General features: G+C 63.2%; 53 protein-coding genes (2 of these 53 running past the window's edge). 42 read left to right on the top strand and 11 right to left on the bottom strand.

All coding sequences use genetic code 11. The features are described 5' to 3' along the window. From LMTR3_RS22420 to LMTR3_RS22475, 12 genes are all read left to right on the top strand, one after another. A protein-coding gene (locus tag LMTR3_RS22420; protein WP_065747156.1) for an NADH-quinone oxidoreductase subunit J crosses the window boundary here: on the top strand, window positions 1-468 show its 3' portion. 171 nt of this gene lie to the left of the window's left edge; the window shows 468 of its 639 coding nt (coding positions 172-639); its start codon lies beyond the left edge, outside the window; the stop codon is at window positions 466-468. Then, entirely contained in the window at window positions 465-773 is a 309-nt protein-coding gene (gene nuoK, locus LMTR3_RS22425) for an NADH-quinone oxidoreductase subunit NuoK (RefSeq protein WP_028345789.1), read from the top strand. The genes LMTR3_RS22420 and nuoK overlap by 4 nt, the downstream gene beginning before the upstream one ends. 7 nt (window positions 774-780) lie before the next feature. Continuing rightward, complete coding sequence (nuoL, locus tag LMTR3_RS22430; RefSeq protein WP_065747157.1) at window positions 781-2,853, top strand: NADH-quinone oxidoreductase subunit L; 2,073 nt, start codon at window positions 781-783, stop codon at window positions 2,851-2,853. Beyond that, window positions 2,853-4,364 carry an NADH-quinone oxidoreductase subunit M gene (locus LMTR3_RS22435; RefSeq protein WP_065747158.1) on the top strand — a complete coding sequence of 504 codons (1,512 nt, stop codon included), beginning with the start codon at window positions 2,853-2,855 and terminating at the stop codon, window positions 4,362-4,364. The genes nuoL and LMTR3_RS22435 overlap by 1 nt, the downstream gene beginning before the upstream one ends. Window positions 4,365-4,430: 66 nt before the next feature. Then, entirely contained in the window at window positions 4,431-5,867 is a 1,437-nt protein-coding gene (gene nuoN, locus LMTR3_RS22440) for an NADH-quinone oxidoreductase subunit NuoN (RefSeq protein WP_065747159.1), read from the top strand. Between the two features lies 1 nt (window position 5,868). After that, a complete protein-coding gene (locus LMTR3_RS22445) occupies window positions 5,869-6,681 on the top strand; it encodes a biotin--[acetyl-CoA-carboxylase] ligase (RefSeq protein ID WP_065747160.1) in 813 nt (270 codons plus the stop codon). After that, window positions 6,681-8,351, top strand: coding sequence for a ribonuclease J (locus LMTR3_RS22450; RefSeq protein WP_065747161.1), 1,671 nt, complete (start codon window positions 6,681-6,683; stop codon window positions 8,349-8,351). Before LMTR3_RS22445 ends, LMTR3_RS22450 begins: the two co-directional genes overlap by 1 nt. A 67-nt stretch (window positions 8,352-8,418) precedes the next feature. Beyond that, window positions 8,419-8,823, top strand: a complete 405-nt coding sequence (gene mce / locus LMTR3_RS22455) for a methylmalonyl-CoA epimerase (RefSeq protein ID WP_028345795.1) — start codon at window positions 8,419-8,421, stop codon at window positions 8,821-8,823. Between the two features lie 5 nt (window positions 8,824-8,828). Continuing rightward, complete coding sequence (locus LMTR3_RS22460; RefSeq protein WP_065729130.1) at window positions 8,829-9,104, top strand: DUF1467 family protein; 276 nt, start codon at window positions 8,829-8,831, stop codon at window positions 9,102-9,104. A 21-nt stretch (window positions 9,105-9,125) separates the two neighbouring features. Beyond that, a complete protein-coding gene (locus tag LMTR3_RS22465; protein ID WP_065747162.1) occupies window positions 9,126-9,734 on the top strand; it encodes a class I SAM-dependent methyltransferase in 609 nt (202 codons plus the stop codon). A gap of 133 nt (window positions 9,735-9,867) precedes the next feature. Further along, complete coding sequence (mtnK, locus tag LMTR3_RS22470) at window positions 9,868-11,175, top strand: S-methyl-5-thioribose kinase (protein WP_065747163.1); 1,308 nt, start codon at window positions 9,868-9,870, stop codon at window positions 11,173-11,175. A gap of 341 nt (window positions 11,176-11,516) precedes the next feature. Beyond that, a complete protein-coding gene (locus LMTR3_RS22475; protein WP_065747164.1) occupies window positions 11,517-11,999 on the top strand; it encodes a hypothetical protein in 483 nt (160 codons plus the stop codon). A gap of 19 nt (window positions 12,000-12,018) precedes the next feature. On the opposite strand, the gene LMTR3_RS22480 is transcribed toward LMTR3_RS22475, so the two are convergent. The 4 genes from LMTR3_RS22480 to LMTR3_RS22495 all read right to left on the bottom strand — a co-directional run bounded on the left by LMTR3_RS22480 (window position 12,019) and on the right by LMTR3_RS22495 (window position 16,149). Then, window positions 12,019-13,056 (bottom strand): ABC transporter permease, encoded by a 1,038-nt coding sequence (locus LMTR3_RS22480; RefSeq protein ID WP_065747165.1) that lies wholly within the window; start codon window positions 13,054-13,056, stop codon window positions 12,019-12,021. A 10-nt stretch (window positions 13,057-13,066) separates the two neighbouring features. After that, window positions 13,067-14,569 (bottom strand): sugar ABC transporter ATP-binding protein, encoded by a 1,503-nt coding sequence (locus LMTR3_RS22485; protein WP_065747166.1) that lies wholly within the window; start codon window positions 14,567-14,569, stop codon window positions 13,067-13,069. A gap of 6 nt (window positions 14,570-14,575) precedes the next feature. Further along, window positions 14,576-15,595 (bottom strand): sugar ABC transporter substrate-binding protein, encoded by a 1,020-nt coding sequence (locus tag LMTR3_RS22490; protein ID WP_065747167.1) that lies wholly within the window; start codon window positions 15,593-15,595, stop codon window positions 14,576-14,578. 152 nt (window positions 15,596-15,747) lie between these two features. Then, window positions 15,748-16,149 (bottom strand): globin, encoded by a 402-nt coding sequence (locus LMTR3_RS22495; RefSeq protein WP_065747168.1) that lies wholly within the window; start codon window positions 16,147-16,149, stop codon window positions 15,748-15,750. A gap of 452 nt (window positions 16,150-16,601) precedes the next feature. Here LMTR3_RS22495 and LMTR3_RS22500 point away from each other — a divergent pair, with 452 nt between their 5' ends. The 5 genes from LMTR3_RS22500 (at window position 16,602) to LMTR3_RS22520 (ending at window position 21,825) form a co-directional block, all read left to right on the top strand. Beyond that, the gene (locus LMTR3_RS22500; RefSeq protein WP_245319970.1) at window positions 16,602-16,985 is read left to right on the top strand and encodes a DUF2946 domain-containing protein; all 384 of its coding nucleotides are present in this window, start codon (window positions 16,602-16,604) and stop codon (window positions 16,983-16,985) included. A gap of 93 nt (window positions 16,986-17,078) precedes the next feature. Next, window positions 17,079-19,460, top strand: coding sequence for a TonB-dependent receptor family protein (locus LMTR3_RS22505; RefSeq protein WP_065747169.1), 2,382 nt, complete (start codon window positions 17,079-17,081; stop codon window positions 19,458-19,460). 29 nt (window positions 19,461-19,489) lie between these two features. After that, window positions 19,490-20,704 (top strand): sialidase family protein, encoded by a 1,215-nt coding sequence (locus LMTR3_RS22510; RefSeq protein WP_065747170.1) that lies wholly within the window; start codon window positions 19,490-19,492, stop codon window positions 20,702-20,704. Continuing rightward, entirely contained in the window at window positions 20,701-21,207 is a 507-nt protein-coding gene (locus LMTR3_RS22515) for a TlpA family protein disulfide reductase (RefSeq protein WP_065747171.1), read from the top strand. The genes LMTR3_RS22510 and LMTR3_RS22515 overlap by 4 nt, the downstream gene beginning before the upstream one ends. Before the next feature lie 111 nt (window positions 21,208-21,318). Next, entirely contained in the window at window positions 21,319-21,825 is a 507-nt protein-coding gene (locus tag LMTR3_RS22520) for a copper chaperone PCu(A)C (protein WP_065747172.1), read from the top strand. On the opposite strand, the gene LMTR3_RS37915 is transcribed toward LMTR3_RS22520, so the two are convergent. Beyond that, window positions 21,804-22,013, bottom strand: a complete 210-nt coding sequence (locus tag LMTR3_RS37915; RefSeq protein WP_141686756.1) for a hypothetical protein — start codon at window positions 22,011-22,013, stop codon at window positions 21,804-21,806. The genes LMTR3_RS22520 and LMTR3_RS37915 overlap by 22 nt on opposite strands. Window positions 22,014-22,054: 41 nt before the next feature. On the opposite strand from LMTR3_RS37915, the gene proS reads away from it, so the two are divergent. From proS to LMTR3_RS22535, 3 genes are all read left to right on the top strand, one after another. Then, window positions 22,055-23,374, top strand: coding sequence for a proline--tRNA ligase (gene proS / locus LMTR3_RS22525; RefSeq protein ID WP_065747173.1), 1,320 nt, complete (start codon window positions 22,055-22,057; stop codon window positions 23,372-23,374). 69 nt (window positions 23,375-23,443) lie between these two features. Next, window positions 23,444-24,724: a lipoprotein-releasing ABC transporter permease subunit gene (locus LMTR3_RS22530; RefSeq protein WP_065747174.1), complete on the top strand. Its 1,281-nt coding sequence runs from the start codon at window positions 23,444-23,446 to the stop codon at window positions 24,722-24,724. Window positions 24,725-24,731: 7 nt separating this feature from the next. Continuing rightward, window positions 24,732-25,430 carry an ABC transporter ATP-binding protein gene (locus LMTR3_RS22535; RefSeq protein ID WP_065747371.1) on the top strand — a complete coding sequence of 233 codons (699 nt, stop codon included), beginning with the start codon at window positions 24,732-24,734 and terminating at the stop codon, window positions 25,428-25,430. Window positions 25,431-25,436: 6 nt separating this feature from the next. On the opposite strand, the gene LMTR3_RS22540 is transcribed toward LMTR3_RS22535, so the two are convergent. The 3 genes from LMTR3_RS22540 to LMTR3_RS22550 form a co-directional block, all read right to left on the bottom strand. Continuing rightward, entirely contained in the window at window positions 25,437-25,691 is a 255-nt protein-coding gene (locus LMTR3_RS22540; RefSeq protein ID WP_065747175.1) for a DUF3551 domain-containing protein, read from the bottom strand. A 105-nt stretch (window positions 25,692-25,796) separates the two neighbouring features. After that, window positions 25,797-26,060 (bottom strand): DUF3551 domain-containing protein, encoded by a 264-nt coding sequence (locus LMTR3_RS22545; RefSeq protein ID WP_141686757.1) that lies wholly within the window; start codon window positions 26,058-26,060, stop codon window positions 25,797-25,799. Window positions 26,061-26,211: 151 nt separating this feature from the next. Continuing rightward, complete coding sequence (locus LMTR3_RS22550; protein WP_065747176.1) at window positions 26,212-26,505, bottom strand: DUF3551 domain-containing protein; 294 nt, start codon at window positions 26,503-26,505, stop codon at window positions 26,212-26,214. Window positions 26,506-26,804: 299 nt separating this feature from the next. Between LMTR3_RS22550 and LMTR3_RS22555 the strand changes: the two genes are divergently transcribed. The 5 genes from LMTR3_RS22555 (at window position 26,805) to LMTR3_RS22575 (ending at window position 35,132) form a co-directional block, all read left to right on the top strand. Beyond that, the gene (locus LMTR3_RS22555) at window positions 26,805-27,548 is read left to right on the top strand and encodes an outer membrane protein (protein ID WP_065747177.1); all 744 of its coding nucleotides are present in this window, start codon (window positions 26,805-26,807) and stop codon (window positions 27,546-27,548) included. 466 nt (window positions 27,549-28,014) lie between these two features. Beyond that, entirely contained in the window at window positions 28,015-31,524 is a 3,510-nt protein-coding gene (gene dnaE / locus LMTR3_RS22560) for a DNA polymerase III subunit alpha (RefSeq protein ID WP_065747178.1), read from the top strand. Window positions 31,525-31,669: 145 nt separating this feature from the next. Next, the gene (locus tag LMTR3_RS22565; RefSeq protein WP_065747179.1) at window positions 31,670-32,677 is read left to right on the top strand and encodes a helix-turn-helix domain-containing protein; all 1,008 of its coding nucleotides are present in this window, start codon (window positions 31,670-31,672) and stop codon (window positions 32,675-32,677) included. Window positions 32,678-33,003: 326 nt separating this feature from the next. Continuing rightward, window positions 33,004-34,521, top strand: coding sequence for an aldehyde dehydrogenase (gene adh / locus LMTR3_RS22570; protein WP_065747180.1), 1,518 nt, complete (start codon window positions 33,004-33,006; stop codon window positions 34,519-34,521). 191 nt (window positions 34,522-34,712) lie between these two features. Next, entirely contained in the window at window positions 34,713-35,132 is a 420-nt protein-coding gene (locus LMTR3_RS22575; protein WP_065747181.1) for a CBS domain-containing protein, read from the top strand. A 176-nt stretch (window positions 35,133-35,308) separates the two neighbouring features. On the opposite strand, the gene LMTR3_RS22580 is transcribed toward LMTR3_RS22575, so the two are convergent. After that, the gene (locus LMTR3_RS22580; RefSeq protein ID WP_065747373.1) at window positions 35,309-35,776 is read right to left on the bottom strand and encodes an aminoacyl-tRNA deacylase; all 468 of its coding nucleotides are present in this window, start codon (window positions 35,774-35,776) and stop codon (window positions 35,309-35,311) included. Between the two features lie 265 nt (window positions 35,777-36,041). Between LMTR3_RS22580 and LMTR3_RS22585 the strand changes: the two genes are divergently transcribed. The 17 genes from LMTR3_RS22585 (at window position 36,042) to lpxB (ending at window position 55,037) form a co-directional block, all read left to right on the top strand. Next, window positions 36,042-38,438, top strand: coding sequence for a caspase family protein (locus tag LMTR3_RS22585; RefSeq protein ID WP_065747182.1), 2,397 nt, complete (start codon window positions 36,042-36,044; stop codon window positions 38,436-38,438). Between the two features lie 222 nt (window positions 38,439-38,660). Continuing rightward, entirely contained in the window at window positions 38,661-39,659 is a 999-nt protein-coding gene (locus LMTR3_RS22590; RefSeq protein WP_057843031.1) for a 30S ribosomal protein S2, read from the top strand. Between the two features lie 133 nt (window positions 39,660-39,792). Continuing rightward, window positions 39,793-40,719 carry a translation elongation factor Ts gene (gene tsf / locus LMTR3_RS22595; RefSeq protein ID WP_065747183.1) on the top strand — a complete coding sequence of 309 codons (927 nt, stop codon included), beginning with the start codon at window positions 39,793-39,795 and terminating at the stop codon, window positions 40,717-40,719. 71 nt (window positions 40,720-40,790) lie between these two features. Further along, on the top strand, window positions 40,791-41,507 hold the full coding sequence (pyrH, locus tag LMTR3_RS22600; protein ID WP_065747184.1) for a UMP kinase: 717 nt from the start codon (window positions 40,791-40,793) through the stop codon (window positions 41,505-41,507). Between the two features lie 70 nt (window positions 41,508-41,577). Further along, window positions 41,578-42,141, top strand: coding sequence for a ribosome recycling factor (gene frr, locus LMTR3_RS22605; RefSeq protein WP_065747374.1), 564 nt, complete (start codon window positions 41,578-41,580; stop codon window positions 42,139-42,141). 42 nt (window positions 42,142-42,183) lie between these two features. Continuing rightward, window positions 42,184-42,939, top strand: coding sequence for an isoprenyl transferase (locus tag LMTR3_RS22610; protein ID WP_065747185.1), 756 nt, complete (start codon window positions 42,184-42,186; stop codon window positions 42,937-42,939). Next, window positions 42,936-43,784: a phosphatidate cytidylyltransferase gene (locus LMTR3_RS22615; RefSeq protein WP_065747186.1), complete on the top strand. Its 849-nt coding sequence runs from the start codon at window positions 42,936-42,938 to the stop codon at window positions 43,782-43,784. The genes LMTR3_RS22610 and LMTR3_RS22615 overlap by 4 nt, the downstream gene beginning before the upstream one ends. Window positions 43,785-43,788: 4 nt before the next feature. Next, on the top strand, window positions 43,789-45,012 hold the full coding sequence (gene dxr / locus LMTR3_RS22620; RefSeq protein ID WP_065747375.1) for a 1-deoxy-D-xylulose-5-phosphate reductoisomerase: 1,224 nt from the start codon (window positions 43,789-43,791) through the stop codon (window positions 45,010-45,012). Between the two features lie 43 nt (window positions 45,013-45,055). Then, a complete protein-coding gene (rseP, locus tag LMTR3_RS22625; RefSeq protein ID WP_065747187.1) occupies window positions 45,056-46,231 on the top strand; it encodes an RIP metalloprotease RseP in 1,176 nt (391 codons plus the stop codon). Window positions 46,232-46,404: 173 nt separating this feature from the next. Next, window positions 46,405-48,972, top strand: a complete 2,568-nt coding sequence (gene bamA, locus LMTR3_RS22630; protein ID WP_065747188.1) for an outer membrane protein assembly factor BamA — start codon at window positions 46,405-46,407, stop codon at window positions 48,970-48,972. Window positions 48,973-49,099: 127 nt separating this feature from the next. Continuing rightward, complete coding sequence (gene lpxD, locus LMTR3_RS22635) at window positions 49,100-50,167, top strand: UDP-3-O-(3-hydroxymyristoyl)glucosamine N-acyltransferase (protein WP_065747189.1); 1,068 nt, start codon at window positions 49,100-49,102, stop codon at window positions 50,165-50,167. Further along, window positions 50,167-50,625: a 3-hydroxyacyl-ACP dehydratase FabZ gene (fabZ, locus tag LMTR3_RS22640; protein ID WP_028345839.1), complete on the top strand. Its 459-nt coding sequence runs from the start codon at window positions 50,167-50,169 to the stop codon at window positions 50,623-50,625. Before lpxD ends, fabZ begins: the two co-directional genes overlap by 1 nt. Before the next feature lie 145 nt (window positions 50,626-50,770). Beyond that, window positions 50,771-51,406: a histidine phosphatase family protein gene (locus tag LMTR3_RS22645; RefSeq protein ID WP_349643817.1), complete on the top strand. Its 636-nt coding sequence runs from the start codon at window positions 50,771-50,773 to the stop codon at window positions 51,404-51,406. A 252-nt stretch (window positions 51,407-51,658) separates the two neighbouring features. Next, entirely contained in the window at window positions 51,659-52,000 is a 342-nt protein-coding gene (locus tag LMTR3_RS22650; RefSeq protein ID WP_065747377.1) for a hypothetical protein, read from the top strand. Between the two features lie 169 nt (window positions 52,001-52,169). Further along, window positions 52,170-52,973: an acyl-ACP--UDP-N-acetylglucosamine O-acyltransferase gene (gene lpxA, locus LMTR3_RS22655; protein WP_065747190.1), complete on the top strand. Its 804-nt coding sequence runs from the start codon at window positions 52,170-52,172 to the stop codon at window positions 52,971-52,973. 19 nt (window positions 52,974-52,992) lie between these two features. Beyond that, on the top strand, window positions 52,993-53,850 hold the full coding sequence (locus tag LMTR3_RS22660; RefSeq protein WP_065747191.1) for an LpxI family protein: 858 nt from the start codon (window positions 52,993-52,995) through the stop codon (window positions 53,848-53,850). Between the two features lie 23 nt (window positions 53,851-53,873). Continuing rightward, complete coding sequence (gene lpxB / locus LMTR3_RS22665) at window positions 53,874-55,037, top strand: lipid-A-disaccharide synthase (RefSeq protein ID WP_065747378.1); 1,164 nt, start codon at window positions 53,874-53,876, stop codon at window positions 55,035-55,037. A 151-nt stretch (window positions 55,038-55,188) separates the two neighbouring features. On the opposite strand, the gene gltA is transcribed toward lpxB, so the two are convergent. Both gltA and gltX read right to left on the bottom strand, forming a co-directional pair. Beyond that, window positions 55,189-56,493, bottom strand: a complete 1,305-nt coding sequence (gene gltA / locus LMTR3_RS22670; protein ID WP_065747192.1) for a citrate synthase — start codon at window positions 56,491-56,493, stop codon at window positions 55,189-55,191. Between the two features lie 163 nt (window positions 56,494-56,656). After that, window positions 56,657-56,938 carry the final stretch of a glutamate--tRNA ligase gene (gene gltX, locus LMTR3_RS22675; RefSeq protein ID WP_065747193.1) on the bottom strand. Its footprint extends 1,143 nt past the window's final position, so only the last 282 of its 1,425 coding nucleotides appear in the window; the start codon falls outside the window, past its right edge; the stop codon is at window positions 56,657-56,659.

Consider the following 56,938-nt stretch of genomic DNA (forward strand, 5'->3'; position numbering starts at 1 on the left):
CTGATCGTGGTCTATGTCGGCGCGGTCGCGGTGCTGTTCCTGTTCGTGATCATGATGCTCGATGTCGACTTCACCGAGCTGCGTGAGGGCTTCATCGAATATCTGCCGATCGGTCTGGTGATCGGCGGCATCTTCCTCGCCGAGCTGCTACTGGTTGCCGGCGGCTGGGTCATGAACCCCGACACGGCGAAATCGATCACGGCGGCGATCCCGGCCAATGTCAGCAACACCGAGGCGCTCGGGCTGGTGCTCTATACGAAGTACATCCATTACTTCCAGATCGCCGGCATCGTGCTTCTGGTCGCGATGATCGGCGCCATCGTGCTGACGCTGCGCCACAAGGCGAAGGTCAAGCGGCAGGACATCAACGTGCAGAACGCGCGCACGCCGGAGCTCGCGATGGCCGTGCGCAAAGTGGCGTCGGGGCAGGGGCTGCAGGATACGGACGCGGCGGAGTGGGTGAAATGACGATCGGTCTGGGCCACTATCTCGCGGTCGCCGCCACCCTGTTCACGATCGGGATCCTCGGCATCTTCCTGAACCGCAAGAACATCATCGTCATTTTGATGTCGATCGAGCTGATCCTGCTCGCCGTCAACATCAACCTGGTGGCGTTCTCGACCTTCCTCGGCGACATCGTCGGCCAGGTATTCGCGCTGTTGGTGCTGACGGTCGCGGCGGCCGAGGCTGCGATCGGTCTCGCGGTGCTCGTGGTGTATTTCCGCAACCGCGGTTCGATCGCGGTTGAAGACGTCAATCTGATGAAGGGCTAAAGCAGCTATGGTTCAGGCAATCGTCTTTCTGCCGCTGCTGGGCGCCATTCTGGCCGGCCTGATCGCGATTTTCGGGGCGCATGCGCGCAATCCGAGCGGCGATGAGGTCAAGCATCACGACCACGGGCATCACGACCACGGCCATGGCGATCACGCGCACGCCGCGGAGGCCCATGACGATCATGGCCACGACGATCATCACGTCTCCGAGCCGCCGGCTCAGGGTTCGCGGGCGGCCGAACTGATCACGACGGGACTTCTGTTCGTTTCCGCCGCGCTCTCCTGGGTGACGCTGGTCGATGTCGGCTTCATGCACCATGACGCGCGGATCGCGCTGTTTCCCTGGATCAATTCCGGCGATCTGCAGGTGTCGTGGGCGCTGCGCGTCGACACGTTGACCGCCGTGATGCTGGTGGTGGTCAACACCGTCTCCTCGCTCGTGCACCTCTATTCCATCGGCTACATGGACGAGGATCCGCACCGGCCGCGCTTCTTCGCCTATCTCTCGCTGTTCACCTTCGCGATGCTGATGCTGGTGACCGCGGACAACCTGGTCCAGCTTTTCTTCGGCTGGGAGGGCGTCGGTCTGGCGAGCTATCTCCTGATCGGCTTCTGGTACCAGAAGCCGTCGGCGAACGCGGCGGCGATCAAGGCCTTCGTGGTCAACCGCGTCGGTGACTTCGGCTTTGCGCTCGGCATCTTCGCCGTCTTCATGCTGCTCAATACCACCGATTTCGAGACCATCTTTGCCGGCGCACAGGGGCTCTCGGGCAAGACCATCGACTTCTTCGGCTGGCACGCCGACGCACTGACGCTGATCTGCCTATTGCTGTTCATGGGCGCGATGGGCAAGTCGGCCCAGTTCCTGCTGCACACCTGGCTGCCGGACGCGATGGAAGGTCCGACCCCGGTCTCCGCGCTGATCCACGCCGCGACCATGGTCACCGCCGGCGTATTCATGGTGGCGCGGCTGTCGCCGCTGTTCGAACTGGCGCCCAACGCGCAGGCCGTGGTGATGTTCTTCGGCGCCACCACCGCGTTCTTTGCGGCAACCGTCGGCCTCGTGCAGAACGACATCAAGCGCATCGTCGCCTATTCGACCTGTTCGCAGCTCGGTTACATGTTCGTGGCGATGGGAGCAGGGGCCTATTCGGTCGGCATGTATCACCTGTTCACCCACGCCTTCTTCAAGGCGCTGTTGTTCTTGGGCTCGGGCTCGGTGATCTACGCGATGCACCACGAGCAGGACATCCGCAACATGGGCGGGCTGTGGCGCAAGATCCCCTACACCTATGCAGTGATGGTGATCGGCACGCTGGCGCTGACCGGCTTCCCGCTGACTGCGGGCTATTTCTCCAAGGACGCGATCATCGAGTCGGCTTATGTGGCGCACAACCCGTTCGGGTACTACGGCTTCGCTATGACGGTGATCGCGGCCGGCCTGACCTCGTTCTATTCGTGGCGCTTGATCTTCAAGACGTTCCACGGCGAACCGCACGACCAGCATCATTACGAAGCGGCGCATGAATCGCCGATGTGGATGCTGGTCCCGATCGGCATTCTCGCCGCAGGCTCGATCCTCGCCGGCTTCCCGTTCTACGAGGTATTCGCCGGTCACGGCGTGGGGGAATTCTTCCGCGAGTCGCTGAAGATGCATCCGAACATCATCGACGAGATGCACCACATTCCGAAGACCATCGTCTATCTGCCGACCGTCATGATGGGGATTGGCCTTTATATCGCTTACGTCTTCTACATCCGCCGGCCGTATCTGCCGGTCGAGCTCGCCAACCAGCACCAGATGCTCTACCACTTCCTGCTCAATAAATGGTACTTCGACGAGCTCTATGAAATCATCTTCGTTCGCCCCGCGAAGTGGCTCGGCCGCTTCCTGTGGAAGAAGGGCGACGGTTTCGTCATCGACGGCTTCGGCCCGGATGGTGTCTCGGCACGCGTGCTCGACGTCACCCGCAATGTGGTGAAGATCCAGACCGGCTACCTCTATCACTATGCTTTTGCGATGCTGATCGGTGTCGCGGGGCTGATCACCTGGTTCATGTTCGGCTTGGGAGGCCAGTAATGACAACCTGGCCCATCCTTTCGGTCGTCACCTTCCTGCCGGTCATCGGTGCAGTGGCGATCTATCTCACCCGCGGCGACGACGAAGCCGCGCGGCGCAATGCGCGCTGGATCGCGCTGTGGACCACGCTGGTCACCTACGCGGTGTCGCTGATCCTGGTCTGGCGCTTCGATGCCGCAAGTGCGGACTTCCAGTTCGTCGAAAAAGCGAACTGGCTTGCCAGCGGCATCACCTATCATATGGGGGTCGACGGCATCTCGCTGCCGTTCGTGATCCTGACCACGGCACTGATGCCGCTCTGCATCATCGCGAGCTGGAAATCCGTCACCAATCGCGTGCGCGAGTACATGATGGCGTTCCTGTTCCTGGAAACGCTGATGGTCGGCACGTTCTCGGCGCTCGACCTCGTGCTGTTTTATCTGTTCTTCGAAGGCGGCCTGATCCCGATGTTCCTGATCATCGGCGTCTGGGGCGGTCCGCGCCGGGTCTACGCGTCGTTCAAATTCTTCCTCTACACGCTGCTCGGCTCGGTGCTGATGCTGCTCGCGATCATGGCGCTGTACTGGAATGCCGGCACCACCGATATCCCGACCCTGATGCAGACAGCCGTGCCGCGCAGCTTGCAGACCTGGGCGTGGCTGGCGTTCTTTGCCTCGTTTGCGGTGAAGATGCCGATGTGGCCGGTGCACACTTGGTTGCCCGACGCGCATGTCGAGGCGCCGACGGCAGGCTCGGTGATCTTGGCCGCGATCCTCTTGAAGATGGGCGGCTACGGCTTCCTGCGCTTCTCGCTACCGATGTTCCCTCTGGCATCGCATGATTTCGCGCCGCTGATCTTCTCGCTGTCGGTGATCGCCATCGTCTACACCTCGCTGGTGGCGTTGATGCAGGAAGACATCAAGAAGCTGATCGCCTATTCGTCGGTGGCCCATATGGGCTTCGTCACCATGGGCATCTTCGCCGCGACCACGCAAGGCGTGGCCGGCGGCGTGTTCCAGATGGTGTCGCACGGCATCGTCTCCGGCGCGCTGTTCCTCTGCGTCGGCATCGTCTACGACCGCATGCATACCCGCGAGATCGTGGCCTATGGAGGCCTCGTCAACCGGATGCCGCTCTACGCGCTGGTGTTCATGGTGTTCACCATGGCCAATGTCGGGCTGCCCGGCACGAGCGGCTTCGTCGGCGAGTTCATGACGCTGCTCGGCACCTTCAAGGTCTCGATCCCGACCGCGACCTTTGCCACCCTCGGCGTCATCCTGTCGGCCGGCTATGCGCTGTGGCTCTATCGCAAGGTCGTGTTCGGCGCGCTGACCAAGCCGTCGCTCGCCAGCATCAAGGACCTGACGCCCCGCGAAAGCCTGACGCTGTTCCCGTTGGTGGCGCTAACCATCCTGTTCGGTGTCTATCCGAAGCCCGTGCTCGACATGTCGGCGGCCTCGGTTCAGCAACTCGTCAACAACTACAACGCCGCCGTGACTGCCGTGAAGGCAGCCGCGCTGGTCGCGCAATAACGTAGCGTTTTCAAGCGAAGTGGAAGCCGGTTCGCATGAAGAAGACGCGCCAAGGATAAGAACGTCATGAGCTTTTCGAGTGCAGGTTATCAGTTGCTGCCGGTATTGCCGGAGCTGGTGCTCGCCGTCGGCGCCATGGCGCTGTTGATGCTCGGCGCCTATCGCGGGCAGGAGACGACCCGGCTGGTCACCAGCCTTGCGGTGGTCCTGCTGGTCCTGACCGGCGTGCTGGTGTTGATGCTGCCCGCCGGCAAGCTCACGACCTTCGGCGGCAGCTTCGTCGTCGACGATTTTGCCCGCTTCCTGAAAATCCTTGCGATCATCGGCTCGGCGGTGACGCTGATCCTGTCGACGGAGTTTCTGTCCGATCCGTCGCGGCGCATTTTCGAATATTCGATCCTGGTGCTGCTCTCCACGCTCGGCATGATGGTGCTGATCTCGGCCGCCGACCTGATCATGCTCTATCTCGGGCTCGAGCTGATGTCGCTCGCGCTCTATGTGGTCGCGGCAAGCAACCGCGATAACGCCAAGTCCACCGAGGCCGGGCTGAAGTATTTTGTGCTCGGCGCGCTGTCCTCGGGCATGCTGCTCTACGGCGCTTCGCTGATCTACGGCTTCACCGGCACAGTCGATTTTGCGGGCATTGCGGCGGCGGTGAAGACCGGCAGCGTCGGCATCGTGTTCGGCCTCGTGTTCCTGCTGGCTGGGCTCTGCTTCAAGGTATCCGCCGTGCCTTTCCATATGTGGACGCCGGACGTCTATGAGGGTGCGCCGACGCCGGTCACGGCGTTCTTTGCATCGGCGCCGAAGGTCGCAGCCCTTGCGGTGTTCACCCGCGTCACGCTGACCGCTTTTCCGGGCATCGTCCCGCAATGGCAGCAGATCCTCGTGTTCGTCGCTATTGCCTCGATGGCGCTGGGTTCGTTCGCCGCGATCGGACAGAAGAACATCAAGCGCCTCATGGCCTATTCGTCGATCGGCCATATGGGCTTTGCGCTGGTCGGGCTTGCCTCGGGCACGGTGGAGGGCGCGCAGGGCGTGCTGGTCTACATCGCAATCTACGTCGCGATGACGCTGGGCTCGTTCGCCGTCATCCTGACCATGAAGCGCAACGGTCAGGCGGTCGAGCAGATCAGCGATTTCGCAGGGCTGTCGCGCACCAATCCGATGCTGGCGTTCTTCTTTGCGATGCTGCTGTTCTCGCTGGCCGGCATTCCGCCGCTCGCGGGCTTCTTCGCCAAATGGTACGTGTTCGTGGCCGCGATCAAGGCGGGCCTGTTCACGCTCGCCGTCATCGGCGTGCTGACCAGCGTGGTGGGCGCGTTCTACTATCTCACCATCATCAAGCTGATGTATTTCGACGAGCCGGCCGGCCAGGTCGAACCGATGCGCATCGAATTGCGGACGGTGCTGGCGGTTGCCGGTATCTTCAACATCTTCTTCTTCGTCTATCCGGGGCCGCTGGTCAGCGTCGCCACGGCGGCGGCGAAGTCGCTGTTTTAGGATGACCTTCTCGCTCGGTCCCAAAGCCAAATCGGCGGGCTACAAGCTCGCCGCCTTCGACCAGATCGGTTCGACCAACGCCGAAGCCATGGCGCGCGCCCGTAACGGCGAAGTTGGGCCGATGTGGTTCGTGACAACGGAGCAGACCGCGGGGCGCGGCCGACGGCAGCGCGCCTGGAGCGCGCCGCGCGGCAACCTCGCCAGCAGCATTCTGGAAGTCATGGATGTGTCGCCGGCCGTGGCGGCGACGCTGGGCTTTGCCGCGGGGCTTTCGTTGGAAAGTGCGCTGCAGAAACTCAGCCTGGAGGCCAATATGCGCCGGGCCGGCGCGGACTCACTGAAATTCGCCCTGAAATGGCCGAACGACGTGCTGGCGGAGCGGCAAAAGCTCGCCGGCATCCTGCTGGAGGCCGAAGCCGTGGCGGGCAACCGTCTCGCCGTGGTGGTCGGCATCGGCACCAACGTCATTGCCGCGCCCGAGGGCACGCCGACACCGGCGACCTCGCTTGCCGCGCTCGGCGTCCATGTCGGCGCGGAGGAGCTTTTCACGGCGCTGTCGGACGCCTGGGTCGAATTCCGCGGCATCTGGGACAACGGCCGCGGCTTTGCCGACATTCGGAAAGCCTGGCTGGAGCGTGCCTTCGGTCTCGGCGAGCGGGTCGCGATCAACACGGGAACAGCGACCGTCGAAGGCACCTTCGACACCATCGACGAGAGCGGCTGCCTGATCGTTCGCAACGCCGAGGGCAAGCGCGCGGCCGTTACGGCGGGCGAAGTCTATTTCGGCGCGGCGGCGTCGGTGGGGGCAGCCTGATGGCGCGGCCGGATGAACTGACGTTTGCGCCGCTTGGCGGTGTCGGCGAGATCGGCATGAACCTGTCGATCTACGGGCTCGGCAACCGCCACCAGCGGTCCTGGCTCGCGGTCGATCTCGGCGTCTCCTTTGGCGACGAGGAGCATCTGCCGGGCATCGACCTGATCATGCCCGATATCCGCTTCCTGGAGAAAGAGCGCAACAACCTGATGGGCCTGGTGCTGACGCACGCCCATGAGGACCATTTCGGCGCAATTATCGACCTCTGGCCGAAGCTGCAATGCAAGGTCTATGCGACCAAGTTCAGCGCTGCGCTGTTCGAGGCCAAATGCGCCGCCGAGCGCAACCCGCCGAAAATTCCGGTGACGGTGGTGCCGTCGGGCGGCCGCATCGAGCTTGGGCCGTTCACCGTCGAGTTCATTCCGGTCGCGCATTCGATTCCGGAATCGCATGCGCTGGCGATCCACACTTCCGTCGGCACCGTCCTCCACACAGGCGACTGGAAGATCGATCCGACGCCGATCATCGGTCTGCCGACCGACGAGCGCCGCCTGCGCGAGCTTGGCGACGAGGGCGTACTGGCGCTGGTCGGCGATTCCACCAATGCGGTGCGGGACGGGCGCTCGCCGTCGGAAACCGAGGTCGCCGCCACGATCAAGAAGTTGGTCGGCGCCGCCAAGGGCCGGGTCGCCGTCACCACCTTTGCTTCCAACGTCGCGCGGGTCAAAGCGGTGGCGGACGCTGCCAAAGCCGCCGATCGCGAGGTGGTCGTGGTCGGCCGCGCCATGGAGCGCGTGGTGCAGGTCGCCCGCGAGACCGGCTATCTCGATGGCGTGCAGAACTTTCGCGGCGCCGACTATTACGGCCATTTCCCACCCGAGAAGGTGCTGGCGCTCTGCACCGGCAGCCAGGGCGAGCCGCGCGCTGCGCTGGCCCGCATCGCCAACAACGACCATCCGCAGGTGACGCTGAACAAGGGCGACAGCGTGATCTTTTCCTCGCGCACCATTCCCGGTAACGAGAAGGCGGTCGGCTCCATCATCAACGGGCTGATCGTTCAGGGCATCGAGGTCATCACCGACCGCAACGATCTCGTCCATGTCTCCGGCCATCCGCGCCGCGACGAGCTGCGCGACATGATCTCGTGGGTGCGCCCGCAGATCCTGATCCCCGTCCATGGCGAGGCGCTGCATCTATCGGAGCACGCCAAGCTGGCGCGCGCCGCCGGCGTGCCGAAGGTAATGACCTGCCGCAACGGTGATCTGGTCAAGCTTGGCCCCGGCGATTCCGGCATCATCGACGAATTGCCGTCAGGACGGCTTTACAAGGACGGCGCGATCCTGGAGGACTCCAAATCCCGCGCCGTAGTCGAACGGCGCCGGATGGGGTTTGCCGGCTGCGCCTTCGTGGCGATTGCCATGACCGACAAGGGCGAGTTGGCCGACGATCCCGAGGTTGATCTCGTTGGCATCCCCGAGAAGAATACCGCCGGCGAGCTCATCGACGAGATCGTGTTCGATTTGGTGGTCTCTACGGTTGAAGGTCTGCCGCGGGCGCGGCGCCGCGACGCGGACGCCACGGCGGAATCGGTGCGGCGCGCGGTGCGGGCGGTCATTGCCGAGAATTGGGGTAAGAAGCCGATTTGCCTCGTTCACGTTCTAACGGTTTGAGGTAAAAGACCTTTCGGGCGGACACGGGTCCTCGCCGGGAGCGCTAGAGGCAGGGAGTGGAGTAATCATGCTGGGTCGGCTTAATCACGTCGCGATCGCGGTCAAGGACGCGGAAAAAGCCGCCAGGATCTACGGCGGTGCGTTCGGCGCGGAAATCTCCGGCGCGGTGCCGCTGCCGGAGCATGGCGTCATCACCGTGTTCGTGACGCTGCCCAACACCAAGATTGAGTTCATCCAGCCGCTCGGCGACGCCTCGCCGATCGCCAAATTCGTCGAGCGCAATGCCGACGGCGGCATCCATCATATCTGCTACGAGGTGCCCGACATCGTCGCCGCGCGCGACAGACTGATCAGCGAGGGCGCGCGCGTGCTGGGCGACGGCGAGCCGAAGATCGGTGCGCACGGCAAGCCGGTGCTGTTTTTCCACCCCAAGGATTTCTCCGGCGCGCTCGTCGAGATCGAACAGGCGTAATCCAGATGGCCTACAGCATCTCCACCGCGCTTGCGATCTACTTCGTGCTGTGGTGGGTCGTGCTGTTCACGACGCTGCCGTTCGGCGTCCGCAGCCAGCACGAGGACGGCGAGGGCGCGCCCGGCACCGATCCCGGCGCGCCGGTCATGGCGCGGATGGGCTGGAAGCTGCTCTGGACCACGATTGTTTCGGCCGTGATTTTCGGCATCGGGATGTGGGCTTATCACCAGGGCTATCTGAATATCGAGCGGCTATCGAAACTGATGGGGCTGCCGTTCTGAATTTTCGATGTGGCGACGCAAATGGCCTCGAAAGAAGCCGCAGGGATCATCGACCTGTACCAGCGCAAGGCGCGCCACTGGATCGAGAGCCGCGTCCGAACTGGCTTGTTTGAAAAGCCCTGGCTTGACCGCTTTCAGGCGTTGCTGTCGCCCACCGGGCCACTCCTCGATCTCGGGTGCGGCTCCGCCGAGCCGATGGCCGCGTATCTAATCGGGCTTGGCCATTCCGTCACTGGCGTGGATTCCTCTCCGGCCATGATCGACGCCAGTCGAAAGCGCTTTCCCGAGCAGGATTGGATCGTGGCCGATATGCGCAAGCTTGCTTTGCGGCGACAGTTTTCCGGCATCCTTGCGTGGGACAGTTTCTTTCATCTCTCTCACGACGACCAGCGCCGGATGTTTCCGGTGTTTCGCGCGCATGCGGCGCCAGACGCGGCGCTGATGTTCACCAGCGGCCCCGCGCATGGGGAGGCGATCGGGAGTCTTGGAGGCGAGCCGCTGTATCATGCAAGCCTCGACCCCGCCGAATATCGTTCATTGCTCGACCAGAATGGCTTTCGCGTGGTGTCGCATGTCGTCGAGGACCCCGACTGCGGCGGTCATACCGTCTGGCTCGCGCAGCTCATTTGAGACGCTGGGCCAAGTGGGGACGGGAGAGACGCTGGCCGCCAGCCGCGCCGTTTGGCTATGATCCGGTGAACACAAGGCTGGCTCAAACTGAAACGGGAGTGAACTCCCGCGCCGGCACGGGGGGGAGACCACGATGAGTTCACAGCGTCGATCATTGGCTGATCCGCGACAGGACGAATATCGAATTCTTCACGAAGCCGACCTGCGGGACTACCTCGCAGGAACTCTTGCGGTCGCGGCCCGTCTTGGCGGCGCCCCGGCTTCCTGGTCGATCAGCGAAGTCGGCGACGGCAACCTCAATCTCGTCTTCATCGTCAAGGGGGCGGCGGGCGGCGTCGCCGTCAAGCAGGCGCTGCCTTACGTGCGCCTCGTCGGCGAGAGCTGGCCGTTGCCGCTGTCGCGCTCGCATTACGAATATCTGGCGCTGACGCATCAGGCCCGGCTGGCGCCCGGCCTGTTGCCTGATGTGCTGCACCACAACGAGGCGCTCGCGCTCGTCGTCATGGAGCTGCTCGAGCCGCATATCATCATGCGCAAGGGGCTGGTGGCCGGCACTACCTATCCGCGCTTCGTCGAGGACATCACGACGTTTCTGGCGCGGACGCTGTTTCTTTCGTCCGACCTCGCGGTATCAGCCGCCGAGAAGAAGGAGGGAGTCGCCGCGTTCGCCGGCAACCATGCGCTCTGCAAGATCACCGAGGACCTGATCTTCACCGATCCCTACCGCGTGGCCGAGCAGAACCGCTGGACGCAGCCCTGGCTCGATGCGACCGCGGCGGGTTTTAGCGAAGACCTCGACCTCCACGTCGCGATCTCGCGGCTGAAACTGAAATTCCTGAACGCGCCGGAAGCCCTGATCCACGGTGACCTTCACACGGGATCGATCATGGTGACGGAGAGCGAGACCAGGGTGATCGATCCGGAGTTCGCGTTCTACGGACCGATGGGCTTCGATATCGGCGCCGTCATCGCCAATCTGCTGATGGCCTATCTGGCGTCCGCCGGTCACGAGCGTTCGCCGGGCGAGCGCCGCGCGTTCGAGGCGTGGGTGCAGGAGACGGCCGAGGGCGTGTGGAGCGAGTTCGCCCGTAAGTTCCTGGAGCTGTGGCGGACGCAAGCGGGAGGCGATGCCTATCCGCGGACGCTGTTCGAAGGCGAGGCCGGCGCCGCGCGGCTGGAGGCCGAGCGGCAGGCCTATATGGCGCGGCTGTTTGAGGACACCGTCGGATTCGCGGCGGCAAAAATCATCCGCCGTATTCTGGGGCTGGCGCACAACATCGATTTTGAATTGATCGAAGACCCGAAGCGGCGGGCGATCTCCGAGGCGCGCAGCCTGCGGCTGGCGCGGGCGATGATGGTGGATGTGGCGTCGTTCCAGACCATCAGTGCCGTGACGAAAGCGGCGCAGGAAGTGCGGGACTGGCAGCCGGATTTTGCCTGATTGCCTCCGGTCGGTTCACCGGCTCGCGGAGCGAGCGGGCGTTGCCGGACGATGCTGCGCATCGCCTAAGCTGCACCGCGTCCGGGACACGGATGGCAAGGTGCCATCCGCGTCAGCAGGATCATACCGCTGATCGATATCTTCAAGCTGAATCGGGGATGCGCGCTACGACGCTAACTTTTCGGCAGTTCCCGAATTAACCGCCAGCGCGGACATCAAGGTTAAATAACAAGCTTACCCGAGGGATTTGGTTGCTCGCCTCCACAGGACGGCTAACCGTCTGAGCCGCATTTCGAGAGATTTTTTCTGTCGGCTCGCATTTTCATTCAAGGAGCACCTCCATGGTACGTTTAGCAAAACCGCCGATCTTGGGCGCGATCGATCTTGAACGCGAGATTGAAGAAGAGTTTCGCAAACTACCGTCAGTTCGCGAATCCCAGCCGACCGACTACGCGCCGCCGTCCGTACGCGCTCCAGAGTTGGGGATGCCGGATTATGTGGAGCATAGCGACGGCGCAACGGAGATCGGCAAGCTGTCCGCGGAAGCTGTCGTGCGCGAATATGAAGCCGCCGCGAAGGATATCGAGGCCCTGGGCGTTGAGCTCATCGAGCAGGCCCGGCAATGCGAGGCCATGACCCGCGAGGCGCTCGCGGTGACCGAAGAACTGAAGGAGACCGCAGCGCGCTATCGCGCGGAGGCCAAACGCGTCTTCCTTCAAATTGAGAGCTGCTCGTTGCTGACGGCGGAGGTACGCAAGATCTGCGAAGAAATGAAGGACAAGATCGCAGCTCCGGCCTTGGTCGAAACGAAAGCCGGGGAGTAAAGTCCGAGCCGCCCAGGTCTCAGTCGGCCGTCCGCTCCCGCAATCTCTGCGCATAGACGTTGATCACCAACGCAGCCAGCAGGATCAGCCCGCGGATCAATATCTTCAAAAAACTGTCGATGTTGACGTGATCGAGTCCGTTGTTGAGGACGCCGAGCACGAACAGGCCGACGATGGTGTTGCCGATGCCGCCGCGGCCGCCAAACAGGCTGGTGCCGCCGACCACGACGGCGGCGATCGAATCCAGAAGATAGGTGTCGAACTCGTTCTGCTGCGCGCTGCCGAAATGCGCGACGCCGAGCATGCCGCCGACGCCGGCGCAGACCGCCGAGATCACCATGACGCTGCCGAGGATGAGCTTGACGTTGAGGCCGGAATATTCCGCCGCCTCGCGGTTTCCGCCGACCATGTAGACGTAGCGGCCGAAGCGCGTGTAGGTCAGCACCAGATGGCCGCCGAGCAGCATCAAGGCCGCCACGATCACGATCCAGGGGATGCCGCCGATCGATGTCGATCCCAGCGTCGTGACCAGCGGGGGCACCTTGTAGGCGATCTGGCCGCGCACCAACAGCGCCGAGATGCCGGCCGCGATCTGCATCATCGCCAGCGTCATGATGAAGGAGGGGATGCCGATCACCGTCAGCCCGAAGGCGTTGACGAGGCCGAGCAGGGCGCAAAGCGCCAGCGCCAGGAGGATCGCGGCCCATCCAGGCATCGGCACGTTGGCAATGTTGACGTAGGATTCCTGCAGCGTGAAATAGGCGACCGCAATGCCGGTGACGTTGGCGATGGCGGCGATCGAGAGGTCGATTTCGGCGCAGAGAATCACGAAAGTTAGGCCGACGGCGATGATGCCGGTGACCGAAATCTGGGTCAGGATGTTGCCGAGATTGTCCAGCGTCGCAAACGAGGGGCTGGCGGCGGCGAAGAAGCCGAACAGGCAGATCAGCGTCAGGAACGGCGCGATGTTGCGCATCTGGGAGCGCAGCATCACGGCGAGCCGGTGCGGGCGTTTGCGATCCGAAGCGGGGACTGTCACGCTTTCACCTGAAGTCATGTCGGTCTCCTCACGCCGCTTCGAGCAGGCGGTCCTTGCTGATCCGTTCGTTGGAAAATTCCCGCACCACCGCGCCGCGCTTGAGCACGATGATGCGGTCGGCGAGCGACAGCACCGTCTCCGGCTCGGTGGAGAGCACGATGACGGCGAGCCCCTTGGCGCGCAAATCTCTGACGATGTGGATGACGTCGTCCTTGGCGCCGACGTCCATGCCGCGGGTCGGTTCGCACAGCACCAATAGCCGCGGCGGATAGCTCAACCACTTCGCCAGCGCCACTTTCTGCTGATTGCCGCCCGAGAGCATGCCGAGATCGAGTTCGACGGCTGCGGGCCGGATCCGCAACTGGTCGACCTGGCGCGCGGCGATCTCGCGTTCGCGCGACGGCTTGAGCAGCAGGGATGAAATGCGGTCGAGGACGCTGATCGAGATGTTCTTGTAGACCGGCTCCTGGTGAAACAGCATGTCGCGCCGGCTCTCGGGCACGAAGGCGATGCCGGCGCGGCGTGCGCCGGCCGTGCTGCGGAAGGCCTTTTGTTCTCCGGCGATCGCCAGCGAGCCCTGGTCGGGTTTGAGCTTGCCGAACAGGATCCGCGCCAGTTCGAGCTGCCCGCATCCCATAAAACCGTAGATACCCAGCACTTCGCCGGCGCGGACGTCGAACGAAACGTCGCGCAGGCTGCGGGCGAGCGACAGCCCGCTCGCGTTCAGCACCACCGGCTTCTCGGCGGGCGGCGGCAGCATGATGTCATGCGTGTAGGTCTCCTCCAGCGCCTCGCGGCCATGGCCGATCATGGCCTCGATCAGCGCGGGCTTGCTGGTATCGGCGGCCCTCGTCTCGGCGACCTTCCTGCCGTTGCGGAACACCGTTACGACGTCGGAGACGCGCAGGATGTCCTCGATGAAATGCGAGATGAAGACGATGCTGGTGCCTTCATCCCGCAGCCGCTTCAGGGTCGCGAACAGGCGCTCCACTTCGGGCGGCGACAGCGCCGAGGTCGGCTCGTCGAGGATGATGATGCGGGCCCCCGAGAACAGCACGCGGGCGATCTCGATCAGTTGCTGCAGGCCGATCGGGAGGTCACCGAGCCGCGACATCGGATCGACGTCGATGCCGAAACGTTTGAGTTGCTCGCCGGCCTCGCGCGCCATGCGCCGCCATTGCACGAAGCCAAAGCGGTTGGTCGGCTGGTTGCCGAGAAACACGTTCTCGGCCACCGACAGATCGGGCGCCACGCTCAGTTCCTGATGCACCATGGCGATACCCGCCGCATGCGCGTCGCGCACCGAGCGGAAGCGGGTCTCCCGGCCGTCCAGGATAAAGCGGCCGGAAAAATCGGCATGCACGCCGGCGATGATCTTCATCAGCGTGCTTTTGCCCGCGCCGTTCTCGCCGACGAGACCATGGATCTCGCCGGGAGAAAGCGCGAAGTCGACACCACGAAGGGCTTCGACGCCGCCGAAGGCCTTCGTGATCTCTTGCAGTTCGAGGATGGGCTTAAGTCCCGCGGACATGCTGGCTCAGATCAGGAAATGGTCCTCCATCCATTGCATGCCGGCGGCATTGGCCTTTGTCACGACCGGGCCGTCGGTGATGACGTGCTTTGGAATACCCTGTCCGCTCTTCTCGCCCGCGGTCACCGCGGCGACGCCGGCAATGATGGCGCCGCCGTGGATGCGGCAGGAGGGATTGCGGACGGTCGCGAACATGCGGCCTTCGCTCACCGCCTGGATCGCCGGCGGCATGGCGTCGACGCCGCCGATCATGATGTTGGTGCGGTTGCGCGCCTTCATGATGTTGTAGGCGGCCAGCGCCATGTCGTCATTGTGGAAGAAGGCCGCGTCGATCTGCGGGTGCTTTGTCAGATAGGTCTCCCACAGCCGCGCCGTCTTCGAGACGTCCCAATCCGCGGGCTGGGTGTCCAGCACCTCGATGTTCGGGAACTGCTTCACCACCGTGTTAAAACCCTTGGCGCGGCCCTGCGCGCCGGTATGGCCGAGCGCACCCTGCGTCATGATGATCTTGCCCTTGCCGCCCATGGCGTTGCACAGCGCCTGGGTCACCGAAGCGCCCATGAATTCATTATCGGGCGCCAGGAACGAATGAACCTTGATCTGATCAAGCGGCGCGATCAGCGTGTCCATGTCGATCACGGGAATGCCGGCATCGATCATCTTCTGCACGGGCTGGGTCAGCGTGCCGATGCCGAATGCCTGGATGGCCACGAAATCCCATTTTTGCGACGCCATGTTGTCGATCGCCGCGCGCTGCTTGACCGCGTCGAGCTGGCCGTCGAACCAGGTGACTTCGACGTTGAACAGCTTGCCCCACCATTCCGCCGCCTGCTTGCCCTGGGCGCACCAGGTCGCCTGCAGGCCTGCATTGGAGAACGCCGCCTTCAACGGCTTCTCTGAACGTGCGGCCGCCGCCAGCGCTGGATTAATACCCAGTCCCCCGAGCAGGGCGGTGGCTGCGCCAGCCACGCCTGCGGCCTGAAGAAGGTCGCGCCTGGTCGTTGCCGTTTTGTCAGTTCCGGACATCGTTTGCTCCCTCGCTTGTCGTTTGTTATCGCCGTCGGCGTCGATTGCACGCACCGCGGATCGAGGCAGTCTTTCACACTCGGCGCGTTTGCGCCACCGGATGACTTGATCGTCGGTATCAATGAGCGCCGGGAGACTTTGGTCTCGTCATTTCACTGCGCTGCAACGAGGCCCTCGATCTCGCCGAGCAGTTTTTGCCACGCCGCGTCGATTTCGTCCGACCAGTCGGCTGCGATGATGTCGCGCAGCGTCTGCGCGATGATGCCGAAGAAGGCGACGAACAATTCACGCGGCGTGCCGTAGGAATCGTGCGAGGAAACTTCCGATGCGATTAGGCGGAAATGGCCGGTGCGTTCGCCGGCGAAATCCAGCATCGCCTCGATCGTCAGGGCCAGCATCGAGCCCTTGACGAGCTCGCTGCCCTCGGTCCGAAACATCGTGCGCGCTTCGGGATGCGTCTCGAACAGGCGGCGATAGACCAGCGGCGTCAGATCTTCGCAGCGCTCGGCGGCCAGTTCAAAACTTCGCTCGATCGGATTTGACGATGCCGTCATTGTCGCTTGCGATCGTAACGAAAAAAAAGAGCAGGGCACCAAGCCCTGCTCAAAAATTGTGTCGACCCTTAATTTCCCCGAAAATTGAGATTTGATCTTGATTGTCGAGGCGACGCTGCTTGTGCGCGTCAGGGCTCCTCCCGAGACTTGGACCACCAAGCTTTGCCTGTCGGCAAGCCTGAGCCCGAATTGGTAGACCATCTTTTTCGTCTTGTCACCAATTTCGGCAACGTTTGTTCAAAATTCCAGCACTCTGCGAAATGATTGGGAATTTACGACCAGGGGTTGTGGATTTAGCTCCAATTCGCCCGAGGCTTGGTATCTTGGTAGGGCGCCGTCCAAATGCTGCAAAACGCATCGCTTTTAGCCAAGTTTACTCCTTGAAGCTGCAACATAGTTCCGGGAACCTGATCTCGACTTCAGACTCCAGGGGTGATTAAGGTCTGAAGCGGATGGGTTTTGCGATGCGCCGGCGGCTGAAGAATTTCCTGCCAATCGTCCTGATTGCTCTGGTGGTGCAGATTTTTGCACCGATCGGCGCATGCTGGGCGGCGAGCATCGCAAGCTCCGATCCACTCGCCGGAGCTATGATCTGCCACGGCGATGGAGCGCCTGGCGCCGGGCAGGCCGACCAGACCGGCCACCGCGCCCATGACGGATGCTGTTCGGTTTGCAGCGTGCTGCAGACCGGAGCGCCGGTCGACCCGCCGCAGACTGCGACGATCGACATCGATCGGGTTGCCGAGCGGGTGGCCTGGTTCGACTTTGCTTTCCGGCTGACAAACGCTCGCGCCGGCAGTCACGCGCAGGCGCGCGCGCCTCCTTCCATTTCCTGACCTCACTTGACCTTCGTCAAATGGTGCGGCCGCGGCCGTGCCAGTTCGTTCAATTGAGCAAGCCAGCCAAAGCGCTGGCGTCAGGAATGTTCTATGTACCCCCATCGTGTTTTGGGAAGCGCGAGCCTGCTCGTGCTCGGCAGTGCGCTATCCCTCACGCCCTCGAACGCGACCGCCCAGACGGCGTTGCCGGCAGTGACCGTCGACGCGCCGCGCGCCGCGGCTGCCAGACCTGCGGCCCGAAAGCCGGCCATTCGCGCGTCCGCCAGGACGCAGGCGAGGCCGCCTTCGGCCAACCCCGCGCCTTCAGCGTCGCTAACCGCGGGCATTACCCCGAGCGTGGCGCGCGCTCTCCTGTACCAGGCACCCAATGGCCAGACCGAGACGACCATCGACCGCAGCCGCTTCGAGAACCGGCCGTCCTTCTCCGTGGCCGACGTGCTGCGCGAGAGCCCCGGCATTTCGGTGAAACAGGGCAACGGTCCGCGCGATGTCGGCATTTCCATCCGCGGCTCCAACGCCCGCAACGGCTTTGGTATCCGCAACCTCGTGATCTTCGAGGATGGTTTTCCGGTGACGCAGCCGGATGGACTTTCCCGGACCGATCTGATCGACCCGCGCGCCTATAGCGCGATCGACGTCATCCGCGGTCCGTCGTCTGCGCTCTACGGCAATTACGCGACCGGCGGCGCGCTCAATTTCCGCACCCGCCCGGGCGGCACGATCGACGGTGTCGAGTACGGCGCCGATGGCGGCAGCTTCGGCTACCTCAACAACTACCTGGCTGCCGGCAAGAAGGTCGGCAATTTCGAGGGCTCGCTGTTTGCGAGCGACGCGCGCGGCGATGGATTTATCGGCAATAGCTGGTTCAATACCCAGACGGTGAATTTTCTCGGCACGCTGCACGCCACGCCCGACGATCGCTTCACGGTCAAGTTCATCAACAACAATCTCGATACAAGGCTGCCGCTCCGGCTGTCGCTCAACCAGTACCATCAAAACCCGTTCCAGCAGGGCTGCGACATGGCCGGCGTCGCCGGCTGCGCCTCAGTTAACCTCCTCAACAACGGCTTCAACGGCACAAGAACTCCGATCACCGCTATCCAGGCCGGGCTTGGCCGCGAAGATCGCCGCACCATCGTCGGCGGCAGATGGGAGCACGATTTCGACAACACGACCACCTGGCGCAACCAGTTCGTGTTCGACGATCGCAATATCAGTCAGCCGACCGGAGCAACCAGCGCGATCGGCGATTTCCCGTCGTACAACTACATGAGCGACGTCACCAAGCGCGGCGAAATCCTCGGCATGGAATCGACGACGTATTTTGGCGCGTTCTACAACACGCTGACGGCGTCGAGCGATACGCGCAACGTCATGCCGGGAGGCAATGCGAGGCTCGGTCTTCTGCAAAGCAATACCTGGAGCGACACCACCAACTACGGCGTTCGTGCGCGCGAGGAATTGAAGCTGACGCCGCAACTGACCGCCATTGCCGGCATCGGATGGGAAACCACGCATCTGAAGGGGATCAATTCCGCCTACAATTACGGAAGTTCGCCAGTTCCGATGCCGACGATCACCACGACGACCGCCGACCGGCAATTTCAGAACACCGCGCCCGAGCTGGCGCTGCTCTACAAGCTGCATCCCGAATGGCTGTTTCGCGCGCGCGTCGCCACCGGCTACGGCACGCCGCAGGTCGGAAATCTCTTCGTTCTGCCGAACGGTCAGAACGGCAACAATACGCAGCTAAGAACGCAGAAGAATATCGGCTACGACCTTGGCTTCGACTGGACGCCGAACAGCACGCTCAGATTCAGTGCAACCGGCTTCTACGAGTTCTTCAAGGACGAGCTGGTGACCCAGGCGACTCAGGTCGGCGCGCCCAATGCGAGCTATACGTTCAATGCGCCGAGATCGGAGCATCGCGGCGTCGAGCTGGCGGCCGATTGGCAATTCCTGCCGGGCTGGCGGTTTACCGCGGCGTACACTTATCTCGACGAGATCTACACCCAATACACCGAGAGTATCGTCAACGGCGCAACGTTCAGCTTCAACCGTGCCGGCAACAAGATTCCCGGCATCTCGCCGAACGAACTCACCGCGCGCCTTGGCTATGAGCAGATGTGGGGGCCGCTCGCGGGCCTCGGCGCATTCGTCGAGGTGCAGTGGAAAGATTCGTTCTACATGGACAACGCCAATCTCTTGAAGGCGCCCGGCTACGAACTGGTCAATCTCAACGTTCACTACAAGACGGATCTCGTGTCCGATTACTTCAAATCGTTGAGCATGTATGTCGAAGTCAGGAATGTCTTCGACCGGACCTATGTGGCTTCCGCGAACAACATCGCGAACTCGGTAACGGCCGGTGGTATCCAGAATCCCGCCGGCGTATTGGCCAACACGACCGGCTCGATCTACGCCGGTTCGCCGCGCGCGTTCATCGCCGGAATGAAGCTGGCGTTCAAATGACCGGACAACACTTCAAGAGGAGTAAAGCCATGCTGCGAATGAGCCTGCTCGCGATGCTCGCCCTCTCGCTCTGCCAGCCCGCCGCGCATGCGCAAATGAGCCATCATCAGCATGCCTCGGAAGCTGCATGCGAGGAGGCCATCTTGCGCTGCGCGTCGAAGGTCGCGCCGGCCTTCGCGCCGGACGGAACGCTGTGGCTCGCCTGGATGGCGGGAGGCCAGATATCGGTCGCGAGTTCGAAGGACGAGGGGCGCAACTTTTCGACGCAGGTCCAGGTGACCGGGGAAAAGCTAAACCTCGATTGGGGTCCGGATGCGCGTCCGCAGATCGTCATCGACAAGAAGGGCGGCATTGCACTGGCGTTTTCGCGCTTCCGGGACAAGGCCTTCAATGGCCAGGTGCTGACCACGAGGTCGACCGATGGCGGCCAGAGCTTTGCCGCGCCGCAGCCGATTACCTCAAGCAACGAGAGCCAGCGCTTTGTCACACTCGGCCTCGATGCTGACGGTTCGGTGTTTGCGGCCTGGATCGACAAGCGCAACCGGGCGCCTGCGCGTGAGGCGGGCAGGAAATACGAAGGGGCAGGGCTGTTCTTCGCATCATCCAGGGATGGCGGCGCGACCTATTCCGAGACGCACCTCGCAGCCGACAACACCTGCGAATGCTGCCGGCTCGGCCTGGCATTCGCAGGCGCCGGCCGTCCCGTGGTGGTGCTCAGGAACATCTTCGAAGGCGGTGTGCGCGATCACGCGATCATGACGTTTGCCGATCCGGCGACGCCGGGCGAGGTTCGCCGCGTCAGCCATGACGACTGGCAGATTGCCGCGTGCCCGCATCATGGTCCCAGTCTTTCGATCTCGCCCGCCGGGACTTACCACGCGACCTGGTACACCAACGGCAAGGCGCGCAAGGGGCTGTTCTACGCCCGCTCGCAAGACGAGGGGCGTACGTTTTCCGATCCGCTTCCGCTCGGCCGTTCCGACCGCAATCCCACGCGGCCCTACGTGCTTGCCGGGGCGCGCGGCGCCACCATGGTCTGGAAAGAGTTCGATGGCGAGAAGACCGCGGTCAACGCAATGACGTCGCATGATGAGGGCAAGAGCTGGTCCAAGCCGGTCGCGATCGCCACGACGACGGACACGTCTGACCACCCGTTGCTGGTCAGTGACGGGCAGAAGGTCTACCTTTCGTGGATGACCAAGGCTGACGGCTATCGCCTCCTGCCGATCGGAGACGGTTCATGAAACGCCTCCTGCTCGCCGTCATATTACTCATTGCGTGTCTCGGCGCCGCGCCCGGCGGAGAAACGCCGTCCGAGCTCACGCTCAAGCCGTTCGTGCGGGGAAGCTGGCAGGACGTGCTGCGTTCGCATGCCGGGCGCCCGACGCTGGTGCATTTCTGGGGCGTCACCTGCGGCCCTTGCAAGGTCGAATTGCCGCTGCTCGGACAATTCATGAAGGACCATTCCGAGATCGACGTTGTGATGATCAGTGCCGACCTTGTTCCGAATCTGGACCGCGCAACGCGCGCGATGCTGGAGAAGGCCGGGCTGGGATCGGCGGAGAACTGGATTTTCAGCGACGGCTTCGTCGAACGCCTCCGGTTCGAGATCGATCCCGCCTGGCAGGGGGATATCCCGCGCACGCTCCTGATCGGGCGGGATGGAACCGTGACCACGATCGAAGGTTCGGCGGAAATACCGGACCTCGAAAAATGGTTGGTTCAGCAAAAGGCCGCGAAGAAATAAGGGCGCAATCCCGCTATTGTGAACATGCACGTTGCATTCTCACGTTAATGCAACGGCGGCCTCGGCCGTCCGTTGTGTGCCGGCCATACTTCATGAATCGAAAGATATCCGATGAAACCTGTCTTGCCATTGTTCGCCTTCGCCACCCTGTTTGCTCTCCTGGGCACGCCCGCGCACGCCCAGGAGGTCAAGGCCGGAGACCTCGTCATCAAGCAAGCCTGGAGCCGCGCTACGCCGAGCGGCGCAAAAATCGCCGGCGGCTATCTCACCGTGGAGAACAAGGGCAGCGCGCCGGACAAGCTCGTTGGCGGCTCGGGCGATAACATCGGCAAGGTCGAAATTCACGAGATGGCGATGAAGAACGGCGTCATGACGATGCGGCCGCTCGACAAGGGCCTGCCGATCGAGCCGGGCAAGACCGTCAAGCTCGCGCCCGGCGGCTATCATCTGATGCTGATGGATCTCAAGCAGCCCTTCAAGCAGGGCGACAAGGTGCCCGTTACCCTCGAATTCGAGAAGGCGGGAAAGGTGACGTTGTCGCTCGACGTGCAGGGCGTCGGCGCGCGGGGGCCGGCGGGGGGTGAAATGAAGCACGATCATTCCGGAATGAAGAAATAGGCGGCGAGCAATTTGTAGGATGGGTGGAGCGAAGCGATACCCATCGCCTTCGCGGTTACAGGCATTGATGGGTATCGCTTCGCTCCATCCATCCTACGAAACCCTGCCAAAACGACCCACAAATCCGCGTTTTCGGCGGCTTTTTCGCGGCTTCCGGCCTTGTATTTTCGCAGCCGATCCGGTTTCACTGCACGTCTTCCGGTAGCCCACTGATTCCTCGAGTTGTCCCATGCGGTTGTCGCGGTTTTTTCTACCCATCCTGAAAGAGAATCCGAAAGAGGCGGAGATCGTCTCGCATCGGCTGATGTTGCGCGCGGGCATGATGCGGCAGGAGGCGGCCGGCATTTACGCCTGGCTGCCGCTGGGCTTCCGGGTGCTGAAGAAGATCGAGCAGATCGTCCGCGAGGAACAGGACCGCGCCGGCGCCCTGGAACTGTTGATGCCGACGTTGCAGCTCGCCGACCTCTGGCGCGAGAGCGGACGCTACGACGCCTACGGCCCGGAGATGCTGCGCATCAGCGACCGCCACAAGCGCGAATTGCTGTATGGGCCGACCAATGAGGAAATGATCACCGAGATCTTTCGCGCCTACGTCAAATCCTACCGAAATCTGCCGCTCAATCTCTATCACATCCAGTGGAAGTTCCGCGACGAGCAGCGCCCGCGTTTCGGCGTGATGCGCGGCCGCGAGTTCCTGATGAAGGATGCGTACTCCTTCGATATCGACGAGGCGGCGGCGCGCCGTTCCTATAACCGGATGTTCGTCGCTTACCTGCGCACCTTCGCGCGAATGGGATTGAAGGCGATCCCGATGCGCGCCGAGACCGGGCCGATCGGCGGCGATCTCAGCCATGAATTCATCGTGCTCGCGGAAACCGGCGAGTCCGGCGTGTTCTGCAACAGCGACGTGCTGAACCTGCCGATCCCGCCCGACGACGTCGATTACGACGGCGATCTCACTTCGATCATCAAGCAATGGACGTCGGTCTATGCCGCAACCGAGGACGTCCACGATGCCGCTCGTTACGAGCACGAGGTGCCTGCCGACAAGCGCGTCAACACGCGCGGCATCGAGGTCGGTCAGATTTTCTACTTCGGCACCAAATATTCCGATGCGATGAAGGCGCTGGTCGCCGGCCCCGACGGCATCGACGTGCCGATCCATGGCGGTTCCTACGGCGTCGGGGTCTCGCGGCTGGTCGGCGCCATCATCGAGGCCTGCCACGACGATGCCGGCATCAAATGGCCGGAGGCGGTGGCGCCGTTCACGGCTGTGATTTTGAACCTGAAGCAGGGCGATGCTGCCGTCGATGGCGCCTGCGAGGAACTTTATCGCGAACTTCAGGCCAAGGGCGTCGATGTGCTCTATGACGATACCGACCAGCGCGCCGGCGCGAAATTCGCGGCCGCCGACCTGATCGGCATCCCCTGGCAGATTCTGGTCGGGCCGAAGGGCCTCGCCGAGGGCAAGCTCGAGATCAAGCGGCGCAGCGACGGCTCGCGTGAGAATCTCAGTCCGGCGGAAGTGGTGGCGAAGATCGCGGGATAAGATATCCACCGCGGCTGATATGTTGGCCAATACGGCCACATTTGGCCCGAATCATGGGATTATCGAGTAATGGATGAGACCATGAACGAGACAGCCCGAACTCCGCCTTTTGCGCCCTTCGAATGGCTGCTGTCCGGGCGTTACCTGCGGGCGCGTCGCAAGGAAGGCTTCATTTCCGTCATCGCCGGCTTTTCGTTCCTCGGCATCATGCTCGGCGTCGCCACGCTGATCATCGTGATGGCCGTGATGAACGGTTTTCGCAAGGAGCTGCTGGACAAGATTCTCGGCCTCAACGGTCATCTGTTGGTGCAGCCGCTGGAATCGCCGCTGACGGACTGGAAGGACGTCGCCGAGCGCGTCAGCCAGGTTGACGGCATCCGCCTTGCCGCGCCGGTCGTGGACGGCCAGGCGCTGGCGTCCTCGGCCTTCAACGCTGCCGGTGTGCTGGTACGCGGCATGCGCTCTGCGGACCTGAACAACCTCACCTCGATCGCCAAGAACATCAAGCAAGGCACGATGGAGGGGTTTGACGAGGGGCAGGGCGTCATCATCGGACGCCGGCTCGCCGATCAATTGTCGCTGCATGCCGGCGACACCATCACGCTGGTTGCGCCCAAGGGCGCTGTGACCCCGATGGGCACGACGCCGCGCATAAAACCCTACAAGGTGGCGGCCGTGTTCGAGATCGGCATGTCGGAATATGACGCCAGCTTCGTGTTCATGCCGCTGCCGGAGTCGCAGGCCTATTTCAATCGCAAGGACGACGTGACTGCGATCGAGGTATTCACCACCAATCCCGATCGAATCGACGCGTTCCGCAAGAGCGTGACGGAGTCAGCCGGACGGCCGGTGTTCCTGGTCGACTGGCGGCAGCGCAACTCGACCTTCTTCAACGCGCTTCAGGTCGAGCGCAACGTGATGTTTTTGATCCTGACCATGATCGTGCTGGTTGCCGCGCTGAACATCGTTTCGGGCCTGATCATGCTGGTCAAGGACAAGGGCCAGGACATCGCCATCCTGCGCACCATGGGCGCCTCGCAGGGCTCGATAATGCGGATATTCCTGATCACGGGCGCTGCGATCGGTGTGGTCGGCACGCTGACCGGATTTTTCGTCGGCATGCTGATCTGCCTGAATATCGAATCGATCCGGCAGTTCCTGTCCTGGATGACCAACACCGAATTGTTCTCGCCGGAACTCTATTTCCTCTCCCGGCTGCCGGCCGAGATCGATTTCGGCGAGACCACTGCGGTGGTGATCATGGCGCTAACGCTGTCGTTCCTGGCGACACTCTATCCGTCCTGGCGCGCCGCGCGCCTCGATCCCGTCGATGCGCTTCGTTATGAGTGAGGGCGCGATGGCCGAGGAGGCGGAAGATGTACCCGTTATCTATCTCCACGAGATAAAACGCGAGTACCGACAGGGCGAGGCGACGCTGACCATCCTCGACGGCGCCAAGCTTGCGCTGTGGGCGGGACAGTCGGTGGCGCTGGTGGCGCCGTCGGGGTCGGGCAAGTCGACGCTGCTGCACATCGCGGGCCTGCTCGAAAGCCCCGATGACGGCGAGGTCTATGTTGCGGGCACGCCGACCTCGCAACTATCAGATATCGACCGCACCCAGATCCGGCGCTCCGATATCGGCTTCGTCTATCAATCGCATCGGCTGTTGCCGGAATTCACCGCGCTCGAAAACGTCATGCTGCCGCAGATGATCCGCGGCCTCAAACGTTCCGAGACCATCAAGCGTTCGCAGGAGATTTTGGCCTATCTCGGCCTCGGCGATCGCATCTCGCACCGACCGGCCGAACTGTCCGGCGGCGAGCAGCAGCGCGTCGCCATTGCGCGCGCGGTCGCCAATGCGCCCCGGGCGCTACTCGCCGACGAGCCGACCGGAAATCTCGATCCGCATACCGCCGATCACGTCTTCAAGGCGCTGATGCAACTCGTGAAGGCGACGCAGGTCGCGATGCTGATCGCCACCCACAACATGGAGTTGGCCGGCCGCATGGACCGGCGGGTGTCGCTGGTCGACGGCCGGGTCGTCGAAATGGAATAGCGGCGTTCAGTAAACGCCGCGCTTGCGCACCGGCCGATCCTGATAAGCGTTCGACGCGTAGGGATTGACCACGCATTGTGCCGCGCGCCCCGACGCGGACAGATTACATTGCGCCAGCGACGTATAGCGGCACTCGTAGTACGTGGCCGGGCCGTAGACACGCAGGCAGACCGGGTAGTCGGAGCCGTAGGTCTGCGCCCGAGCCGGCGCCGAAGCGGAGATCATTGCAATCGCGAGGATCGCCAAAACCGGTATGCGCATCACAATCTCCCTTGAGACGTGCGATCGGTCACATGTGCAGACGGCCAGCAGACATTCGACGCGCTCCAGCGTCAAATCACGTTCGCGCGTTGCAAGGGCTCGCGTTCAGTAACCGTTGCGGTAGCGCTTGTAGCGGCGTGCCGACGGTTCTTGAGATGCATGCGCGAAATACGGATTGATCTCGCATTGCGCCGAGCGGCCGGACGCCGACATGTTGCATTGAGGCAGGGAGGTATAGGCACATTCGTAGTAGTTGATCCCCCTGTTATAAACATGCAGGCAAACCGGATAGCGGGGATCGTAAGTCTGTGCCTGCGCCGGTGCCGAGGCCGCCCCGACTGCCAAAATTGCCAAAGCCAGAATACGCATCAGAATCTCCTTGTGAACTGCATCGGTCCGCAAGTGCTGACGTCCAGCAGACATTCGACGCAGTCCGGCGTCAAATCACGTTCACGCGCTGTAGGTGCGGGCGTCCGGAGGCTCGCGTGTGCGGAATGTCTCGGCGGCGATAAGCCGCTGCTTAGTACCTGCCGTAGCCGGGAGCGGGCGGCAGCGCGCGGCCGGGCAGCGGGCGATAGGCGGCGGCTGGCGGTTCGCTCTCGCCAATATAATAGGGATTGGCAATGCAGGTGAGGAAGCGTCCCGATGCAGTCGCCTGGCACTGCTCGTAGCTCGTGAAGGTGCAGTAGCTCAGCGCCGGATATTCGTCTCCCTGAAGGCAGAACGGATATCGCGTGCCGACCGCTTCGGCGGGCGCAGCACCGATAGCTGCCAATCCGATCGCGGTCAGCACGGCCAGAATCGCTCTACGCATTTCGAATCTCCCTCACGGCGCATCGGCACTTCGCGTTCCATTCTGACGACACAAGCCGCAGCTCCGCAATCCCGTCAAGCCAATCCGCCCTGCAATACCGCCGCAAAACTAAAATGTGAATTTTTTGCGGTGAGGTTCGGCGCAATGTTTCAAAAAATGCCTGCAAGACAACATTAACTTACGTTCACACTGAGGCCGTTTGATGTGCATTGTTGCAGTGAGGTTACAGCAATTCGAGCCAACGATGCTATGAGCATGCCGCGGCCTTGGGGGCTGTCAAAAAAGGAACGGGAATAAGAATGAAGAAGGTTTTGCTTGTTACGGCCAGTCTGATCGCGCTCGGCGCGGCTGCGCCGGCTGTTGCTGCTGATCTCGCTGCGCGCCCTTACACCAAGGCGCCCCCGATGGTCGCTGCTGTGTATGATTGGACCGGGTTCTACATCGGTGCGAACGGCGGCTGGGGTTCGAGCCGCAACGAATGGGATTCGGTTCCGCCTGCTTTCGTTGGTCCCGAGGGCTCGCATGATGCGACCGGCGGCACGGTCGGTGGCCAGGTCGGCTACCGGTGGCAGGCTGGCACCTGGGTGTTCGGCGTTGAAGCCCAGGGCAACTGGGCCGACTTGTCGGGCAGCAACTTGAGCCAGGTGTTCCTCGGCTCTCGCAATCACACGAACGTCGATGCGTTCGGCCTGTTCACCGGTCAGGTCGGCTACGCCGTCAACAACGTCCTGCTCTACGTCAAGGGCGGTGCTGCTGTGACCTCGAACGAGTATCGCATCTCCAACCTTGCAGGCGCGACCATTGGCGTCACCGGCGATGACACCCGCTGGGGCGCCACGGTCGGCGCAGGCCTCGAATACGCCTTCGCCCCGAACTGGTCGGTTGGCGTTGAGTACAATCACCTGTTCATGCAGGACCGTACCTACACCTTCACCGCGCCGGGCGGCGGCGTCGTCGGTACCGACCGTATCAGTCAGGACGTTGATCTCGTCACCGCCCGCCTGAACTACAAGTTCGGCGGTCCGGGCGTCACGAGGTACTGATCTCGCGCGACCTGCGACCAACATCGAAGCCCCGGGACCTTCCCGGGGCTTTTTTTGCTGGCGGCTGGCCGGGTTAACCAAGCCGGAATGGTCGCAAGACGTGCCGTGAGACGGGCCTTGACTCAGAGAACAAAAAAGGAACAATGTTCCTCATATGTTCTTTGACTATGGGAGTCGGACCATGTTGCGGATGTTCGTGGAAGAGGCGGCAGCTCTGGCGTCGATTACGCTGTTTGTCGGGATGATCGCGGTGTGGGCGCAGGTGATTCCGCAGCTTTGAGGCGCGGAGGAGACCCGGCCCGATTCGGCTTGCGGGGTGGGCTGGGGAAAAGCCGGATGGCGGGTTCGCAAGTGGCGTTCCGCGTGGACTCCGTCCGGCCAAGGCATCACCATTGCGGCAGCGAGTCGGCGCTCCCTTAGCTGCCGGCGATCGCTCTCCATCACGATGCAAGAGCCCCTTTAGCGCATGTCCAGTGCCGGATTCGTTCATCTCCACGTTCATTCGGCCTATTCGCTGCTGAAGGGCTCCATCAAGATCGCCAAGCTAGGCGAACTGGCGAAAGCCGATCGCCAGCCGGCCTTAGCGCTGACCGACACCGACAACATGTTCGGAGCGCTGGAATTCTCCGACAAGATGGCAGGCTACGGCATCCAGCCGATTGTCGGTTGCGAGCTCGCCGTCGATTTCGGCGACCAGGATCCCAATGCCCGTAATTCGCTTGCCGCCACGCCGTCGCGAATCGTACTGCTGGCGGCGCGCGAGCGCGGGTACCGCAGCCTGATGCGGCTGAACTCGCGGGCTTTCTTGGAAACACCGGTCCATCAATCGCCGCACATCAAGCTCGAATGGCTGGAGGGCGATGCCGAGGATTTGATCGCGCTGACCGGCGGCCCTGACGGCCCGATTTCACTGGCGCTCAACGCCGATCACACAGCGCTTGCAGCCGGGCGTATCGACCGGCTGGCGGGCCTGTTCGGCGATCGCCTCTATGTCGAATTGCAGCGTCACGGCGTCGACAAGGAGCGTCGCGTCGAGGCCGGCCTGATCGATCTCGCTTACGCCAAGGGCCTGCCGCTGGTCGCGACCAACGAGCCATATTTCGCGTCGAACGATGACTATGAAGCCCATGACGCGCTGTTGTGCATCGCCGGCGGCAAGCTGATCGCGGAGACCGACCGCGAGCAGCTCACCCCCGATCACCGCTTCAAGACCCGCGCCGAAATGGCGGTGCTGTTTGCCGACGTTCCGGAAGCGCTGGCCTCCACGATCGAGATCGCCGAGCGCTGCTCGTTTCGCCCGAAGACAAGAAAACCGATCCTGCCGCGTTTCACCGTCGGTGCCGATTCGGGCTCCGACGCGGCAACCGAAGAAGCGGCGGAGCTGAAGCGTCAGGCCGAGGCGGGGCTCGCACGGCGTCTCCAAGTTCATGGCCTGTCTCCCGGCGCGACGGAAGAGGAATACCAGAAGCGTCTCGCCTTCGAGATCGACGTCATCAACCGCATGAACTATGCGGGCTACTTCCTGATCGTCTCGGACTTCATCAAATGGGCCAAGGCCCACGACATTCCGGTCGGTCCGGGCCGCGGCTCCGGCGCCGGCTCGCTGGTCGCCTATGCGCTCACCATCACCGACCTCGATCCCATTCGCTTTGGGCTACTGTTCGAGCGCTTCCTCAACCCCGAACGCGTCTCGATGCCGGACTTCGACATCGACTTCTGCCAGGACCGCCGCGGCGAGGTGATCGATTACGTGCAGCAGCGCTATGGCCGCGATCAGGTGGCGCAGATCATCACCTTCGGAACGCTGCAGGCGCGCGGAGTGCTGCGCGACGTCGGCCGCGTGCTGCAGATGCCCTACGGCCAGGTCGACAAGCTCACAAAACTGGTGCCGCAAAATCCCGCCGCGCCGGTGACGCTGGCGCAGGCGATCGAGGGTGAACCCAAGCTGCAGGCGTTCCGCGACGAGGATCCGGTGGTCGCGCGCGCCTTTGACATCGCCCAGCGCCTCGAAGGACTGACGCGCCACGCCTCGACCCACGCCGCCGGCATCGTGATCGGCGACCGGCCGTTAAGCGAACTGGTGCCGCTCTATCGCGATCCCAAATCCGACATGCCGGTGACCCAGTTCAACATGAAATGGGTCGAGCCGGCCGGGCTCGTGAAGTTCGACTTCCTCGGCCTGAAGACGCTGACGGTGCTCGACGTCGCGGTAAAACTGCTCAAGCAACGCAACATCCATATCGACCTGGCGACGCTGCCGATCGACGATGCGTCGAGTTACCAGATGCTGGCGCGGGGCGATGTGGTCGGCGTGTTCCAGGTGGAAAGCCAGGGTATGCGGCGGGCGCTGATCGACATGCGGCCGGACCGCTTCGAAGACATCATCGCGCTGGTGGCGCTCTATCGTCCGGGTCCGATGGCCAACATCCCGACCTATTGCGCGCGCAAGCACGGCGACGAGGAGCCGGAATATCTGCACCCCGTCCTGGAGCCGATCCTGAAAGAGACGTTCGGCGTCATCATCTACCAAGAACAGGTGATGCAGATCGCGCAGGTAATGTCGGGCTATTCGCTCGGCGACGCCGACCTCTTGCGCCGCGCGATGGGCAAGAAGATCCGCGCCGAGATGGAGAAGCAGCGCGCGATCTTCGTCGCCGGCGCCGTCAAGAACGGCGTGCCGAAGGGGCAGGCGGACACGATCTTCGAACTGCTCGCCAAATTTGCCGACTACGGCTTCAACAAGAGCCACGCCGCGGCTTACGCGCTGGTGTCCTACCACACCGCCTACATGAAGGCGCATTACCCGGTGGAGTTCTTGGCGGCGTCGATGACGCTCGAACTCAACAACACCGACAAGCTCTCGGAATTTCGCGCCGAGGCGCAGCGGCTCGGCATCAAGGTCGAGGCACCGAACATCAACCGCTCGGGCGCCACCTTCGAGGTTGGCGAGAAAACCATCTACTATGCGCTGGCGGCGCTGAAGGGCGTCGGCCTGCAGGCAGTCGAGCAGATCGTGGAGGAGCGCAAGAAGGGCGCCTTCACCTCGCTTGCGGACTTCGCCGCCCGCGTCAATCCGCGCTCGATCAACAAGCGCATCATCGAAAGCCTCGCCGCGGCCGGCGCATTCGACACGCTCGAGTCGAACCGCGCCCGCGTCTTTGCCGGGGCGGACGCGATTCTCGCCGCGTGTCAGCGCAGCCACGAAGCCGCAACGATCGGTCAGAACGACATGTTCGGCAATGCTGCCGACGCGCCGACCATCATGCTGCCGCAGATCGAGCCCTGGTTGCCGGCCGAAAAGCTCCGCCGCGAATACGATGCCGTCGGCTTCTTCCTGTCCGGCCATCCGCTCGACGACTACGCCACCGTGTTGAAGCGGCTGCGGGTGCAGTCCTGGGCGGAATTCTCGCGTGCCGTGAAGACCGGCGCGACCGCGGGCAAGGTCGCGGCGACCGTGGTATCGCGCATGGAGCGCCGCACCAAGACCGGCAACAAGATGGGCATCATGGGCCTGTCCGACCCGACCGGACATTTCGAGGCGGTGCTGTTTTCCGAAGGCCTGGCGCAATACCGCGATGTGCTGGAGCCGGGGGCGGCCGTATTGCTGCAGCTCGGCGCCGAGTTGCAGGGCGAAGACGTGCGCGCGCGGGTGCTGCATGCCGAGCCGCTGGATGACGCCGCGGCCAAAACCCAGAAGGGCCTGCGGATCTTCGTTCGCGACACCAAACCGCTGGATTCGATTGCGCGACGGCTCAACATGCCGGAAGCATCCGCGCAAAACGGTTCGGCCAAGGGCCTGCCGGCGAAGCCTGCGCCCGCGCCATCGGGCGGCGCCGATGGCGACGTCTCGCTCGTCATCATGCTCGATCTGCAGACCGAGGTGGAGATGAAACTGCCGGGCCGCTTCAAGGTCTCGCCGCAGATCGCGGGTGCGATCAAGGCGGTGGCCGGCGTGGTGGACGTGCAAACGCTGTAGGCGGGCCGGAGCGGGGCGGATAGCGTTTGGCTGAGACGGTATACTGCTAATTTGTGTCTGCATCATCAACGTGATGGCGGCGGCTCCTACAGCTTGAGGCGAGATAGGACCAAGGTCGCCCTCGTTTGATCCAGATCAATTCGCTATGTCACGCCCGCCGGGTAGGGTTGCATTCCGGGAGGATAGCGTGGCGCAGACCACCAAACACCATGCCGATCAGGTGCAGGCGACGGTCGCGCACGGCTCGGCTGCCACGTCGACTGTGGTCGCGTCCTGGCGCCGGTCGTCCAATTTTCATCGCCTCGACCCCGCCGAATGCAATCTGCCGCGCCGATTGAGCCAAGCCGAATTCGAATTCGCGCGCCAGCAGATCGAGCCGCTGGTCCGCGCCGCGCAATCCAATCTCGACCGGCTGTTTCTGGCGGTCGGCGGCGTCGGCTGCTGCGTGCTGCTCGCCGACCGCAACGGAGTGCCGGTCGACCGGCGCGGCGCCGCCTGCGACGACGAGACTTTCAAGGGATGGGGCCTGTGGACCGGCACGGTCTGGAGCGAGGGGTGCGAGGGCACCAACGGCATCGGAACGTGCCTTGCCGAGCAACGCGCGCTCACCGTTCATCGCGACCAGCACTTTTACGCGCGCAACACGCTGCTGAGCTGCACATCGGCGCCGATCTACGATCATGAGGGCAGGCTGGCCGCGGCGCTCGATGTATCCTCATGCCGCGCTGATCTCACCGAAGGCTTCGTCAATCTCATCGCCATCGCGGTCGGTGATGCTGCGCGTCGGATCGAGATGGAGAATTTCCGCCTGGCGTTTCCGAACGCCCGCTTCCTGTTCGCGCCCGACGTCAACCGTGGCGGTGGCGGGCTGGTCGCAGTCGATGCGGATGATCTCGTTATCGGCGCGATGCGCTCGGCGCGGCTGGCGCTCGGCGTGAGCAGGGATTTTCGGAAAAAGCCGCTGCCGGCGGCCGACCTGCTCGACGGGACCTCCAGCCCGTCGCGGGATCTCGACCAGGCCGAGCGGGTGGCCGTGCAACGGGCGCTGGCGCGCAGCGGCGGCAACGTTTCGGCGGCCGCCGAGGCACTCGGCATCAGCCGCGCGACCCTGCACCGGAAGCTGCGGCGCCTCGATCTCCACCGCGCTCACTAAACTCTGCTGCGTCAGAACCGCTCCAAACCCCTCATCCTGAGGAGCACGCGTCAGCGTGCGTCTCGAAGGATGTAGGCCACAGACGGAGCCTCATGGTTCGAGACGCGCGGAGCCTGTCATCGGGCGCGCATTCGCGCGATCCGTTGGCGCTCCTCACCATGAGGGGCTTATGACGCAGTGGAGCTAAAGGATTTTTCCCATTCGACTGTCGCAGTTCTGCGACACGCGCGCCGGCGATCAGGTTTGGGCGGACTGACAATAAACTCTGCCTTCGCCATGGTTTTCCCAGAGCGCCGCATCCAGCGACGCCATAGCGAGGAACAGCCATGAACAAGGTCGAATTCTCACGGACTGCGAAGGCCCCGTTCGAAAGGCGATACGGGAACTACATCAACGGAAAATGGGCCGAGCCGCGTTCGGGCCGCTATTTCGAGAATTTCTCGCCGGTGAATGGCCGGCTGCTTTGCGAGGTCGCGCGCTCCGAAGCGCAGGACGTCGAAGACGCGCTCGACGCGGCGCACGCCGCCAAGGAAGCCTGGGGCCGCACCAGCGTCGCCGAACGCGCCCTGATCCTGAACCGCATCGCCGACCGGATGGAGGAAAACCTCGACCTGCTCGCGCTTGCGGAGACCTGGGACAACGGCAAGCCGATTCGCGAGACCACCGCGGCCGACATTCCGCTCGCCATCGACCATTTCCGCTACTTCGCCGGCGCCATCCGCGCCCAGGAAGGCAGCCTTTCCGAAATCGATCACGATACCGTCGCCTATCATTTCCACGAGCCGCTCGGCGTCGTCGGCCAGATCATTCCCTGGAACTTCCCGCTGCTGATGGCGTGCTGGAAACTGGCGCCGGCGCTGGCTGCCGGAAACTGCGTGGTGCTGAAGCCGGCCGAACAGACCCCGGCCGCGATCATGGTGTGGGCAGGGCTGATCGGCGACCTGTTGCCGCCCGGCGTGCTCAACATCGTCAACGGCTTCGGTCTCGAGGCCGGCAAGCCACTGGCCTCATCGCCGCGCATCGCCAAGATTGCGTTCACCGGGGAAACATCGACGGGCCGGCTGATCATGCAGTATGCCAGCCAGAACCTCATTCCGGTGACACTCGAACTCGGCGGCAAATCGCCGAACATTTTCTTCAAGGACGTCGCCGCCGAGGATGACGACTTCCTCGACAAGGCGATCGAAGGCTTCGTGATGTTCGCGTTCAACCAGGGCGAGGTCTGCACCTGTCCGAGCCGTGCGCTGATTCACGAAAAGATCTTCGACCGCTTCATGGAGCGGGCCTTGAAGCGGGTCGAGGCGATCGTGCAGGGCGACCCGCTCGATCCGGCGACGATGATCGGTGCGCAGGCATCTTCCGAACAACTGCACAAGATCCTGTCCTATATCGATATCGGCCGCGGGGAGGGCGCGCAGGTGCTGACCGGCGGGGCGCGCAACGAACTGCCGGGCGACCTCGCCGGCGGCTTCTACGTCAAGCCGACGGTGTTCAAGGGCAACAACAAGATGCGCATCTTCCAGGAAGAGATCTTCGGACCGGTCGTTTCGGTCACGACCTTCAAGGATGACGACGAAGCGCTCGCGATCGCCAACGACACGCTCTACGGTCTCGGCGCCGGCATCTGGAGCCGCGATGCGAGCCGGCTCTACCGCTTCGGCCGCGCCATCCAGGCGGGCCGCGTCTGGACCAATTGCTATCACGCCTATCCGGCGCATGCCGCGTTCGGCGGTTACAAGCAATCGGGTGTCGGCCGCGAGACCCACAAGATGATGCTGGACCACTACCAGCAGACCAAGAACCTCTTGGTCAGCTACAGCCCGAAGAAGCTCGGCTTCTTCTGACATCCTTCTGAGTTGGGCGACGACGTTGCGCGGGGCACTTCAACCCGCGCAACGACGCGTTCAGTGAATTCAAGAAGTTGTCATTGCCTTTTTCGATGCCGACCTACCCGAAGCATCATATAATCGAACCGAGGGGGAACTGTGCTGCATCACGGGAGTATTACCTGAAATCGCAGTTACGGAGGTCCGCCATGAAAGTCAAAGACGCGATGCACAAGGGCGTCGACTGGGTCAACCCCGATACGCCTGTCACCGAAATCGCGAAGCTGATGCGAGAACATGACATCGGCTGCATTCCGATCGGAGAGGACGACCATCTGGTCGGGATGGTCACCGATCGCGACATCGTCTGCAAAGGGCTTGCGAACGGCAAGTTCGACCCCAGCCGTGCGCAGGCGCGCGACGTGATGACCGAAGGCATACATTGCTGCCGCGAGGACGATGACCTTGCCAAGGCCGTCCATCACATGGAGACGCTGCAGGTCCGCAGGTTGCCGGTGATCAACAAGAGCAAGCGAATGGTCGGCATGATCAGCCTCGGCGACGTCAGCCGTGCGGCGCCCAATGATTTGCTGGCCGGGTGCGTGAAGAGCGTTGCCGCCCATCACTGATGCGCGGCAGCCCTCGCGTTAGAGCCTTTTCGGTTCTGATTGAATCAGAACCGGGCTCTAGATTCTTGTTTTGACGCGTTTTCTTGACGCGAACCGGTGTCCACTTCGCTTGAAAACGCTCTAACGAGTAGAGCCCGCGTCGAAATCGACGCGGGCGTCGGCATGATCGAGCGGCCTCAATCGTGCGTGCTGAAGTGGCCGCGCCAGGCCTTGGCGTTGAGTCGCGCGAATTGCTCGCCGTCCATACGGATCAGCGTCGAATGATCGCCGGCCTCCATGTAGATATCCCGTCGCGCGTCGATGCTGTCGTCGACGATGACGTCGAGCCCGTAGCACTCGCCAACCGGCGGGATGGCTCCAATGTCGCAGTCGACAAACAGCTCCGCGATCTCTTTTTCGCTCGCCAGGTCGACCTTGTGACCGAGCTGACTCTTCAGGGTCGACAGATGCAGGTGATGGGAGGCCGGAAGAACGGCCATCATGTAGCCGCCGTCACGGCGCAGCACAACGGCCTTGGCCAGCGCATCGCCCGGCACGTGGCAGGCTTCTGCTGTGCGCGTCGATGACTTCGTGGGGGCATGAGGGATCACGTCGTAGGTGACGCTTTGATCCAGGTATTTCTGCAAGGTTGGGGCGACGGTCATGATGATTTCCTCCATTGCATGGGCATTCCGCACACCGGGAGGAACTCGCGCAGTCGCCTCACGATGCGGGCGAACACGATTAGGGGTGAAAGGATACGCCCGCCGGGCGGCCGCGACAATGCGAATCTCGGTGCCGGAACCGGGAGGACCAGGAATCCAGGGCTCGATTTGACTTGCGGCATGCCTTGCTGAGAGCGCATTTGTTCAAGAAAGGTTCAGCTTAACGCGCGTCCTATACAGCGCGGGCGGAGACAGGTGGGATCCCATGCGGGTAGCAAGAAGTTTGTCGATCCTCTCGGTGTGTCTCGTCGCGATGTCCGGTCTGGCCGGTCATTTGAGCTCCGCCGCTGCACAACAGCAGGAAAAGCGCATCGCGCTGGTGGTCGGCAATGCCGCCTATGCGAAATCGCCGCTGGCGACCGCGGCCAACGATGCCGGCCTGATCGCCCAAACCTTGCAGGCGGCGGGATTCGACGTGATCGGCGCCCGCGACCTCGATGGCGACACGCTGCGCAAGAGTTTCCGCGACTTCATCCAGAAGGCCGAAAGCTCGGGGCCGGACACGGTCGCGATGGTCTATCTGGCCGGTTACGGGCTGCAATTGGCCGGCGAGAACTATTTCGTGCCGGTCGATTCCGCGATCAACCGGGATACCGACGTTCCGACCGAGGCGTTGCGGACCGGTGACTACATCCGCCAACTCGCTTCGCTGCCGTTGAAGGCCGGAATCGTCGTGCTGGACGCGGCGCGGCAGCAGCCGTTCGTCGAGGGACAGATCGCAAGCGGTCTCGCTCTGGTCGAGGCTGATGCGCATATGCTGATCGCGTTCAACGCGGCGCCCGGGACGGTAGCGCCTGCCGAGCAGGGACCGTACGGCATCTACGCCCAATCGCTGGCCGAGATGATCCGGACCGGTGGATTGCCGCTGCCGGAGGTCTTCAATCGCCTACGGCTTCGCGTCAACGAAGCAGCCAAGGGCGCGCAGGTGCCGTGGGACAGCCAGAAGATCGACGCCAGCTTCACGTTCTTCGAGCGCGCCCCCGATGCGCCCGCTGCGCCGCCGCCGGATCAGGTCGCTGCTATCAGGGACAAGCCGATCCGCGATCTCGGCGTGCAGGACGCCTATGCCGCAGCGCTGGAGCGCGACACGTTGCAGGGCTACGAGGATTTTCTCGGAGCCTACGCGAGCGATCCCCTGGCAAAGCGGGTGAGGGCGATCGTGGCGGCGCGGCGCGAAGCGATCACCTGGCGCCGCACCTACCGCGCCGACACCCCGAACGCCTATTGGTCGTATCTGCAACGCTACCCGCGCGGGCCTCATGCGGCCGACGCGCGCCGCCGGCTGGTCATTCTCACTGCGCCGGTCGAGCCGCCGCCGACATTCGATGTCATCGATTACGACGTGCCGCCGCCGCCGCCGGACGAGATCATCTATGTGGATCGTCCCGTGCTGGTGTTCAGCGATCCCGAGTTCGATTTTGTGCCGCCGCCACCGGCGCCGGTCTACTACCTGCCGCCGCCGCCGGATGATTTCGTGGTGCTGGAGCCGCCACCGCCGCCGATCGGGCTGTTCATCCTGCCGCAGCCGATCTTTGTGCCGATACCGGTCTATGTGAGGCCGCCGCGCTATGTGGCGCCGCCGCCGAACAACATCATCTTTGCCAACATCCACAACCGGGCCGTGATCAACAACGTCATCAACAGGCCGCAGTCCGCTTTGCCTGCAGCGGGAATTGGCGACAGGGGACGTCCCGGCTCCCCGGCGCCGAGGGTTGCGCCGGCCCAGGTTGGTGGCGCCACACCGACGCTGCCGCCTGCCGTGGCACAACGGGCCACCCTGATCCAGCAGGGCAGAGCGCCGGTGCCGCCAAGCGCCACGATCAATCCTGCCGTGAGGACCGGTTTGCCCGCTGCTCCGGCTGGGCAGACCGGACGGCCTGGCGCGGTGCAGCCGGCGAACGCACCAGCCGCGCTGCCGTCGAGGCAGCCCCTGCCGGGCACCAACGCCCTGCCGGTTCCGGGCGCCAGGGGCGCGCCAGCCGCGCCCCCAAGCGCCGCCGTCAATCCGAACGCAAGGCCATTGCCGGGTGCGTTGCGCCCGGGAACAGCGGCGCCAACTGCACCCGGCGCTGTCGGTGCGCGGCCGGCCATTGGCGCCACGGCTCCCGCGGCTCCGGTGGGCCGGCAGCCCGCGGTTGCGCCGCCACCCAGTGCCGCCGCGCCATCAAGGCCGGCTGCTGCGGTTGCGCCAAGACCTCAATCGCAACCTGAGCTGCGGCGTGGCCCGCCACCGTCTGCGGTGCATGTGGCAAGGCCCCCACCACCGCCGGCAGCGCGAGTAACTCCGGCATCGCCCCCGCCCAGGATGGCCGCGCCGCCTCCACCGGCGAGGATGGCCGCACCGTCGCCTCCACCCAGGATGGCTGCGCCGCCGGCCCCGCCGCCGCGTATGGCCGCGCCCCCATCGCCTCCGCCGCGGATGGCGGCGCCGCCACCGCCGCCGCCGAGGATGGCCGCACCACCCCCGGCACCCGCGCGGATGGCCGCACCACCGCCGATGGCTGCACCGCGTGCGGCGCCGGCCCCGGCGATGGCTGCACCGCGCCCGGCTCCGGCTGCTCCGGCTGCCGCGGGCAGGGGTTGCCTGCCGGGCCGATGCTGATCGTTAGCCGGCCAGATCCCGGGTCTGGCCGGAGCGGCCCTAAAACGCTGATCTGGAAGACCGAACAAGCGGCTGTATTTCCTTGCTTCCGGCTGGAATCCGGCTATATAGCGCGCCATCTCACACGGAAACATGGCTCTCAAAGGCCGTCCGGTGGCAACCGGGCCAGTCAGGCTCGTTTGCTCACACGTTTCCGGAGGAACCAACCGGAGAACTATCACTATGGCGCTACCCGATTTTTCCATGCGTCAGCTCTTGGAAGCTGGCGTCCACTTTGGCCACCAATCGCACCGCTGGAATCCGAAGATGGCGGATTACATTTTCGGTGCACGCAACAACATCCACATCATCGATCTCGCCCAGACCGTGCCGATGCTGCATCGTGCGCTGCAGGCGGTTTCCGACACGGTTGCCAAGGGCGGCCGCATCCTGTTCGTCGGCACCAAGCGCCAGGCGCAGGACGGCGTTGCCGAGGCGGCGAAGCGCTCGGCGCAGTATTTCGTCAATTCACGCTGGCTCGGCGGCACGCTGACCAACTGGAAGACGATTTCGGGATCGATCAAGCGCCTGCGTCACCTCGATGAGGTGCTGTCGTCGGGCGAGGCCAACTCCTACACCAAGAAGGAGCGGCTGACGCTGCAGCGCGAGCGCGACAAGCTCGACCGCTCGCTTGGCGGTATCAAGGACATGGGCGGTCTCCCCGACATGATCTTCGTGATCGACACCAACAAGGAAGACATCGCGATCCAGGAAGCGCAGCGGCTCAACATTCCCGTTGCCGCGATCGTCGATACCAACTCGGACCCCAAGGGCATCACCTTCGTGGTGCCGGGCAATGACGATGCCGGCCGCGCCATTTCGCTGTATTGCGACCTGATTGCCCGCGCCGCCATCGACGGCATTTCGCGCGCGCAGGGCGATTCCGGCATCGATATCGGCGCCGCCGTTCAGCCGGTTCGCGAGGAAGTTCCGGCAGCGCCCCAGCCGACCGGCTTCCAGGGACTGGCCGGTCCGCGCGGCACTGCCGACAACCTCAAGAAGCTCACCGGCGTGTCGGGTACGATCGAGAAGAAGCTCAACGACCTCGGCATCTTCCATTACTGGCAGCTTGCCGAACTCGACCACGACACCGCGCACAAGATCGGTGAAGAGGTTGGTCTTCCGAGCCGGGCCGATGCCTGGGTCGCCCAGGCCAAGACGCTGACCGCGGAAGCGGAATAATTGGTTCGCCGCGTGGCCGGGTCTTCCGGCCACCGGTCCTGCTCCCCAGATACGGCATTCCCTGTAGCTGACGACGGCACGGTGCAAAGCGCGCGCCGCGCCCGCAGCTCACAGGCAAGAAGGATATTCGACGATGGCAACGATCACTGCGGCAATGGTCAAGGAACTGCGCGAGTCGACTGGCGCGGGCATGATGGACTGCAAGGCAGCGCTCACCGAAACCGCGGGCGACATGCAGGGCGCCCAGGATTGGCTGCGCAAGAAGGGCCTCTCGAAGGCCGCGAAGAAGGCCGGCCGCGTCGCGGCCGAAGGCCTGATCGGCGCGGTTACCCTCGGCGTCAAGGGCGTCGTGGTCGAAGTCAATTCCGAGACCGATTTCGTCGCCCGCAACGAGCAGTTCCAGGGCCTCGTCAAGATGATCGCGCAGGTCGCGCTCGACGTCGGCGCCGACGTCGAGAAGATCAAGGCGGCGAAGGTCGGCAGCGTCACCGTCGAAACCGCGATTTCGGACGCGATCGCCACCATCGGCGAAAACATGACGCTGCGCCGTGCTGCCTCGCTCGAGGTCGGCAAGGGCGTGGTGTCTAGCTACATCCATGGCGCCGTGATCGATGGCGCCGGCAAAATGGGCGTGCTGGTCGCGCTTGAGTCCACCGGCAAGACCGATGAACTCGCGCATCTCGGACGTCAGCTTGCGATGCATGTGGCTGCGACCAATCCGCAGGCACTGGATCCGTCCGGCCTCGACCCCGAGATCGTGAAGCGCGAAAAGGACGTGCTGGCCGACAAGTATCGCCAGCAGGGCAAGCCGGAAAACGTGATCGAGAAGATCGTCGAGTCCGGCCTGAAGACCTATTACAAGGAAGTCTGCCTGGTGGAGCAGGCGTTCATCCACGACGAAAAGGGCAAGTCGGTCGCGCAAGCCCTGAAGGAAGCCGAAGGCAAGATCGGCGCGCCTGTGAAGATTGCCGGATTTGTGCGCTATGCTCTCGGCGAGGGAATCGAAAAGCAGGAATCCGATTTCGCAGCCGAAGTCGCGGCGGCCAGCGGCAAGAAGTAACCGCTGCGGTCACAGTCTTCCGGCGTTAAATGCGCCGGAAGTCGCCTGCGCGGGAGAGGGAAGCGTAAGCAATGGCTGAGCCGGTCTATCGTCGCGTCGTGATCAAGCTCTCAGGCGAGTATCTCGCAGGTAGCCATTTCTTCGGCATCGACCAGCCCACCGTTGACCGCATCGCCGACGACCTGATCGCGGCCCACAAGCTCGGCGTCGAGGTGGCCGTCGTGATCGGCGGCGGCAACATCGTTCGCGGCGTGGAAGTGTCCTCGCGCGGCGTCTCGCGCCCGACCGGCGACACCATGGGCATGCTCGCCACCATGATGAACTGCCTGGCGCTGGAAGCCGCCATCGAGCGCAAGGGGGCGCCGGCGCGGACCCTGTCGGCTTTCGTGATGCCCGAGATTTCCGAGCTGTTCACCCGCAGTGCGGCGCACAAATATCTCGCGGATGGACGAATCGTCCTGCTCGGCGGTGGAACCGGCAATCCATTCTTCACCACCGATACCACGGCGGTGTTGCGGGCGGCCGAGATCGGGGCGCAGGCGGTGCTCAAAGCCACCAATGTCGACGGCGTTTATAGCGCCGACCCCAAAAAGGACCCGTCCGCCAAGCGTTTTGATCGGCTAACGCATTCGCAGGCGATCGCCGGCGACTACAAGGTGATGGACGCGACTGCATTCGCGCTTGCCCGCGAGACGTCACTGCCTATCATCGTATTCTCGATCGCCGAGCCGGGTTCGATCGGCGCGATCCTGCGCGGGACCGGCCACGGCACGGTGGTTGCCGGCTGATCTGCCGGTTGCAGTTTCGAACCGCGGCTTCAAGACGCCAGCGGCTGGTTTCCAAGGAGGGGAGAGCGTCATGCCCACGCCCGGTTTTGACATCAACGAATTGAAGCGCCGCATGCAAGGCGCCACCCATTCGCTCAAGCACGAGCTCGGTGGCTTGCGGACCGGCCGCGCGGCGGCGTCCATGCTGGAGCCGGTGCAGGTCGAGGCCTACGGCTCGCACATGCCGCTCAACCAGCTCGCCACCGTCAGCGTGCCCGAGCCGCGGCTGCTTTCCGTCCAGGTGTGGGACAAGTCGATGGTGAAAGCCGTGGAGAAGGCGATCATCGATTCCAATCTCGGCCTTTCGCCCGCGACCGAAGGGCAGGTGCTGCGCCTGCGAATTCCCGAGCTTAACGAGGAGCGGCGCAAGGAACTGGTGAAGGTCGCGCATAAATACGCCGAAGCCGCCAAGGTTGCCGTTCGCCACGTCCGTCGCGACGGCCTGGATATCGTCAAGAAGCTCGAGAAGAATCACGAGATTTCCGAAGACGATCAGGAGCGGCTCGCCAACGAGGTGCAGAAGGCGACCGACGGAACGATTGCGGAAATCGATCAGTTGCTGGCGGCGAAGGAAAAGGAAATCCTCACCGTTTGATGGCAACGTTCACGAGTTGAGACTGGCACTGGAATTCAGATAATGCCGAACGCCGCCGCCCCCGCCACGGAAGGACCGGATCGCTCCGTCCCGTTGCATGTGGCGATCATCATGGACGGAAACGGGCGCTGGGCGGCAGCGCGCGGCTTGCCGCGCGCCGAAGGCCACCGCCGCGGGGTCGAGGCGCTGCGCCGCGTCGTTCGCGCCGCGCATGAACTCGGCGTGCTCTATCTGACGATCTTTTCGTTCAGCTCCGAAAACTGGTCGCGGCCGGCGAGCGAAATCGGCGATCTGTTCGGATTGCTCCGCCGCTTCATCCGCAACGATCTGGCGACGCTGCACCGCGACGGCGTGCGCGTGCGCGTGATCGGCGAACGAGAGGGACTGGAGCCCGATATCTGCACGCTCTTGAACGAGGCCGAGGAACTAACGAGAGGCAACACCAAACTCAATCTCGTGGTCGCGTTCAATTACGGATCGCGCCAGGAAATTGCCGGCGCTGCCCAGCGGCTGGCGCGTGAAGTCGCGGAGGGCAAGCGCGATCCCGCCTCGATCGATGCCGATACGCTCGGCCGCTATCTCGATGCACCTGACATTCCCGATCCCGATCTGATCATCCGCACCAGCGGCGAACAGCGGCTGTCGAACTTCCTGATGTGGCAGGCGGCCTATAGCGAACTCGTGTTCGTGCCGATTCACTGGCCGGATTTCGACAAGGCCGCGCTCGAAAGCGCCATTGCCGAATATGCCAGACGGGAACGCCGTTTCGGCGGTCTGGTTGCGAAAACCGGATCGTGACCGACCCCGAGCCCTCGCCGGCGGCAGCAAGCGCGCCCGATTCACGCAATCTCGTGATGCGTATCGCCGCCGCCGCGGTGCTGATCCCGCTTGCGGTCGCCATCGCCTATGCGGGCGGCTGGCTGTGGGCCGCGCTGGTGACGCTGGCGGCCGTCGGCCTGTTCGTCGAATGGCTCGCGATCGCGGGCTTCGCCGGGGCAACGCGTGTGATCGTCCCGGGCGTGGCCGCGCTTGCGCTCGGCGGGGTTTGCTTTGCGATCGGTCGGCTCGATGCTGCCCTGATCGTGCTCGGCATCGGCTTTGTCGCGGTTGTGTCAATCGCGCCGGAGCGGCGAAACTGGGCGGCGGCCGGATTTCTGTACGCGGCGGCGGCCGAGATTGCGTCGGTGTTGGTGCGTCTGGATTCAACGAAGGGTTTCGCCGCCCTGATGTTCGTGCTGCTGATTGTGTGGGTGACCGATAGTGGCGGCTATTTCGCGGGCCGCGGTATTGGCGGACCAAAACTGTGGCCGCGCGTCAGCCCGAAAAAGACCTGGGCCGGCGCCGTCGGCGGTTTTGCCGCCAGTCTGGCCGTGGCAGGCGGATTTGCCGCCTTCGGTCTCGGTAAAGTGGGGCCGCTGCTGGTGCTTTCGGCGGCCCTTTCGGTCGTTTCGCAGCTCGGCGACCTCTTCGAATCCGCCGTGAAGCGCCGTTTTGGCGTAAAGGACTCAAGTCACATCATCCCCGGCCATGGCGGACTAATGGATCGTCTGGACGGGTTTGTCGCAGCCGTTGTCGTGGCGGCACTTTTCGGCTTTCTGCGGGGCGGCGCCGATGGCGTCGGTCGCGGTCTTATGGTTTGGTGAAACGATGAGCGCAGTTCCATTGCGTAACAACAAGGCCGCTTGGTCGGATGCGCGCACCGTCACGGTGCTGGGCGCCACCGGTTCCATCGGCGACAGCACCATGGATCTGCTGCGCGGTGCGCGCGACCGCTACCAGGTCGAGGCGCTGACCGCGAATTCCAACGTCGAAGCGCTGGCCAGGCTGGCGAAGGAATTCGGCGTACGATTCGCTGCGATCGCCGACCCCGCGCGACTTGGCGAACTGAAGGATGCGCTGGCAGGCACGAACATCGAATGCGGCGCCGGCGAAAGCGCGATCATCGAGGCCGCCGCGCGTCCCGCCGACTGGGTGATGGCGGCGGTGAGCGGCGCGGCCGGGCTGAAGCCCGCGCTCGCAGCGGTCGACCGCGGTGCCGCCGTCGCATTGGCGAACAAGGAATGCCTGGTGTGTGCCGGCGATTTCTTCATGCAGCGCGCGGCGAAGGCCGGCGCCTGCATCCTCCCGGCGGATTCCGAACACAATGCGCTGTTTCAGGCGCTCTCTTCGGGCAATCGCGAGGAATTGGTGCGCGTGATCATCACTGCATCCGGTGGCCCGTTCCGCACCTGGGCGCCGGCCGACATCGAGCAGGCGACGCTTGAGCAGGCCTTGAAGCATCCGAACTGGAGCATGGGCCAGAAGATCACTATTGATTCGGCCTCGATGATGAACAAGGGCCTCGAAGTCATCGAAGCCTCCTATCTCTTTGCGCTTTCGGCCGACGAGATCGACGTCCTCGTGCATCCGCAGTCGATCATCCACGGCATGGTCGAATTCTCGGATCGCTCTGTGGTTGCGCAGCTCGGCGCGCCCGACATGCGCATCCCGATCGCGCACTGCCTTGGATGGCCCGATCGAATCGTTGGCCCGTCGGCCAGGCTGGACCTCGCAAAAATCGGCCAGCTCACATTCGAGGCGCCGGACTTCGAGCGGTTCCCGGGCTTGCGGCTGGCCTACGAAGCGTTACGTACGGGACGTGGCGCGACCACGGTATTCAACGCCGCCAATGAGGTGGCTGTGGCGGCGTTCATTGCCGGAAAGATCAAATTCGGGTCGATCGCGCGCCTCGTCGAAGCCACCATCAACGATTGGATTCGTGCCGGGAACCTTGCGCCTTTGAGCTCGGCCGACGACGCGATCTCCGTTGACCATAACGCGCGAAATCGAGCCGCCTCCCTATTGCCTCAAATTGCCTTAAAGGCATCCTAGAGGGTTGGGGACGGAGCCATCGGCTCTTGTCGAGGGGAACCTGATGTCAGAGTTTTTTTTAAGCAGTTTCAGTACGTTGGGCCACGGGCTCATCGGCTACATCATTCCCTTTTTGTTCGTTCTGACCATCGTCGTGTTCTTTCATGAACTCGGCCACTTCCTGGTCGCCCGCTGGGCGGGCGTGAAGGTGTTGACGTTCTCGCTCGGGTTCGGCCCGGAACTTGCCGGCTTCAACGACCGCCACGGCACGCGCTGGAAGATCTCCGCGATCCCGCTAGGCGGCTACGTGAAGTTCTTCGGCGACGAATCGGAAGCCTCGACGCCCGCATCGGCCGAATCGCTCGCCCGCATGAGCGAGGAAGAGCGCGCGGGCAGTTTCCATCACAAGAAAGTCGGCGCGCGTGCAGCCATCGTGGCCGCCGGTCCGATCGCGAATTTCATTCTGGCGATCGTCATTTTCACCTGTCTCTTCACTTTCTTCGGCAAGCCGAGCACGACGGCACGCGTCGACAAGATCGAAGCCAGCAGCGCCGCCGAGCGGGCGGGCTTTCAGGTCGGCGATGTCGTCACTGCCATCGACGGCAAGAAGATCGGCAGCTTCTCCGACATGCAACGCTTCGTGAGCGTTCGCGCCGGCGAGACCATGACCTTCACCGTCAAGCGCGGTGATTCCACGCTGCAGTTGAATGGCACGCCGGAGCTGCGCGAAGTGAAGGATCCGTTCGGAAACACCCAGCGGCTCGGGATTCTCGGCATTACCCGTGCGACTACGCCGGGCGAGGTGACCACCGAGAAGGTCGATCCGGCGACGGCATTCTGGCTCGGAATCAAGGAGACCTGGTTCGTCATCGAGCAGACGCTCGCCTATATCGGTAACATTTTTACCGGCCGGGCGAGCGCGGACCAGATCGGCGGGCCGATTCGGATCGCGCAGATTTCGGGGCAGGTGGCTACCTTGGGAATCATTCCGCTGCTGCATCTGGCGGCGGTGCTGTCCATTTCGATCGGGCTATTGAATTTGTTCCCGGTGCCCTTGCTCGATGGCGGTCACCTTATGTTCTACACGGCCGAGGTGCTCCGCGGGCGTCCATTGTCGGAAAAATCCCAGGAATACGGGTTCCGAGTCGGGCTGGTTTTGGTCCTGATGCTGATGGTTTTCGCCTTCTACAACGACTTCCATCAGGTGCCCTGGCTGAAAGGGCTGTTCGGGAGATCGTAGTAGCGGCTTTTTTATGACGTTGCCCTTTGGCAACGTCTTGGAATGAAATTGGAATCGCATCGCGATGTCTGGTTTGCCGCCCTGTCGAAATTGGCTACAAGCAATGCAACTTTGGGAATCTGCCGGTTCGTAGGGGTACGGGCCGGCATTGCAATGACGAGGGCGCGTTGCGCATGATGTTTGGAATGCGAGTGCGGGGGGGCTTACTGGCCGCTCTGATCATGGTTGCCGCGCCGATGGGGGGCGCGCTGATCTCTGTGCCGGCAGCGGCCCAGACGGCGGCGTCGATAGCCGTTGAGGGGAACCGGCGTGTCGAGGTCGAGACCATCCGCTCCTATTTCAAGCCGGGCCCCGGCGGCCGCCTCGGCCAGGCCCAGATCGACGATGGCCTGAAAGCGCTGATCGAGACGGGCCTGTTCCAGGACGTGCGAATCAACCAGGTCGGCGGCCGACTGGTCGTGACGGTCGTCGAAAACGCCGTGATCGGGCGCATCGCCTTCGAAGGCAACAAGAAGGTCAAGGACGAGCAGCTTTCGGCCGAAATCCAGTCCAAGCCGCGCGGTACTTTCTCGCGCCCGATGGTTCAGTCGGACGCCCAGCGCATCGCCGAAATCTACCGGCGCTCCGGCCGTTATGACGTAAGCGTCACCCCGGAAATCATCGAGCAGCCGAACAACCGCGTCGACCTGATCTTCACGATCACCGAAGGCAGCAAGACCGGCGTCAAGTCGATCGAGTTCATCGGCAACGTCGCCTATTCGTCCTATCGCCTCAAGGACGTCATCAAGACGCGCGAATCGAACCTTCTGAGCTTCCTCGGCGGCGCCGACGTCTACGATCCCGACCGGGTCGAGGCCGACCGCGACCTGATTCGCCGCTTCTACCTCAAGAACGGTTACGCCGACGTGCAGGTGGTCGCCGCGCTGACCGAGTATGACCCCGACAAGAAGGGCTTCCTCGTCACCTTCAAGATCGATGAGGGGCAGCAATATCGCGTCGCCTCCGTCGATTTCCAGACCTCCATCCCGACCCTCGATGCCACCTCGATGCGCAGCTTCTCGCGCGTCAGCGTCGGCTCGGTTTACAATGCCGAGGCGCTGGAGAAATCCGTCGAGGAAATGCAGATCGAGGCTTCACGGCGCGGCTACGCCTTCGCGGTAGTGCGTCCGCGCGGCGATCGCAATTTCGAGCAGCACACGGTTTCGATCGTGTTCGCCGTCGACGAAGGCCCGCGAACCTATATCGAGCGCATCAACGTCCGCGGCAACACCCGGACCCGCGACTACGTGATCCGCCGCGAGTTCGACCTGTCCGAAGGCGACGCTTACAACCGCGCCCTGGTCGACCGCGCCGAGCGCCGGCTGAAGAACCTCGACTTCTTCAAGAGCGTGAAGATTCTGACCGAGCCCGGCTCGTCGACCGATCGCGTGATCCTGATCGTCGATCTCGAAGAGAAATCGACCGGCGACTTCTCGGTGTCCGGCGGCTATTCGACCTCGGACGGCGCACTGGCCGAGGTTAGCATCTCCGAGCGCAACTTCCTCGGCCGGGGCCTGTATGCGAAGGCTGCCGTGACCTACGGTCAGTACGCGCGCGGCGGCTCGCTGTCCTTCGTCGATCCCTATCTGTTTGACTACCGCGTCGCGCTTGGCCTCGACCTGTTCTATCGTGAACAGCTCGCCAACAGCTACATCGCGTACGGCACCAAGACGCTGGGCTTCAGCCCGCGGCTCGGCTTCACCCTGCGGGAAGATCTTGCGCTTCAGTTGCGCTACTCGATCTACCAGCAGGAAATCTCGCTGCCGAACACGCTGGCGAATTGTAACAACAACTCGGCGAACTCGTTGCTCGCGTTCAACCCGTCGCCGGCATTTGCCCAACTGAATGGTGTTGGCGCGGGCGGATCGATAACGTCAGGAGGCCAGACCGCCACTGACGTCTCCGGCCAGGGCCTGTGGTGTTACTTCGACGGTGAAGCCTCGCTGCCGGTCCGCAGGGAACTGCAAAGCGGCAAGGCGCTGACCTCGTCAGTCGGCTATTCGCTGAACTACAACACGCTGGACAACAACAAGAACCCGACCGACGGCTTGCTGATCGACTGGAAGCAGGACTTCGCCGGTGTCGGCGGCGACGTGAGCTACATCAAGTCGGCGATCGACGCGAAGTACTACACTCCGCTGGTCGCCGATATCGTCGGCCTGATCCATCTCCAGGGCGGTATTCTCAACCAGTTCGGCGGCAGCGAACTGCGCATGCTGGATCACTTCCAGATGGGCCCGAACCTGGTGCGCGGTTTTGCGCCGAATGGTATCGGTCCGCGCGATTTGAACCCGTTCGGCACGCGTGACGCGCTCGGCGGCACCAAGTACTGGGGCGCTTCGTTCGAATTGCAGATGCCGTTCTGGTTCCTGCCGAAGGAAGTTGGGCTCAAGGGCTCGGTCTATGCCGACGCCGGCGGACTGTTCGACTACAAGGGTCCGACGTCGTGGGCGGCAACGGGCGAGGTCAATGTGCCGGGCTGCGTCCCGCCGACGCAGGCGACGGCGACGACCGCGGCCAATCCCGGGACCTGTTTGGGATTGCAGTACGACAACGGCAATGTGGTTCGCACCTCGGTGGGTGTCGGCTTGATCTGGGCCTCGCCCTTCGGTCCGCTGCGCTTCGACTATGCGGTTCCGCTTACGAAGGGCCAGTTTGACCGCGTGCAGGAATTCAAGTTTGGCGGTGGCACATCGTTCTGAGGTGTCTTGAAGCGAAATGGACTAAGGTCCACGTGACGAGAACACCAAGGAATATGAGGAGGGTTCGGCTCCGTTTCGTCGGAGCCGGCTCTCCGGTGTGAACAGCGGCCGGACTGCGACGGGTGAAATGGCGCAGCCGATATCCTTCAAGCAACCTCCTTCCTCGACGCTGGCCGAGCTGGCCGCGTTGACGGGAGCGGTATTGGTCGACCCTGCGCGGGCCGGTGATGTGATCAGGGGCCTCGCTTCGCTTGACGAAGCGGGTCCGATGCATCTGGCGTTCTTCGACAATCTCAAATATGCCGATCAGCTCAAGGCGACCACTGCCGGCGCTTGCCTGGTCAGCCCGCGTTTCGAGGCCCAGGTGCCCGCCCATGTGGCGGTGCTGCGGGCGGCCCAGCCGTTCCGCGCCTTCGTGAAGCTGGCGCGCGAGTGGCACGCCGATGCGCTCCGCCCGCAATCCTGGTTCGACAATGACGGCATCGCGCCATCGGCGATCATCGACCCGTCCGCCCATCTCGAGGACGGCGTCATCGTCGATCCGCTCGCGGTGATCGGCCCTCGGGTCGAGATCGGCACTGGCACCGTAATCGGTGCCGGCGCGGTGATCGGCGCCGACGTCAAAATCGGCCGCGACTGCAATGTAGGTGCACGCAGCGCGATCCAGTTCGCCCTGATCGGCAACAACGTGCTGATCCATCCCGCCTGCAGCATCGGCCAGGACGGCTATGGCTTCATTTTCTTCGGCCCCGAGGGCCATCTGAAGGTGCCCCAGACCGGCCGCGTCCTGATCCAGAACGATGTCGAAATCGGCGCCGGCACCTGCATCGACCGCGGCAGCCTGCGGGATACGGTAATCGGCGAGGGCACCAAAATCGACAATCAGGTCCAGATCGGCCACAATGTGACCATCGGCAGGCACTGCCTGCTCGCGGCCCAGATCGGGCTCGCGGGCAGCCTGACGATCGGTGACAACGTCGCGCTGGGCGCCAAGGTGGGCATCAACAACCACCTCAAGATCGGCGATGGCGCGCAAGTGACGGCGATGAGCGCGGTCAAGGACGATATCCCACCCAATGGCCGCTGGGGTGGCCATTTTGCCAAACCGACCAAGCAGTGGTTCAGGGAGATTGTTGCAGTGGAGCGGCTGGTGCAGGGCGGCACGGCCGATTCGAAAGGCGAAGGGCGCGAGTGATGGAGGAGGCACCGGTCAGGTTTGAGCTCGTGGATATCAACGAGATCCTCAAGACGCTCCCGCACCGTTATCCAATGCTGCTGATCGATCGGGTGATCAAGATCCGGACCGATTACAGTGGCATCGGCATCAAGAACGTTACCTTCAACGAGCCGCCATTTCTCGGCCATTTCCCCGAACGTCCGGTCTATCCCGGCGTGATGATGATCGAGGCGATGGCGCAGACCGCCGGCGTGATCGGCATCAAGTCGGTCGAGGGCACCGAAAAGCCGCGCGCGGTTTATTTCCTCACCATCGACAAGTGCAAATTCCGCAAGCCGGTGATGCCCGGCGACACCATCGAATACCACATGCGCTCGATCGGCCGCCGCAAGGCGATGTGGTGGTTTCACGGCGACGCCAAGGTAAATGGTGCCGTGGTTGCGGAAGCCGACGTCGGCGCGATGCTGACGGATTGAGCCGGATTGAATTTACCCGTCACACAACTGACGTCTTCCTGATGTCTTTGTTCAATCCTTGGTAGTGGAAACCCATTTTCGAGGTTATTGACGAAATCTGCTGATTAGACCTGGCTTGGGTCCACGCTTTTTAACGGAGGCGTCCTTGAACAAGTTTGCGTCCATCATTTCATGTTTGGTCATTTTTCTGCTGATGCCGCCGCAAGTTTACGCGGCAGATCTCAACGGTCTTGTCACATCCCTCAAGGGTGGCGGCTACGTCATCGTGTTTCGGCACGGCGCCACCGACGATAGCCAGAAGGACATTTACCCCTTCAAATTCTACGATATGAGCGCACAGCGCCAACTGAGCGAGAAGGGCCGCACGCTGGCGCGCGACCTTGGGGCTGCGCTCGCGAAACTCGGCATACCGATCGGCGAGGTCTACACAAGCCAGCTAAACCGCGCGGTCGAGACCGGCAAGCTGCTCAGCGGCAAGGACGTGTCTCCCGTCGACGCCCTGACCGACAGCGGCGCCGGCAGTGCGTCGGCGATGGCGAACCCCGACGGCAAGAATGCCAAAATTGGGCGCGCCGTGCGCGATCTCGTCAATGCGCCCCTGAAGGCCGGCGTCAATAATGTGGTGGTGACGCACAAGACCAACGTCGCCGATGCCTTCGGAAAGGAATTTGGCGATATCCGCGAGGGCGAGGCGCTCGTCTACAAGACCAGCAGCTCGGGCCCGGCCGTCCTGGTCGCGCGCGTGCAGCCTGGCGATTGGATTGCTCAGACCGGCAGCTAGAGCCTTTTCGGTTCTGATTGAATCAGAACCGGGCTTTAGATTCTTGTTTTGAAGCGTTTTCTTGACGCGAGAACCGGTGTCCGCCCCGGATCAAGTCCGGGGTAGGCTTTCGCTGGCCAGCGCTCTAGCAGGATACCGTTGTGCATCAACCTTTGGGCGATCGGTCCAGCTTTAATTGTGAGATGTTGAGGGAACTTCAGCCAGCCCAGCAGCTTTATAGATGCTGTGGAGAATCTGTTGCCGGATGGCCGCATGAAGTTTCTCTGGGTCGGTGTTGCACTGTTAGTTCTTGGCGGACATGCTGTGGCCCGCGATGACGGTCGCTACGCCAAATCCCCGCTCAAGTCGTGGTTCGACAGCCTCAGGAGCGGAAAGGGGCCATGTTGCTCCGACGCTGATGGCTCCGCTGTCTCCGATGTCGATTGGGAATCCAAGGACGGTCATTACCGCGTGCGGCTCGAGGGCCAATGGATCGACGTCCCCGACGATGCGGTGATTACCGAGCCCAATCGCGCCGGCCGAACCATGGTGTGGCCGATGAAGGACTCGCTCGGGATTTCGATCCGCTGCTTCCTGCCCGGCAGCATGACATAGCGACGGCTTGTCTCGGCTTTCGGGAATTGGACGGCAGCGGATGGGATCTTGCAGGCGTTGCGCGCCCGACACATGACGTAATCATACGTCACTAGACAGCATTGAAGTGCCGCGCTAACCACCGGAAAACGCGAGATATTCGCGCGCAATCGATGGGCTGGGCTGCTTGATGGGTACGATCGATCCAACCGCGCGGGTTGAGGATGGCGCTGTGATCGGCGAGGGGACGACAATCGGTCCCTATTGCATCATCGGGCCGAACGTCGTCATCGGCGCGAATTGCAAGTTGATCGCGCATGTGCACATCACCGCACAGACCACAATCGGCGACGGCTGCACGATCTACCCGTTCGTCTCGCTTGGCACGCCGCCGCAATCGCTGAGCTACAAGGGCGAACTGACCCGGCTCGAGATCGGAGCGGGCTGCACCATCCGCGAATCCGTCACCATGAACGCTGGCACGGTCGCCGGCGGTGGCATCACCCGCGTCGGCGAACGCGGCTACTTCATGAATTGCAGCCATGTGGGACACGATTGCCAGGTCGGCAATGACGTGATTTTTGCCACTTCGGCGACGCTTGGCGGTCACTGCGAGATCGGCGATTTCGTCTTCATCGGCGGGCTCTCTGCCGTGCATCAGTTCACGCGGATCGGGCCGCAGGTGATGGTCGGTGGCGTCTGCGGCGTCCGCGGCGACATCATTCCGTTCGGGCTCGCCAATGGACAGTATGCCAGTCTCGAAGGGCTGAACATCATCGGCATGAAGCGCCGCAAGTTCACCAGGGAGCGGCTCGCCAAGGTGCGCTCGTTCTACCAGAAGCTGTTTCACGGGCCCGGTATCTTTGCCGAGCGGCTGAATGCGGTGCAGCCGATGGCTGGAGAGGATCCGGCGATCGCCGAAATCCTCGCCTTCATCGGCGACGGTAAACTTCGTCCGCTCTGCCTTCCTGCCGGCGACGGCAACAAACCTTGATGACGGGATCGCCGCAGCCATGATCTCAGCGGCTTCCGATATTTCATCGCCGGTCGGCGTCATCGCAGGCGGCGGCGCGATGCCGTTCGCGGTGGCGGAGTCGCTTAGCCAGCGGGGATTGGCGCCAGTGCTGTTCGCGCTGCGAGGCGCCTGCGATCCGGATCGCGTCGGCCGCTTCCGCCATCACTGGATCTCGGTCGGACAGCTCGGCCGCGCGACAAAGCTGTTCCGTAGTGAGGGTTGCCGCGACCTGATCTTCATCGGTACGCTGCTGCGGCCCGCGCTGTCGGAAATCAGGCTGGACTGGGGAACGATCCGGGTGATCGGCCGCGTCTGGGCGGCGTTTCGCGGCGGCGACGATCACCTGTTGTCGGGGATCGGCCGCATCCTCGAACAGGACGGTTTCCGGATGGTCGGTATCAGGGATGTCGCCCCCGACGTGCTGATGCCGGAGGGGCGAATTGCCCGTGCCATGCCGGATACCGCCGCCGCCGCCGATATTGCCAAGGGGCGGGAGGTGCTCGGCGCGCTCGGTCCGTTCGACATCGGCCAGGCCGTGGTCGTGATCGACGGGCACGTGGTCGCGGTCGAGGATATCGAGGGCACCGACGGGCTGTTGGCGCGGGTGGCGAGGCTGCGCGAGGCGGGGCGCATTCGCGCCAAATCCGGCCGCGGCGTGCTGGTGAAGGCGCCGAAGAGCGGGCAGGATTTGCGCTTCGACTTGCCGGCCGTGGGCGCAAAAACCATCGAAGGCGTGGCAAAAGCCGGGCTCGCCGGCATTGCCGTGATCGCCGGCCATACCATTGCCGCGGACTCGCAAGCCATGATCGAGGCCGCTGATAGCGCCGGCCTGTTCATCCAGGGCCTGCCCGCGTGACGCCGCCTCGCGCGACCGCCGGGATGGAGCGGAGGATATTTCTGATCGCGACGGAAGAATCCGGCGATCGCCTCGGCGCCAGTTTGATGAAGGTGCTGCGTCAGCGCCTTGGCGATGCGGTACAATTCGAGGGCGTCGGCGGTCGCGCAATGGCGCGCGAAGGCCTGGAGTCGCTGTTTCCGATTGAAGAACTCTCGATCATCGGGCTGGCCGCAGTCGTCAAGGAACTGCCGAAGATCCTCGGGCTGATCAAGGAAACGGCTATCGTAGTGACGGAGGCATCGCCGGATATTCTCGTCATCATCGACAGCCCCGACTTTACCCATCGCGTCGCCAGGCGTGTGCGCGCCAAGGATCCCAAGATTCCGATCGTCGACTATGTGTCGCCCTCGGTATGGGCGTGGCGACCCGGCCGGGCGCGCGCGATGCGCAAATATGTCGATCACGTGCTGGCGCTGCTGCCGTTCGAGCCCGAGGCCTATCGCAGGCTGCACGGCCCGCCCTGCACCTATGTCGGTCACCCCCTGACCGAGCAACTGGCCTCGCTGCGGCCGAATGCCGATGAGAGCAGGCGGCGGGCGGAATCGCCGCCGGTGCTGCTGGTGCTGCCGGGAAGCCGCCGCAGCGAAATTCGTCACCACATGGCGGTATTCGGCCAGGCGGTGGGACTGCTGCAGGAGCAGGGCACGCCGTTCGAACTGGTGCTGCCGACCATGCCGCATCTGCAGGAGGCGGTCGTGGATGCGGTCAAAGGCTGGCCGGTGCAGCCGCAGGTCGTCATCGGCGAGCAGGAGAAGCGGGCGGCATTCCGGATCGCGCATGCAGCGCTCGCCAAATCCGGCACCGTGACGCTCGAGCTGGCATTGGCTGGCGTGCCGATGGTGACGGCCTACCGGACCGGCGCCGTGGAAGCCTGGATCTTGCGGCGGGCGATCAAGGTGAACTCGGTGATCTTGGCCAATCTCGTGATCGGCGAGAATGTCGTGCCGGAATTCCTGCAGGAGAATTGCACGCCGGAGAAACTCGCAGCCGCGCTGCGCGAGGCGTTGGGCGAAAGCGAACTGCGTCGAAAGCAACTCGAGGCCTTCGGCAAAATCGACGGCATCATGTCGACCGGCAACCAGCCGCCGAGCGTGCGCGCCGCGGACATCGTGCTGCAGACGATGTGGCAGGCGCGGCGGGGATAGGATTGTAGGATGGGTGGAGCGAAGCGATACCCATCAATCGCGGCGTATACTGACGATGGGTATCGCTGCGCTCCACCCATCCTACGCGTCAAACAAAAGCCGGACGCGATGATCGCATCCGGCTTTCGAAATGTGGTGTAAGCGACGTCGATTACTTCCGCTTGTCCATCGCCACGTAATCGCGGCGGGCGACGCCGGTATAGAGCTGGCGCGGACGGCCGATCTTCTGCTGCGGATCCTCGATCATCTCGCTCCACTGGCTGATCCAGCCGACGGTGCGGGCGACGGCGAACAGCACGGTGAACATCGAGGTCGGGAAGCCCATCGCCTTCAGCGTGATGCCTGAATAGAAGTCGACGTTCGGGTAGAGCTTGCGGTCGATGAAGTACTGGTCGCTCAACGCGATCCTTTCCAGTTCCATCGCGACGTTCAGCATCGGATCGTTGCCATGGCCGGTCTCGGCGAGCACGGCGTGACACATCTTCTGCATGATCTTGGCGCGCGGGTCGTAGTTCTTGTAGACGCGGTGACCGAAACCCATCAGGCGGACTTCCGAGTTCTTGTCCTTCACCTTGGCGATGAATTCCGGAATCTTGTCGACCGTGCCGATCTCCGCGAGCATCGCCAGCGCGGCCTCGTTGGCGCCGCCATGCGCCGGACCCCACAGACAGGCGATGCCCGCGGCGATACAGGCGAACGGGTTGGCGCCGGAGGAGCCGGCGATACGCACCGTCGAGGTCGAGGCGTTCTGCTCGTGGTCGGCGTGCAGGATGAAGATCTTGTCGAGCGCGTCAGCCAGCACCGGATTGATCTTGTATTCCTCGCAGGGCACCGCGAAGCACATGTGCAGGAAGTTCTCGGCAAAGGAGAGCGAGTTCTTCGGATACATGAAGGGCTGGCCGACGGTGTATTTGTAGGCCATCGCGGCCAGCGTCGGGACCTTCGCGATCATCCGCATCGAAGCGATCATGCGCTGCCGCGGATCGTTGATGTCGGTGCTATCGTGATAGAATGCGGCCAGTGCGCCGACGGCGGCGACCATGATCGCCATCGGGTGGGCGTCGCGGCGAAAACCCTGGAAGAAGCGGGCCATCTGCTCGTGAACCATGGTGTGATGGATCACGCGGTGGTCGAAATCCTGCTTCTGGGCCTTGGTCGGAAGTTCCCCGTAGAGCAGGAGGTAGCAGGTCTCGAGGAAGTCGCCCTGTTCGGCGAGCTGCTCGATCGGGTAGCCGCGGTATTCCAGCACACCGGCGTCGCCGTCGATATAGGTGATCTTCGACTGGCAGCTTCCGGTGGAGGTGAAGCCGGGGTCGTAGGTGAACATCCCGGCCTGGGCGTAGAGCTTGGCGATGTCGATGACATCTGGCCCCACCGTGCCGCTGAGGATCGGGAAATCGTAGGTCTTGTTGCCTACCGTGAGCGTTGCAGTCTTGTTGCTGGATTTTGCGTCCATCGTGAAGTCCCCGATGAAATCGTTGCGAAAACCGCGCCTGACCCTGGTGCCAATTTCCGGGGCACAAGCAAGGAGGCCGGCTTGTCTGGAAGCGGCGGCAATTGGGTTAGCTTATTGCCCTGTGCACTGCAAGATGGCCGGAAACCCGCATAAGGTAGGGGCTTCAGTCGGCCGCCTGATCAGCTAGCCGACCCAGGCATTCCTCGCGCCCCAGGACTGCCAAAACGTCGAAAATGCCGGGCGAAGTCGTCCGTCCGGTCAGCGCCACCCGGAGCGGCTGGGCGACGGCGCCGAGCTTGAGGTTGTTCTGCTCCGCGAAATTCCGCATGGCGGATTCGGTGGTCTCGGCGCGCCAGTCGGTCACGGTTTCCAGCGCGGTGCGGAGCTGGCCGATCAGGATGCGGGTTTCCGGCGTCAGCAGAGCCAAGGCCTTCGGCTCGATCTG

This window comes from Bradyrhizobium sp. LMTR 3, from assembly GCF_001693485.1.
Lineage (GTDB): Bacteria > Pseudomonadota > Alphaproteobacteria > Rhizobiales > Xanthobacteraceae > Bradyrhizobium.

Excerpts from the sequence above, each read along its gene's own strand:
- lpxB (WP_065747378.1), top strand. The coding sequence starts at position 53,874 with ATGGAGCGGAGGATATTTCTGATCGCGACGGAAGAATCCGGCGATCGC.
- LMTR3_RS22650 (WP_065747377.1), top strand. The coding sequence starts at position 51,659 with ATGAAGTTTCTCTGGGTCGGTGTTGCACTGTTAGTTCTTGGCGGACAT.
- LMTR3_RS22575 (WP_065747181.1), top strand. The coding sequence starts at position 34,713 with ATGAAAGTCAAAGACGCGATGCACAAGGGCGTCGACTGGGTCAACCCC.
- LMTR3_RS22535 (WP_065747371.1), top strand. The coding sequence starts at position 24,732 with ATGGCCGAGGAGGCGGAAGATGTACCCGTTATCTATCTCCACGAGATA.
- LMTR3_RS22530 (WP_065747174.1), top strand. The coding sequence starts at position 23,444 with ATGGATGAGACCATGAACGAGACAGCCCGAACTCCGCCTTTTGCGCCC.
- LMTR3_RS22545 (WP_141686757.1), bottom strand. The coding sequence starts at position 26,060 with ATGCGTATTCTGGCTTTGGCAATTTTGGCAGTCGGGGCGGCCTCGGCA.
- frr (WP_065747374.1), top strand. The coding sequence starts at position 41,578 with ATGCCCACGCCCGGTTTTGACATCAACGAATTGAAGCGCCGCATGCAA.
- dnaE (WP_065747178.1), top strand. The coding sequence starts at position 28,015 with ATGTCCAGTGCCGGATTCGTTCATCTCCACGTTCATTCGGCCTATTCG.
- LMTR3_RS22555 (WP_065747177.1), top strand. The coding sequence starts at position 26,805 with ATGAAGAAGGTTTTGCTTGTTACGGCCAGTCTGATCGCGCTCGGCGCG.
- LMTR3_RS22550 (WP_065747176.1), bottom strand. The coding sequence starts at position 26,505 with ATGCGTAGAGCGATTCTGGCCGTGCTGACCGCGATCGGATTGGCAGCT.
- LMTR3_RS22660 (WP_065747191.1), top strand. The coding sequence starts at position 52,993 with ATGATCTCAGCGGCTTCCGATATTTCATCGCCGGTCGGCGTCATCGCA.
- LMTR3_RS22450 (WP_065747161.1), top strand. The coding sequence starts at position 6,681 with ATGGCGCGGCCGGATGAACTGACGTTTGCGCCGCTTGGCGGTGTCGGC.
- dxr (WP_065747375.1), top strand. The coding sequence starts at position 43,789 with ATGAGCGCAGTTCCATTGCGTAACAACAAGGCCGCTTGGTCGGATGCG.
- LMTR3_RS22540 (WP_065747175.1), bottom strand. The coding sequence starts at position 25,691 with ATGCGCATACCGGTTTTGGCGATCCTCGCGATTGCAATGATCTCCGCT.
- LMTR3_RS22585 (WP_065747182.1), top strand. The coding sequence starts at position 36,042 with ATGCGGGTAGCAAGAAGTTTGTCGATCCTCTCGGTGTGTCTCGTCGCG.
- LMTR3_RS22590 (WP_057843031.1), top strand. The coding sequence starts at position 38,661 with ATGGCGCTACCCGATTTTTCCATGCGTCAGCTCTTGGAAGCTGGCGTC.
- mtnK (WP_065747163.1), top strand. The coding sequence starts at position 9,868 with ATGAGTTCACAGCGTCGATCATTGGCTGATCCGCGACAGGACGAATAT.
- LMTR3_RS22445 (WP_065747160.1), top strand. The coding sequence starts at position 5,869 with ATGACCTTCTCGCTCGGTCCCAAAGCCAAATCGGCGGGCTACAAGCTC.
- lpxA (WP_065747190.1), top strand. The coding sequence starts at position 52,170 with ATGGGTACGATCGATCCAACCGCGCGGGTTGAGGATGGCGCTGTGATC.
- nuoL (WP_065747157.1), top strand. The coding sequence starts at position 781 with ATGGTTCAGGCAATCGTCTTTCTGCCGCTGCTGGGCGCCATTCTGGCC.
- adh (WP_065747180.1), top strand. The coding sequence starts at position 33,004 with ATGAACAAGGTCGAATTCTCACGGACTGCGAAGGCCCCGTTCGAAAGG.
- tsf (WP_065747183.1), top strand. The coding sequence starts at position 39,793 with ATGGCAACGATCACTGCGGCAATGGTCAAGGAACTGCGCGAGTCGACT.
- LMTR3_RS22465 (WP_065747162.1), top strand. The coding sequence starts at position 9,126 with ATGGCCTCGAAAGAAGCCGCAGGGATCATCGACCTGTACCAGCGCAAG.
- LMTR3_RS22565 (WP_065747179.1), top strand. The coding sequence starts at position 31,670 with ATGTCACGCCCGCCGGGTAGGGTTGCATTCCGGGAGGATAGCGTGGCG.
- LMTR3_RS22580 (WP_065747373.1), bottom strand. The coding sequence starts at position 35,776 with ATGACCGTCGCCCCAACCTTGCAGAAATACCTGGATCAAAGCGTCACC.
- LMTR3_RS22480 (WP_065747165.1), bottom strand. The coding sequence starts at position 13,056 with ATGACTTCAGGTGAAAGCGTGACAGTCCCCGCTTCGGATCGCAAACGC.
- LMTR3_RS22520 (WP_065747172.1), top strand. The coding sequence starts at position 21,319 with ATGAAACCTGTCTTGCCATTGTTCGCCTTCGCCACCCTGTTTGCTCTC.
- rseP (WP_065747187.1), top strand. The coding sequence starts at position 45,056 with ATGTCAGAGTTTTTTTTAAGCAGTTTCAGTACGTTGGGCCACGGGCTC.
- fabZ (WP_028345839.1), top strand. The coding sequence starts at position 50,167 with ATGGAGGAGGCACCGGTCAGGTTTGAGCTCGTGGATATCAACGAGATC.
- LMTR3_RS22610 (WP_065747185.1), top strand. The coding sequence starts at position 42,184 with ATGCCGAACGCCGCCGCCCCCGCCACGGAAGGACCGGATCGCTCCGTC.
- gltA (WP_065747192.1), bottom strand. The coding sequence starts at position 56,493 with ATGGACGCAAAATCCAGCAACAAGACTGCAACGCTCACGGTAGGCAAC.
- pyrH (WP_065747184.1), top strand. The coding sequence starts at position 40,791 with ATGGCTGAGCCGGTCTATCGTCGCGTCGTGATCAAGCTCTCAGGCGAG.
- proS (WP_065747173.1), top strand. The coding sequence starts at position 22,055 with ATGCGGTTGTCGCGGTTTTTTCTACCCATCCTGAAAGAGAATCCGAAA.
- LMTR3_RS22510 (WP_065747170.1), top strand. The coding sequence starts at position 19,490 with ATGCTGCGAATGAGCCTGCTCGCGATGCTCGCCCTCTCGCTCTGCCAG.
- LMTR3_RS22505 (WP_065747169.1), top strand. The coding sequence starts at position 17,079 with ATGTACCCCCATCGTGTTTTGGGAAGCGCGAGCCTGCTCGTGCTCGGC.
- LMTR3_RS22515 (WP_065747171.1), top strand. The coding sequence starts at position 20,701 with ATGAAACGCCTCCTGCTCGCCGTCATATTACTCATTGCGTGTCTCGGC.
- lpxD (WP_065747189.1), top strand. The coding sequence starts at position 49,100 with ATGGCGCAGCCGATATCCTTCAAGCAACCTCCTTCCTCGACGCTGGCC.
- LMTR3_RS22490 (WP_065747167.1), bottom strand. The coding sequence starts at position 15,595 with ATGTCCGGAACTGACAAAACGGCAACGACCAGGCGCGACCTTCTTCAG.
- LMTR3_RS22435 (WP_065747158.1), top strand. The coding sequence starts at position 2,853 with ATGACAACCTGGCCCATCCTTTCGGTCGTCACCTTCCTGCCGGTCATC.
- LMTR3_RS22485 (WP_065747166.1), bottom strand. The coding sequence starts at position 14,569 with ATGTCCGCGGGACTTAAGCCCATCCTCGAACTGCAAGAGATCACGAAG.
- LMTR3_RS22475 (WP_065747164.1), top strand. The coding sequence starts at position 11,517 with ATGGTACGTTTAGCAAAACCGCCGATCTTGGGCGCGATCGATCTTGAA.
- LMTR3_RS22500 (WP_245319970.1), top strand. The coding sequence starts at position 16,602 with ATGGGTTTTGCGATGCGCCGGCGGCTGAAGAATTTCCTGCCAATCGTC.
- nuoK (WP_028345789.1), top strand. The coding sequence starts at position 465 with ATGACGATCGGTCTGGGCCACTATCTCGCGGTCGCCGCCACCCTGTTC.
- mce (WP_028345795.1), top strand. The coding sequence starts at position 8,419 with ATGCTGGGTCGGCTTAATCACGTCGCGATCGCGGTCAAGGACGCGGAA.
- bamA (WP_065747188.1), top strand. The coding sequence starts at position 46,405 with ATGATGTTTGGAATGCGAGTGCGGGGGGGCTTACTGGCCGCTCTGATC.
- LMTR3_RS22495 (WP_065747168.1), bottom strand. The coding sequence starts at position 16,149 with ATGACGGCATCGTCAAATCCGATCGAGCGAAGTTTTGAACTGGCCGCC.
- nuoN (WP_065747159.1), top strand. The coding sequence starts at position 4,431 with ATGAGCTTTTCGAGTGCAGGTTATCAGTTGCTGCCGGTATTGCCGGAG.
- LMTR3_RS22460 (WP_065729130.1), top strand. The coding sequence starts at position 8,829 with ATGGCCTACAGCATCTCCACCGCGCTTGCGATCTACTTCGTGCTGTGG.